Below are 57,671 nucleotides of genomic sequence, written 5' to 3' on the forward strand. Positions count from 1 at the left end.
GTAACCGCTGACTTCCCGCTTTTCGAGCAGGCCTTCCTCTACCAACGTATCCAGATCGATAAAATACGGGTTCCCGGCAAAGGCGGAGAAGGACTGGTAGGGGCTGTCTCCAAAGCTGGTGGGACCAACCGGCAGCACCTGCCAATAGGTTTGCCCGGCTGCTGTTAAAAAATCGACGAAAGCAAAGACGTCCCTTCCCAGCGTGCCAATGCCATACGGAGACGGCAAACTGCTGACTGGAAGCAGAATCCCTGCTCCACGCGGCAATTGTTTGTTTATTTTTGGCATAATCTCACCCTTATCACGAAAATATACGAAACTATTTACCGCGCTCCATAATACCAAATCCTGCCGCCAATGTCAACTCAGCGCTGTTCCGTTTGAAAAGGGACTACCATTTTATAATAAAAATGTATTTATCCTCTCAATATCCTATTGAATCCCTGTACTATTCCCGCTATACTGATAAACGCAGTTTAACAGACAGGAGGCCGCCTATGGCAACGATTAAGGACATCGCAACCCGGCTCGGCATTGCGGCAAGCACCGTTTCGAAAGGCCTGAACGGCGCCAGCGACGTCAGTGAGGAAACCCGGCAGCTTGTGCTGGACACCGCCGTAGAAATGGGCTATGCGTCTAAGCGTGTACGGCGCACCGGCAAGCGCAAGGTTTGCATCCTGATTGAAAATATGGAATACAATCATATCGACCAATTTGGCTATGAGATTATTGTGGGGTTTAAAATGGCTGCAGCACGCAGACACTGTGAGGTCACTGTGATTCCCACCAATTTGAATATGCAGGCAAAGGAAAAATATGATTCCTTTATGCTCAAGCACGGTTTTTGCGGCGCTTTCCTTTTGGGATTCGCCCTACACGACGATTATATCAGTCAGGTGGAACACACAGCCGTCCCCACGGTACTGCTGGATAATACACTGCAAAACCGGTATGTGGGCTATGTGGGCACGGACGGCTTTGAGGGAATCGAAGCTCTGATCGCACTGTTGGCAAAACAAGGGCACAGCCGCATCGCCCTGCTCAACGGCTCCAAAAACAGTATGGTCACAGAGGAACGCCAGGCCGCCTTCGTTCAGTCCATGGAGCGGCACGGGCTCCCTGTCGATTGGAGCCTGATCGAAAACGGCTGGTTTGTCGCAGACTGTGCAAAACATCATGTGGCAAAATTCCTGGAGCGGGGCGCGACCGCCATTGTGTGTGCAAGCGATCTGATCGCCTCCGGCGTGGTCGCGGAGCTCAAACGGCTGGGGAAACGGATTCCAGAGGACGTCAGCGTCACCGGTTTCGACGATCTTCCCATTGCACAGCATCTGACGCCCACCCTGACCACCGTGCGGCAGGACCGCGTTTCTCTGGGAAAAAGCGCTTTCATGCTCCTGGAAGAATTGATCGGCGGAGTCAGCATCGGCAAGCTGCTGCTGCGTCCGGAGCTGATCGTCCGGGAATCCGTCGGCCCCTGTCCGCAATCCGTCGAAAAAAGCTTGTAATTTCTGCAAAAAGATGGTATATTAAAAAATAACGCGAGGAAAAAGGAAAGTAGCTTTTTACCTGTCAGACAGAGAGGGCGCGTCACCGGCTGTAAGCGCGCCTGTGAACCGGAAAAAGTGAAGTTCCCTTTGGAGCGGCATGGCTGAATGATTCTATATCTAGTAGGCTGTGACGGTAGGCGCCGATATCGGCCAAAAAGCTGTATGTCGTGTTTATGCGGCATAAATCAGGGTGGTACCGCGGAGTGCTGACACGCCTTCGTCCCTTACTTTTTAAGAGGGACAAAGGCGTTTTTTATTTGCAGAAATTTGTCCCTGTGACCCACAATATGGAAAGGAATGATCAAACCATGAAGCAGAAGCTGGAAGAAATCCGCGCAAATGCCATGCGCGAGCTGGCGGAAGCAACCGGACCGCAGTCTCTGGAGACCCTGCGTGTGAAGTATCTTGGAAAGAAGGGCGAAGTGACCGCCATTCTCAAGCAGATGGGCAAGCTGACGCCCGAGGAGCGCCCGGTCATCGGCGAGCTGGCCAATAAGGTCCGCACCTTTATTGAAGCGGATCTGACCAAACGCGCCGCCGAACTGAAAGCAGAAGCAACCAAAAAGCGCTTGGAACTGGAGCGCCTCGACGTGACCCTGCCGGGTACGCACCGCGAACTGGGCGTCCCGCATCCTCTGTCCATTGTATTGGATGAAATTAAGGAAATCTTCGTAGGCATGGGGTTCGACATCGTGGAGGGCCCCGAGGTCGAATACGATTACTACAACTTTGAAGCGCTGAATATCCCCAAGGATCATCCGGCGCGCGACACACAGGATACCTTCTATATCAACGATAACATCGTCCTGCGCACACAGACCTCCCCTGTGCAGATCCGCGTGATGGAAAAGCAGCAGCCCCCCATCCGCGTGATTTCCCCGGGCCGCGTCTACCGTTCCGACGCGGTGGACGCCACGCATTCCCCGCTGTTCCACCAGATCGAGGGCCTTGTGGTCGACAAGGGCGTTACTTTTGCCGACCTGAAGGGTACGCTGGAAACCTTTGTCAAGCGCCTGTACGGTGAGGATTCCGTCGTGCGCTTCCGTCCGCACCACTTCCCCTTCACGGAGCCGAGCGCCGAGGTCGACGTGCAGTGCTTTAACTGCCACGGCGAGGGCTGCCGCCTCTGCAAGGGCGAGGGCTGGATTGAGATTCTCGGCTGCGGCATGGTGCATCCGAAGGTGCTCTCCAACTGCGGCATCGATCCGGAGGTCTACAGCGGCTTTGCGCTGGGCATGGGCCTGGAGCGCGTCGTAATGCGCCGCTACAACATTGACGACCTGCGCCTGTTCTATGAGAACGACGTGCGGTTCCTCAAGCAGTTCTAATCCGAAGAATAACTTTGACATAGAAAGTGTGGTAAAAAGCAATGAATCTTTCGATGAGATGGCTGAAGGAATTCGTGACGCTGGACGAAATGCCGATGCGGGATTTCACGGAAGCGATGACGATGAGCGGCTCCAAGGTGGAAGGCTGGGAAACCGAGGGCAGCGAGATTGAAAACATTGTGGTCGGCAAAGTGCTCAGCCTGGAAAAGCATCCGGATTCCGACCATTTGTGGATTTGCCAGATCGACGTGGGCGCGGATGCGCCGATCCAGATCGTAACCGGCGCACAGAACCTGAAAGAAAACGACGTTGTCCCGGCCGCGCTGCACAACTCCATTCTGCCGGGCGGCAAGAAGATCAAAAAGGGCAAGCTGCGCGGGGTGGAAAGCAACGGTATGCTTTGTTCCCTGGGCGAATTGGGCCTGACACAGCACGATTTCCCCTGCGCAGTGGAAGACGGCATCTTCGTCCTGAGCGACGACTGCGACCAAACCCTCGGTGCGCCCATCTGTGAAGCGATCGGCCTGAACGATACCAAGGTGGAATTTGAAATCACCTCCAACCGTCCGGACTGCTTCTCCGTGATCGGCCTGGCGCGTGAAGCGGCGGCAACCTTTGATAAAGAGCTCCGCCTGTACACGCCGGCGGTCAAGGGCGGCAACGGCAGCTGCGAAAACCTGCTTGACGTAAAGGTGGAAGCTCCGGACCTCTGCTCCATCTACTCCGCCAAAATTGTAAAAAATGTGCGCGTGAAACCCTCTCCCCGCTGGATGCGCGAGCGCCTGCGCGCCATGGGTGTGCGCCCCATCAACAACATCGTAGACATCACCAACTATGTGATGCTGGAATACGGCCAGCCGATGCACGCGTTCGATCTCCGCTTCGTCGACGAAGCGAAAATCCGTGTGCGCCGGGCCAAAGCAGGTGAAACCATCACGACGCTGGACGGTGTGGACCGCACTTTGACTGAGAAACAGCTCGTCATCGCGGACGCAAATAAGCCGATCGCCATCGCAGGCGTCATGGGCGGCGAATACAGCGGCATCATGGACGACACCACAACGATCGTATTTGAGTCCGCCTGTTTTAACGGCGCTTCCGTTCGCACAACCGCGCGCGATCAGGGCATGCGTACCGACGCTTCCTCCCGCTATGAAAAGGGTCTGGATCCGAACAACTGTCTGCCCGCTCTGGAGCGCGCCTGCGAACTGGTCGAACTGCTCGACGCCGGCGACGTGATGGATGGCGTGGTGGTTGACAACCATTCCGGCAGCGAGCGCCGCAGGATTCATCTGGACGTCGACTGGACCAACCGTTTTCTCGACACGCACCTCACCGGTGAGGAAATGAGGGCAATCCTGAAAAAGCTGGATTGCACCTTCGACGGCGAGGATGTCCTCGTCCCCACCTTCCGTCCGGACCTGGAGCACAAGGCGGATATTGCCGAGGAAATCGTACGTTTCTACGGCTATAACAGGGTGCCCGGCACCGACCTCGGCGGCGGCGCACAAGGCAAATATACACCCCGTCAGAAATTCCTTGCCAAGCTGAGCAACACCATGTTCGCGCTCGGCGCCAGCGAGATTATGACGTACTCCTTTATCAGCCCCAAATATTACGACAAAATCTGCATGCCAGCGGACCATCCTCTGCGCAAGTCCATCACCATCAGCAACCCGCTCGGCGAGGATACCAGCATCATGCGCACCGTCGCGCTTCCCTCTATGATGGAAGTCCTGTCCCGCAACTACAACAACCGCAATGAGTCCGCCTGCCTGTTTGAACTGGCCAGCGAGTATATCCCCACCACGGAAGACCAGCTCCCTGAGGAAAAGACCACACTGATCGCCGGTATGTACGGCAACAAGGCCGATTTCTTTACTGTAAAGGGCATGGTCGAGCAGCTTCTCGCCGCTGTCTCCATGACCGATTATGACATTGCTGCTTCCAGCGAGGAATACAGCTACCATCCGGGCCGCTGCGCCGTGCTGAGCATTGACGGCAAGCGCTTGGGCGTCATCGGCGAGTTGCACCCGCAGGTTGCGGAGAACTACGGCATTGGCGAGCGTGTCTACAGCTTCTCCCTCGACGTCGATCTGCTGTTCGCCTGCGCCAAGACGGAAAAGACCTACACGCCGCTGCCGAAATTCCCGGCTGTCACACGCGACCTGGCACTGCTCTGCGCCGATCAAATTCCGGTTCTCGACCTGGAAAAGGCCATTGTCAAGGGAGCCGGAAACCTGCTGGAAAAAATCAGGCTCTTTGACGTATACAAGGGTGCGCAGATCGAGGACGGTAAAAAAAGCGTCGCGTTCAGTATTACGCTGCGTTCCAATGACAATACTCTAACCGAAGAGCATACCACCACCGTGATGAAAAAGGTGATGGCGGAGCTGGAAAAGATCGGCGCGAATCTGCGCTCCTGAGGATAACGTCCTTTTTTACAGCCTTTCCCATGCTGTTTACAAATTAAACCTTGAAATTGTGCGTTGTATGTTGTATCATATATTATAAATATCATTATGTTTTCGGTGCACGTTGCATAAATCCTGACTTTATGCGGCGATATAAAAAGTATGATACATTGGAGGTGTTTCCATGTTTGATGATAAGACAATGACCTTCTCTCTGGGGCAAAACCGTGAGGACGATATCAAGCAGATCCTGACAATCGTGTATGACGCCCTGAAGGAAAAAGGATATAATCCGATCAGCCAGTTGGTCGGCTATATTTTGTCCGAAGATCCAACATACATTACCACACATAACAACGCGCGCAGCCTGATCCGCAGAATCGACCGTGACGAACTGCTTCAGGTTCTGCTGAAATCCTATTTGGGCGATTAAGCCACTGGACGAATGATATGAAATGAAATTCATGCATAGAAGGATGGTATCGATATGAGCGAAAAGAAGGAAACGCAGCAGTTCCCCATGTATAAAGGCAAGCCCTTGGTCCGTTGCGGCGACGTCATTTACTATGGCAGCATGAAAGATAAATACGTGATCAAAATGGAGATCAAAAGCAAAAAGACCGTGCAGGATATGGAGGTTGCAGACAAGGTGACCGTACAGCTGATGTACACCGACCCCAATATCCGTTCCCGCAAGCAGATTGTAAAATCCAGCGAAAAGGAAGGCCTGTATCTGGCGATGGATATCGCCGACGCCTGGCTGACCAGAGCGTTGGCCGAATAAAAATGTACAAAAAGCCGGCGTTCTGAATAGACGCCGGCTTTTGTATGTAAAGAAAGAACGGTTGCGTCGTAAAAACACAACCGCATACTGCACAAAGTAAAAACAGCGTTTGTGACTGGTTGTCTTAACCGTTCACAAACGCTGTTTTTCTTTAATCTTCTGCTTTCAAATCTTTCGTTTCGTCTTTTATCTTTTTCACCGCAACGGCTTCCACCGTCTTGACGGTTTCTTCCTTCGGCTTTTCCCGGAACGGAAGAATGTATTTCTTGACCAGCAGGCCTTCATATTTCAGCTTGAACTGCACGCGTCCATAAAACTTGTGCTGGCAACTCCGGCAGATAAATTCCGCGCGGTAGCTCTTGTTTTTTAATTGCCATTCACTCAGACGGTGCGCCCGCCTGCCGCAGAGGTCGCAGTTAAATATCATATCGCTCCGTTTAATCAACGGATTGGACAGGTCGCAGATCACAACGGTTTTAAATTGGATGCGGCGGTAGAATTCGTCGTCCACCGGCTGAATAAACGGCGTCAGGCTCTCCGGCGTATACAGCTTTTGAAAGCACCGCAGGGAAAGCAGGCTGTCTCCCAGTGCGCGGTGGTGATCAAAGCCGTCTTCGTTGATCTCCAACAGCTGCGCGGAGGTCGAAAGTCCCATCTGTTTGGTCTTGTCGTAATGCAGCATGGTTTCACAATACGCCTGCAGGTTTACATACTGCTGTAAAAACGGTACGCGCTCGTTCCCGCAGAAATACCGGCAGTTCTCAATCAGCGCAAGGATATCGGACGTTCCCCAGGTCATCAGGATGGACTGATCCGCCCACTTTTTGAACCGGCTGATGACCTGCATGTACTGCAGGCCTCCCGCCAGTTCTTCATTCGTGATGCTGGTCAGCGTCCGGATTTTCCCGCTGATCTTCTTCCCCACCTGCGGACGGACCAGCGCCTCAAAGGTGTCGAGAATATTTAAATTTTCGTCAACCTTTACCGCGCCAAACTCAATGATTTCATTGATAAAGCCTTTGAGCCGGCGGCTGTAGGTGCCATTCCACTCCAAGTCCAGTATTACAAAATTCATACCTCTGGCCGTACCTCCGGTGGGAATTTTTCTTATTTATTCCTGCTTGCCTGCTTCATACGCTGCTCTCTGTCCAGAATCTGTTTGCGCATACGGACGCTCTTGGGCGTCACTTCCACCAATTCGTCCTCTTTGATGAACTCCAGGGATTGCTCCAGGCTGAGGATGCTCGGCGGCACCAGCTTCAGCGCTTCATCCGAACCGGACGCGCGGGTATTGGTGACGTGTTTTTTCTTACAGACGTTGACGGTCATATCCTCGCTCTTCGGGCTCACGCCGACGATCATGCCCTCATAGACCTCCACGCCGGGTCCTACGAACATTCTGCCGCGGTCCTGCGCCTGCCACAGGCCGTATCCGGTGGTCTCGCCCGTTTCATGCGCAATCAGGGAACCCTGGGAACGGCGCTGAATTTCGCCTCTAAACGGCTCGTAAGAATCAAATACGTTATTCATAATGCCATTGCCGTTGGTATCCGTCAGGAATTCCTGACGGTAACCCATCAGTCCGCGCGCCGGGATTTTAAATTCCATATGCGTTACGCCGGTATCGCGGGTTCCCATGTTGACGATTTCCGCCTTGCGGGTTCCCAGCTTTTCCATCACCGCGCCGACATAGTTGTCCGGCACTTCAATCATCAGCAATTCAATCGGTTCGCAAAGCGTGCCGTTGATCTCTTTATAAATCACCTGCGGGCTGGAAACCTGGAATTCATAGCCCTGGCGGCGCATCTGCTCAATGAGAATGGAGAGGTGCAGCTCGCCTCTGCCGCTGACTTTGAACGCGTCCGTGGTTTCCGTCTCCTGCACGCGCATGGCCACGTTGGTCTCCACTTCTTTAAACAGACGGTCGCGGATGTTGCGGGAGGTGACAAACTTGCCCTCGCGGCCCGCAAACGGGCTGTTGTTCACCATAAAAATCATGGATACGGTCGGCTCGTCAATTTTGACAAACGGCAGCGGTTCAATGCAGTCGGGCGCGCAGGCCGTCTCGCCGATATTCAGGTCTGCCACGCCGGAAACCGCCACCAGATCGCCCAGTTTTGCCCCTTCCACTTCCACACGTTTGAGGCCTTCAAACTGATACAGCTTGACGACCTTTGCGTTTTTTGTCGTTCCATCCAGACGGCAAAGCACGATATTCTCTCCCGTGTGAATTTCGCCGCGTTCCACACGGCCAATGCCGATGCGGCCCACGTAGTCGTCGTAGTCCACATTGGAAAACAGCACCTGCGTCGGGCCGTTCATATCCCCCTGCGGCGCGGGAACCTCGCGGATAATCATGTCAAAAAGCGGCTGCATAGTTTCTCCCGGAACGCTCGGGTCCAGCGTAGCATAGCCGTCCCTGCCGGAAGCATATACCACAGGGAACTCCAGCTGGTCGTCGTTTGCACCCAGCTCGATAAAGAGGTCCAGCACTTCGTCCACCACCTCAGTGGGGCGTGCGCCGGGACGGTCGATTTTATTGACCACCACCACAGGCTTTTTGCCAAGGCCCAGCGCCTTCTTCAACACAAAGCGCGTCTGCGGCATGCAGCCTTCAAATGCATCTACCAGCAGCAGAACGCCGTCCACCATCATCAGGATGCGTTCCACCTCCCCGCCAAAATCGGCGTGGCCGGGGGTGTCCACAATGTTGATTTTCACATCGTTGTACATTACCGCCGTATTCTTGGAAAGGATGGTGATACCGCGTTCACGCTCCAGGTCGTTGGAGTCCATGACGCGTTCCGCCACTTCCTGATTGGCGCGGAAAATGCCGCTCTGCTTCAGCATCTGATCGACCAATGTGGTCTTGCCGTGGTCAACGTGGGCAATAATTGCAATATTTCTTAAATCCGTTCTTACGTCCATTCAAAAACCCTCTTTTTTAAAATTCACAAACGTTTATATTATAACATAGTGCATCCCATTCGGGTATGGATTTTGTTCTAAAATTTTGTACACGGTCGAAATCAGTCTTATGATTTTTGTCGTTTCCAGACAAAAGCCCGGTTCGGCAGCTTTTTTCCAATCTGTGATTTTTCTGTCAATACATACATTGTGCTCCGTTTCCATCCGCTCATGCCGTGTAAACAAAAAAATCGCCCACTCGTTTGAGTGGACGATTTTACTTGGAGCGAACGACGAGGCTCGAACTCGCTACCTCCACCTTGGCAAGGTGGCGCTCTACCAGATGAGCTACGTTCGCATTTCCCGCAACCGATTTCCTTGGTGCGAGAGTTATTATACGATACCTGTTTTATTTTGTCAACGGTTTTCTGCAAATTTTTTCAAGTTTTTTAAAAGCCTTTTCCAGGTTCCCTATTTGCAGGCCGTGTGCTATAATAACCTCACGCAGATTTCACCTAAGAACATGGAATGATTTCAGTTTGAATCAACAGCACCGCCGCAACCTGAACAGAAGCCTGTTTCAGGCCATCCCCTTACATGAAATCAAATTCAGTCGGTAAAAATTTTGGGAGTGAACGCATTTTGTATGCATTGAATCTGGGCGCGTGGAACGCGGTTTTTGCCGTTCCCTGCGCTGTTGTCGACCAGCATTTAAAGCTGGCAAGCCCCAATCAATTAAAGGTATTGCTTTGGGTCCTGCGAAACGCCGGACACACCTTTGAAATACAGAACATCACTGCTGCCCTGGCAATCTCTCCGGAGGAAGTCGACGACGCGCTTCTGTATTGGGAACAGGACGCCGGACTGATCCTCCGCAACGGAATTGAGTTCAAGCCAAGCCAGGAAGAGCCTTCTCCCAGCGCGGATTTACCCGCACCCGTGGAACCACAGAACCATCCCGCCGCGGTTGATCCGGCGCCTCAGCCCGCCAAAAAGCCGGCCGCCATTTTAACGCGCCCGCAAAAACCGGACAACGCCTTCGTCGCAAAGCGGATGACCGAGTCGCAGGAGATCGCTTTCCTGATGCAGGAGGCACAGAGCATTCTGGGACGCCTGCTCAGCAACGGCTGTTCTGCAACGCTGCTGATGCTGCACGATGATTTCGGCCTGCCGGCGGACGTCATTCTTATGCTGCTGCAATACGCCGCGAGCGCCGGAAAAACCAGTACGCGCTATATTGAAAAGGTCGGAATGGACTGGGCGGAGGAGGAAATTTTCACCCATGAAAAGGCCGAGGAAAAGCTGCGCCGCATCGCGGAAAACGCCAGGGCCTGGCATGTGGTGGAACAATCCCTGGGCATTACCAAGCGCTCTCCCACTGCAAAGGAAGAATCCTTTGCGGCCGCCTGGGTCAACGACTGGCATTTTTCCGCCGCGATGATCCGGCAGGCATACGAGCGCTGTGTCGACACGAAAGGCCAGCTCAGCCTGAGCTACATGAACGGTATCCTGACTCGCTGGCACGACCAGGGAATTGTGACCGTACAGCAGGCGGAAGAGGAAAAAGCGAAAAAGCTTGCCGCCCGCAAACAGGAGTCGGCGCGGAAAAGCACCTATAATATTGATGAATATGAGCGCTCCGGCGCATTTGATACTTTTGACGGGAAGTGATTGGATTGGGTTACAGCAAAGAGGTGTATCAGGCCGCCGGCGCGGCGCTGAGCGAACAAAAAAGCCGGGCGGAAGCACATGCGGAGCGGCACCGCACCGAGCTTTACAGCGCCTTTCCCCGCGCGCAGGAAATTGAAAAGGAACTCTCGGCCACCGCGATCGCCGCGGCCAAGGCCGTCCTCAAGGGCGGAAACACACGGGAACTGCTCAGCCAACTGAAGGAGCGCAACCAGAATCTACAGCGGGAACTGAACGGTATTCTGCAAAAGGCAGGGCTTCCAAAGGACTATTTGGAGCCCCACTACGCCTGTTCCCAATGCTGTGACACCGGCTATATCGACGGACGGACGTGCTCCTGCCTGAAAAAGCTGCTCCGTTCGGAGGCGTATAAGAATCTGAACACCCTGACTCCTCTCTCTCTCTCCACCTTTGAAACGTTTGATTTGCGCTATTATTCCGGCGAACCGGATTCCTCCGGCCGTTCGGAACGCGGCATGATGGCGCGTATCCTCGACATCTGCATGACCTACGCAGAGAACTTTTCTGCCGGCAGTTCCAATCTGATCATGATGGGCGGCACGGGACTGGGAAAAACGCACCTTTCTCTGGCGATTGCCAACGCCGCCATTGAAAAAGGCTTTGGCGTCGTCTACGGCTCTGTCAACAACATGATCGCCAAGCTGGAACGCGAGCATTTTGGCCGCGAACAGGATCTTTCCACTGGGCAGCTTCTGCTGGACTGCGACTTGCTGATTCTGGACGACCTCGGCACGGAATTCCGGACGGCTTTTGCCGTCTCAGAAATTTATAATATCGTCAATACGCGGCAGATGGCACAGCGCCCCACCATTATCAGCACCAACCTGACGATGAAAGAAATTGAGGAGCGGTACACGGAACGGTTTGCCTCCCGTATTTTGGGCGGCTATGTACGCCTCCCTTTTACCGGAAAAGATGTTCGCCTGCAAAAGCGCATGCGGCAAATGGAAGCAACATAAAAAACGCGGAGCAGCTTGCAAACTGCTCCGCGTTTTTTATGTCAGTATTAATCGTCGTAATTACCAAGGGTACCCAGGCTCTGCGCTTTCAGATACGCGTTGATAAAGCCGTCGATATCGCCGTCCATCACCGCATTGATGTTGCCGGACTCAAAGCCGGTACGGTGATCCTTTGCCAGTGTATACGGCATAAAAACATACGAACGAATCTGCGAGCCCCAGGCAATTTCCTTCTGTACGCCCTTGATATCTTCGATGCGTTCCAGATTTTCACGTTCCTTGATTTCAACCAGCTTAGATTTCAGCATACGCATGGCGACATCGCGGTTCTGGTACTGGCTGCGCTCCACCTGGCAGGAAACCACGATTCCCGTCGGGATATGGGTCAGACGAACCGCAGAAGAGGTTTTGTTGACTTTCTGGCCGCCCGCGCCGCTCGCGCGGTACACGTCCATCTTGATGTCCGCCGGATCGATTTCCACCTCGATGGTATCGTCGATTTCCGGCATGACCTCCAGAGAGGCAAAGGAGGTGTGGCGGCGTCCGGACGCATCGAATGGAGATACGCGCACCAGGCGGTGCACACCCGCCTCGCTCTTCAGGAAACCGTACGCGTTTTCTCCCTCAATCAGAATGCTGGCGCTTTTCAGGCCCGCTTCTTCGCCGTCCAGATAATCCAGCGTCGTCACCTTATAGCCATGGCGCTCACTCCAGCGGTTGTACATGCGGTACAGCATCTCCGCCCAATCCTGCGCCTCCGTACCGCCCGCGCCCGCGTGGAACGTCAGAATCGCATTCTTTCCATCGTATTCTCCCCGCAGCAGGGTGGAAAGCCGCTGTGTCTCCAGACTGTCCCTGATTTTTTTCAGTTCTTCTTCCACTTCCGGGAGCAGGGTTTCGTCCCCCTCCTCGTTTCCCAGTTCAATCAGCGCCAGCGTATCTCCATAGGCGGTGCAGAGGTCCTCGTATGCCGCAATTTTATTCTTCAGCATACTGGACCGCTGCAGAACCTTTTGAGAATTCTGAGCGTCGTCCCAAAAGCCCGGCATGGAAGCCTTTGTATCCAATTCAGCGATTTCATTGCGCATGCGCTCCAATCCCAAAGCCTCGGACAGATCGTCAATATCCGGCTTGAGCGCCTCCAAATCCAGCTTACGTTCTTCAAATTGCAGCATAGTACCATCCTTAAAAATTCAAATATACATTTACCCTTATACAGGCATCTAACTGATTTATTATAGGGGATTTCCCGGCAATTGTCAAAGTATGGAACAGACAAAATACAGGACAAAAATTTCCCTTTGGTTGGACATTTGGAGATTCTTTTCCATATTCCGGTAAAAAAGTGCATTTTATGAATATGGTGAAAACTTATGCGCAGAACGCTTGCAGTTTTTCTGAAAAACAGATAAAATAATATATTACAGGCTGCATATCAGCAGCATTCATCAGCCAACATGGTTTTCAAAAATTAAGGAGGACCTTAAATGGATTATATCGGTTTGAAATGCCCTGTGTGCGGCAAACCGTTTACCACAGACGATGATATCGTCGTCTGCCCGGAATGCGGCGCGCCCTATCATCGCGCCTGCTACCAGGAAGCTGGACATTGTATTTTTGAAGAAAAGCACGGCACCCCGGACGCCTGGAAACCGCAGAGCGAGAAGGAACCGGAGGAACAACCGGGTAAAAAGTGTTTCCGCTGCGGCAAGATCAATGCGGAAAACGCACTGTTCTGCGACCAGTGCGGACAGATGCTCAGTGAAAATGCCGCCGGAAATCCACCGCCCGCACCGGCAAGCTATGTGCCATACGGAAAACAGACGCGGAATGACGTTCCGCCCTATCAGAATCCGGGTATGCCCAACCAACCTTACGGAATGCCAAATCAGCCAATGCCTTTTGCAATTGACCCAACCGGCGGCGTGCGGCCGGAGGAACCGATTGAAGCGGACATAACAGCCGACGACATGGCCAAATTTGTCCAGAACAATCCACAGTATTATGTCCCGGCTTTTTTCAATTTAAAACGCTATCGCCGAAATCGGTTTAACTTTGCCGCATTTTTATTCTCCGGCGGCTGGATGCTCTACCGCAAACAGTACAAATGGGGAACCATTATCACGGTTCTGCAGGCGCTGGTCTACGTACTTTCTACATACGTTTCCTTCTGCTTTACCACGCCGCTGATCACCGACCTGATGCGTCAGATCGGCGTGGACCTCAGCACCGCCTATCCCACCATGGAGCAGTCTCTGGAATTCATGTCCCTGCTGATGCAGCAGGCGCCGTGGCAGATTTTTTTGATCTGGGTGCCCAGCATCCTGTCTTTTGTGCGCCTGGGCATTATGCTGTTTACCGGCTTTAACGGAAACCGGATGTACCTGAACCACTGCGCCAGCAAAATCCAGACCATCCGCACGGAGAATCCCGACGCGGCGGACTGTGCCGTGCGCCTGCAGCTGCAGGGCGGCGTCAATACCTCTCTGGCAATCTGTCTGCTGGTCTGTTACATGATCGTGATTTATTTGCCCCAGCTTTTGCTATACTAGTATCATTGGGCGCGACAGCGGTTTTACGCGCTTTTATCTGATTATAAGGAGGACCTCCCATGAAGGTAACAAAAGCAGTTATTCCCGCCGCCGGCCTCGGAACCAGAGTGCTGCCGGCCACCAAATCCATGCCAAAGGAAATGCTGCCGATTGTGGACAAGCCTGCGATCCAGTATATTGTCGAAGAAGCCGTTCATTCCGGCATCACGGATATTCTGATTATCACCAATCGCGGCAAGGGCCTGATCGAGGACCATTTTGACCGCGTGCCGGAGCTGGAAGCGCGCCTGACCAGCGGCGGGCCGAAAAAAGAAAAAATTCTGAAGGAAATCGTGGATATTTCCCATATGGCGAACATCTACTTTGTCCGCCAGAAGGAAACGCGCGGCCTCGGCCACGCCGTCAACTGTGCGCGCTCCTTCGTCGGCAACGAACCGTTCGCGGTCCTGTACGGCGACGATGTGATTATCGGAGAAGACCCGGCCTGCGCACAGCTGATCCGCGCCTATGAAGAATTCGGACTGGGCGTGCTGGGCGTCAAGGAAGTGACCGCGGAAGCCATCACCAAGTACAGTTCTCTCAAGGTGGACAACATCCACGACAATTATTATAAATGTACGGACATGGTGGAAAAGCCCACGCCGGATAAAATCATGTCTCTGTTTTCTATCCTGGGACGCTGCATCCTGACGCCGGACATCTTTGACATTTTGGACAGCACCGCGCCCGGTGCGGGCGGAGAAATCCAGCTGACCGACGCCATGGGAACGATGGCGCGCAGCAAAGGCATGGTCGCCGTGGACTTTACCGGTACCCGTTACGATATGGGAAACAAGCTGGGTATTATGCAGGCTTCCGTAGAAGTGGCCCTCAAGCATCCGGAAATCGGCGGCGCGTTCCGCCAATATCTGAAGGAAATCAGCAAAACCTTATAATATTTGAAAACCCGGGTATTAAAAAGTTTTTATTGACGCGAACCCGCTTCGCTGATATAATAGATTCGTTAGCCGCATCATGGCTACGATCCTTGCTCCGGAGGTTCATCTGGGGCCTAACGTCCAGAAGGAGGTGCAATACAATGCCAGAAGTAAAAAATTCCTATGAAACCGTTTTCATTCTTTCCACCAAACTGGGAGAAGACGGCATCGCGGCACTGGTTCAGAAGTTCAAGGATTTGATCGCTGCAAACGGCACGGTCGACGGCGTTGACGAGTGGGGCAAGCGCAGACTTGCTTATCTGATCAACAAAGAGGCCGAGGGTTACTATGTGCTGATCGATTTCACGAGCGTTCCTGCTTTTACCGCGGAGCTCGACCGTATTTACAAGATCACCGACGGTGTTCTTCGTTCTCTGATCATCAAGAAAGAACCCGAAAAAGCGAAGAAAGAGTGATTTAGATGCTCAATGTTGCTATATTGATGGGACGCCTTGTGGCCGATCCTGAATTGCGCCACACTGCGAACGATATTTCCGTTACCAGCTTCACGCTCGCTGTAGACCGCTCGTACGTAAAGTCCGGCGCGGACAGACAAACCGATTTTATCGACATTGTCGCCTGGCGCAGCACTGCGGATTTTGTATGCAAATACTTCCGCAAAGGCCAGCTGGTGGCCGTGCAGGGCGCGATTCAGACCCGCACGTATACGGATAACCAAGGCAACAAGCGCAAAGCTTTTGAGATCGTGGCGGACAACGTCCATTTTGCCGAATCCAAGCGCGACAGCGCCTCCGGCAGCGGCAATTACGCCAACAACTATGGCGGCGGTTACGAAAGCAATAATTATCACTCCAGAACAGAGACCGTTGCAGAACAGCCCGCACCCGCTTATACCAGCGGAAACACGGGCGACTTTGAGGAGATTCCCTCCGACGATGATCTGCCGTTCTGATTTCCCAAAAAGAATGAGAAAAGGAGGTTTCCATCATGGCATATAACAACGACAGACCGGAGCGCGACAACCGCCGTGGCCGCAAGGGCCGCAAAAAGGTTTGCAGCTTCTGCGTCGATAGAATCGATACGATCGATTACAAGGATGTGGCCAAGCTTCGCCGCTTTATTTCCGAAAGGGCAAAGATTCTGCCCCGCCGTGTGACCGGCACTTGTGCGCATCACCAGCGTGAACTGACCGTCGCGATCAAACGCGCCCGTCATCTTGCGCTGCTTCCGTTCAGCAGTGACTGATTGATTTTGCATTTCAAGCGGACGCAATTGCGTCCGCTTTTTCTTTTTATCTGAATAACGACAGGAGGATCCCTATGCTTATCGATGCGCATGTCCATATGTTTTCCGAGAAAATCGCTCAAAAGGCACTCATCAATCTTGCAAACATCTGTAAAAGCCCCTATTTTACCAATGGCACGCTTGCAGATACCAAAGAAAAGCTGCAGGAATGGGGCGTCGACGCGGCCTTTGCAATGAATATTGCCACCAAACCCAGCCAGCAGACCATTGTCAACAACTGGGCCGCCTCCATCGATGACTCCATGTTCTATTCCTTCGGTTCGATACATCCGGATGCGCCGGATGCACTTGATGAACTGCGGCGCATCAAGGAACTGGGGCTGTACGGCGTCAAGCTGCATCCGGACTACCAGGAATTCATGATTGACGATCCAAGGCTCTTCCCCATTTACGACGCGATTGCCGCGTTGGAACTGCCGGTCACCTTCCACACCGGATGGGACCCCCTGTCCCCCAACCTCGTCCACGCTTCCCCAAGAGCGGTGGTCAAGGTTGCCAGGCAGTTTCCCAAGCTGACCATTATCGCAGCGCACATGGGCGGTATGGCGCTTTACGGGGAATCCGAGGAATATGTCGCAGGACAAAACATCTTCATTGATACGGCAATGTCGGCGCGCCTCTGCCAACCGGAGCAGTTTGAACGAATTGTCTCCAAACACGGTTCCGAGCGGGTGCTTTTTGGCAGCGACTGTCCGTGGAGCCGATCCTGCGATGAATTTGATTTTATCGAACGCACCCATCTGAGCGACCGGGAAAAAGAAAACATTTACTATAAAAACGCGCAGGCGCTGCTGCGTCTTTGAACAATGGAAACGCCCCGTGATAAGTGGTTCAAAGAAAACCACTTATTACGGGGCGTTTCCATACAAAAATGCGGCATTGGAGATTTCTCCACGCCGCACTGTAATCTCTGAATTTATTCTGACATCCGAGGAGCCGTCTGCCCCTCGATTCCAGCCGAAGAATCTTCCTCAGAGGAAGACGAAGGCTCTAATTCATCCTTTTTGGGGCCGCTGCTGATTACAAGGACCACCTGCGAACCATACGCAAGGAGGTCTCCTTCGCTTTTGTTCTGGTACCCAATGGTCAACCCTGCTTCTACAACGTCGCTGTACGCTTCCGTTTTTGTTGGAACAAACCCCGCCGCCGTTACGGTTGTGGACGCTTCGGCCAGCGTCATTCCAAAAACAGACGGGAGTTTGCGCATTTCCGCGCCTTTGCTCACTACGACTACAATGGAGGTTCCATACTCTACCATCTCACCCGGCGCCGGAGATTGGGAAATGATCTCGCCCTCCGGTACTTCATTGTTAAACTGTTCCGAGGAACGGAGTATCTGGTACTCTCCGCCGGAAGACGTCGTTTCCGTGAGAGAAGCATAGCTCTGGCCAATCAGGGTTGGTACTTCAATCAACTCGCCCGTGTTTTCCGCAGGGATGCTGGAAGCAAGGGGCGCCATCGCGGGCGATTCCGAAGAGGCGCCGGAACTGGTTTCAGACTGTCCGCTTACAGTTGACATGGAATTTGCACCGGTCTGCAGCGGCACCATCCCTCCATTGGACAACCAGAAAACACCGATCGCCGTAAAGAGCACCAAAGCCAACGCACAGGGAATGAGCACCCATGCGGCCGCGGGCGCACTACTTTTCTTCTTCTCCGAATAAGAGGAGGAAGCCTGCAGCAGCACCTCCGGGTCTTCAATCGTCGCCGTAATCGTAGGCGCGGCGGAAAGCTCCGCGCGCAACCGTTCAAACGTAGCGGTTCTCTGATCCGGCATCACCTGCAAAGCGTTCGCCAAAGCCGTCACCACGTGCGGCGGAATCGTCCGCAGGATCGAGGTGGAGATCAGCAGGCGGGCGTCTGTGCGGCGTTTTAAAGCGTCCTGCGGCAGCTCTCCTGTCAACGCAAAAAAGAGGGAGGAAGCAAAACCATAGACGTCCGTGGCTTCGTCCGGCGCGTAACCCACCACATATTGTTCGATAGCCGCGCATCCCGGCACCAGATGCATCGGCAGCTCCGTATCCGCGCGGCGGATCGCCGGAATACAAAAACCGCCCAGCTTCATTTTCCCATCCTTCATGATACAGAGCGTATCCGGAGAGATTCCCAGGTGGTTGATCTTTGCCGCGTGCATGGTACTGAGCGCGGATAAAACCGGCATAAACAACGGGCGGGCTTCATTCCAGCCCAAGCTACCGCCGCTGCGCTCGATAAAATAGCGCAGCGTAATGCTTTCTTCCCACTCTGAGACCGTATAAGCCGTGTGGTTTTCTTCAAAAATATCATAGCTTTGAATGATTGGGGTCAAATCGCGCAGATGCGCAATCTCGCGGGAAAAACTTAAAAAATCCGCCAGATACTGGCTGAAGACCAGCTCGCTTCCCGCCTTTACCCGAATCTCCGTGCTGCCGTCCGTTCTCCCGCAAATCGCCTGCGGAAAAAACTCCCGTAGTTCAACCGGAATATGCAGAACCGTATCATATCCGATATAAAGGGTTCCTTCTCCATTGCTGGATTTTGCACTTCCTACAATATACCGGTCCTGCAGGACCGTGCCAACCGGCAGCGCATACGGCTCCTGTACACCGCCCGACTGGCAGCCGCAATGGGGACATTCATTTTTTCCGGCTGTATCGGACATGCAGTTCATGCACAGATTTTCAAAGCCAGTCATGTCGCTTCCTCCGCTTTATCAATGTTTGGAAAGGATATATCCTTATTGTTGCTGAAAAAAATCCGTTTTATTCGTCGTCATCCTCATCCGCATTTTCCCAGTTATGCCAAACATTCTGCACATCGTCGTTGTCTTCCAGTGCATCCAAAAGCTTCCGCATCTTAATGATGGACTCTTCTTCTGTCAAAGCGGTATAGGTGCTCGGAACCATTTCCACCTCGGCGGAAACAAATTCATAGCCCTTCTGCGTCAGATCATCCAGAACGCCGCTGAAGTCCTCCGGCTCGGTGTATACCTCAAATACGTCCTCGTCGGCCTGAAAATCCGAAGCGCCCGCCTCCAGGCAGTCCTCCATGACCTTGTCCTCTTCCAGTCCCTCTTTTTCGATCACGATAACGCCCTTCTGAGAGAACATAAAGGAAACGCAGCCCGTGGTTCCCAGATTGCCGCCAAACTTGTCAAAATAGTGGCGCACATCGCCTGCCGTACGGTTGCGGTTGTCCGTCAGGGCCTCTACGATTACGGCGATGCCGTTCGGGCCATACCCTTCATAGGTCATGTTTTCATACTTGGTATCGTCGCCTTCGCCCGCCGCCTTTTTGATGATGCGGTCGATATTTTCGTTCGGCACGTTCGCCGCCTTTGCCTTAGCAATACAGTCCTTCAACTTGGAGTTGGAAGCCGGATCCGGACCGCCGCCTTCTTTTACAGCTACCGCCAATTCACGGCCGATTTTGGTAAAAATCTTCGCTTTTGCGCCGTCGGTCTTTTCCTTTTTCCTTTTAATGTTGTTCCACTTAGAATGGCCTGACATATAAAATCCTCCTGCATGTTAAAGTCTCCGGACCGGGCCGTTAATCCGCTCTGATTCCGGATATGATAGAATTTTGTAAGTTTACATTACGTTTTATCATAGCACATTTCTCTCTTTATGGCAAGGGCCGCGCCTTTCGCGCGCTCCGAAGCCTCCGCTGCTTCCCGCTCTGCCGCACGGTCCGTCCCGCTCCAGACAACCGTATCTACCAGGCGGGTATTCATCACGGAAAAGATCATCTTGAGCTGCCGCTCCATGACTTCCGCTCCGTCGCCGCTGCCGCAGGCGGCCAGCAGTACCGCGCGCTTCGGTTTTTCAATCGGCGGCTTCTTCCCCAGGGAAAACCGCGCCTCAAAATATCGCTGGGTGCGGTCCATAACCGCCTTGAGCGGCGCGGGAAAGGTAAGGTTGTAAACCGGGCTCGCGACAACCAGCAGGTCGGCCCGCCGGATATACGTATCAATCCTGTCAAAGTCCGGATTGGAGCAGCCTTCCTTTTTTTTGCAATAGCCGCAGGCTGTACAGGGCGCAATCTGTTCCGCATACGCGTCCACAAAATCCACTGCCCTGCCGTCAAACGGCTCCAGAAAGGCACGCAGCAGCCGGGCAGTGTGTCCGTCCGCGTGCGGAGAACCGTACAAAACCAGAATCTGCATCTTAAATTAACGTCCTTCCGTCGCAGTATTTACATTCCAGCATGTCGCCGGATGCAAAAAAGAGCTTCGGCAGGTACGTTTCCGTTTGGGTGATACATTTGGGATTGGAGCAACCGGCCGGATGGCTGTCCCGGATCGGGGGTTTTTTCCGCTTGTACTGGGGATTCATCAGCATGCTGAAAATGAGCGCCATGCGCGCGTACATCCCATAGACCGTCTGCTTAAAATAGGCGGCGCGCGGATCGTCGTCGACGTCCGGCGTGATCTCGTCGACGCGCGGCAGCGGATGCAGCACTTTCAAATCCCGTTTCCCCATGTTCAATTTTTCTTTATCCAGCACGTAAACGCCCTTCTGCGCCTCATACTGCGCCTCGCTGGCAAAGCGCTCCTTCTGGATACGCGTCATATACAGCACGTCCAGCATCGGCATCGCCTCGCTCAGGCTGGATACCTCGACAAACTTGCAGCCCGCCGCGTGCATAATGTCTTTGACGTAGTTGGGCAGCGCCAGCTCCGGTGTGGAAATCAGCACAAAGGAATTCCCCCGGTAGCGCGTCATTGTCTTAATCAGGGAATGGACGGTGCGTCCATATTTCAGGTCCCCGCACAGGCCGATGCAGAGATTGTCCAATCGTCCTTTTTCATTATATAAGGTTACCAGATCGGTCAACGTCTGCGTGGGATGCAAATGCCCGCCGTCCCCGGCGTTGATCACCGGCGAGCGCGAGTACATGGCCGCCGCCTCTGCCGCACCCTCCAGCGGATGCCGGACCACCAATATATCCGCGTAGCCGCTGACGACGGTAACCGTATCCTTTAAACTCTCTCCCTTGCTGACGGAAGAGCTCTGCGGGTTGTCAAATCCGATCACTTCCCCGCCCAAGCGGAGCATCGCCGTCTGAAAGGACATTTTCGTACGGGTGGACGGCTCATAAAACAAGGTCGCCATGATTTTTCCCCGGCAGGATTCGCCGTACTCCTTTGGGTAATTGCGGATCTGGTTGGCCAGCGCGATCATTTCTCCAATCTCATCCAAACTGGACTGATCCAGATCGATCATATTGCTGATCTGTACAATGCCGCCCAGTTTGCTGAGCTGGACCGTATCGCGAAACTGATTGATATCCAAACGTACCACCTCTTTGTATTTTTCCCATTCTATCATTCTTCCACTTATTTTACAACCCGCTCCCCCAAACTTCGACGCCAAATATTGGAGTGCTGGAATTAATAGAACATCTCTTGACATTTCCCCCTCTTTTTCGTAAAATAATGTATCAGCGATTTAATAATTAATATTGTAAACTACTTTAGAAGGCGCACTTGGTGCATATACATGAATGGTCAATCAATGCCGTTGGGCTAAGAGAGGGTGTCATTTTGAAAGTCGGGTTAGACGTCGGCTCCACCACGATCAAGTGTGTGGTGCTCGACGACCAGAATCAGATCATCTACAAATCGTACGAGCGTCATCTCTCGCAGATTACGCAGAAAATTTCAGAACTTCTGACAAAAATACGGGACAAGGTTCTTCACGGCGCGGACGCGCAAATTACTATATCCGGTTCCGCCGGTATGGGCGTTGCAGAAACATGCGACCTCCCCTTTATGCAGGAAGTGTACGCCACGCGCGTCGCCATTGGCAGGCTCATTCCGGATGCGGACGTCATCATTGAGCTTGGCGGTGAAGACGCGAAAATTTTGTTCCTCTCCGGCGGTATGGAGGTCCGCATGAACGGTACCTGCGCCGGCGGCACAGGCGCTTTCATCGATCAGATGGCCACGCTTCTGGACATTTCTCCAAACGAAATGGACCAGCTTGCGGAACAGTATGAAAAAATCTATACCATTGCTTCCCGCTGCGGCGTGTTCGCAAAGTCCGATATTCAGCCGCTGCTCAACCAGGGCGCGCGCAAAAGCGATATTTCCGCCAGTATTTTCGCCGCTGTCGCCAACCAGACCATCGCCGGTCTGGCACAGGGCCGCAAAATTGCCGGGAACGTTGTGTATCTGGGCGGACCGCTGACCTTCCTCCCGCAGCTGCGCCAAGCGTTCGACACAGCGCTGCACGTAAAAGGGATTTGTCCGGAAAATTCCTTGTACTTTGTCGCACTGGGCGCGGCCTTCAGCAGCGATACCGCAGTCGACATCGACATCGCTTTAAAAAACGTAGCCTCTTATGGAACAAAGGCCGCGTTCTTATCCATAGACCCGCTCTTCAACAATCAGGAAGAGTTCGACGCATTCCAAAAACGGCACGAAAGTTGCCGTGCAAAGCGCGGCGATCTCAATACATATAAGGGCCCTGCCTATCTCGGCGTCGACGCGGGCTCCACCACGGTGAAAACCGTTTTGATGGGACCCGGCGGCGAAGTGTTGGACTCTACATATCAAAGCAACTCCGGCAACCCGGTGCCGATCATCAGAGAATATCTGCTGGGGCTTTACAAAGCGCATCCGGACATTCAAATCCGTTCCTCGGCTGTGACCGGCTACGGCGAAGAGCTCCTGAAGAATGCCTTTGGCATCGACTTCGGCATTGTTGAGACGGTTGCGCATTTTACCGCCGCCAAACATTTCCTGCCCGATGTGGATTTTGTCATCGACATCGGCGGACAGGATATGAAATGCTTTAAAATCCGCAACGGCGCGGTGGACAATATCTTTTTAAACGAGGCCTGTTCCTCCGGCTGCGGCTCCTTCTTGCAAACGTTTGCCAACACGCTGGGATACGGCATTGAAGAATTTGCCAGGCTGGGCCTGTTCGCCAGGCATCCGGTTGACCTCGGTTCCCGCTGCACGGTGTTTATGAATTCCTCTGTTAAACAGGCGCAGAAGGACGGCGCAACCATGGAGGACATTTCCGCGGGCCTTTCCGTCAGCGTTGTAAAAAATGCAATTTACAAGGTCATCCGCGCGTCCTCTGCCTCTGAACTGGGCAAAAACATTGTCGTTCAGGGAGGCACCTTCCTGAACAATGCCGTCCTGCGCGTTTTTGAAAAGGAACTGGGCGTCAATGTGGTGCGCCCGGACATTTCCGGCCTGATGGGCGCGTACGGTGCGGCGCTTTACGCTGCGAAGAAGGCGGGCGGTTCCAGCACCCTGCTTCCCCTGTCCGAGCTGGAACACTTCAAGCACGAGGTCAAGGTCACTTCCTGCGGTCTTTGCAACAACAATTGCCGCTTGACCATCAATATCTTTGGCGGCAACCGGCGCTTCATCGGCGGCAACCGCTGTGAAAAGCCGGTCACCAAGCGCTCCGGGCAAAGCGAACAGAATATGTACGCCTATAAGCTGCAGGCGCTCCGCTCCTATCAGCCGAAGCCGGGGCCGCGCGGCAAAATCGGCCTGCCGATGGGCTTAAACCTGTATGAGCTCCTGCCGTTCTGGTACACCTTCTTTACCCAGCTCGGGTTTGAAGTGGTAACCTCCCCGCTTTCTTCGCGGGAGTTGTACATCAAGGGGCAGGCCAGCATTCCCAGCGACACGGTCTGCTTCCCAGCCAAGTTGATGCACGGCCACGTCGACGCGCTGATCGAGCAGGGCATTCAAAATATCTTCTACCCCTGCATGTCCTATAACTTTGATGAAAAGCTGGGCGACAATCATTACAACTGCCCGGTAGTGGCCTATTACCCGGAGGTCATTGCGGCAAATACCAGCGAGCTGAACGGACTGCATTTTATTCACGATTATGTGGGCATCCACCGCAAGCGTGACTTTCCCGTGAAAATGCATGCCATTCTGGAACAGTATTTTGACGGCATCCCTCTGGCGGAGGTGAAACAGGCGGCAAAGGCCGCCTACGGCGCCTACGACGCCTTCATGGAGCAGATCCGTCAGAAGGGCAACGAGATGATTGAGGAAGCGCGCAAGCAAAACAAGCCGATCATAGTTCTCAGCGGGCGCCCCTACCATCTGGACCCGGAGATCAATCATGGCATCGACAAGCTGATTACCAGCCTGGGCGCGGCGGTCATCTCTGAAGACGTCATCAGCCCCAACGTGAAGAAGTTCCGTGTGGGCGTGTTGAACCAGTGGACGTACCACTCCCGCCTGTACGCTGCTGCGGAATATGTCGGCACACAGAAGGACATGAACCTGGTACAGCTCGTCTCGTTCGGCTGCGGCGTGGACGCCATCACGACCGACGAGGTGCGCAGTATCCTTGAAAAGCATGAAAAGATTTATACACAGATCAAGATAGATGAAATCACCAACCTCGGCGCGGTAAAAATCCGGCTTCGCAGCCTGTTTGCCGCTCTGGAGGGTTGACCGGGAGTTCCCGGCTGTGATCGGGCCTGTGCCTGATCCGAAAGGAAGATACGATATGGCAGAATTGCAATTTGATAAAACCGGCCGTCTCCTCTTTACAAAAGAGATGAAAAAGGAATACACCATCCTCTGCCCGATGATGCTTCCCATTCATTTTGAGCTGTTTGTGGACGTATTCCGCAACTGTGGTTACAATGTGGAACTGCTGACCACCAGCGGCCCCAACATCGTGACGGAAGGCCTGAAATATGTCCATAACGATACCTGCTACCCCGCCTTGCTGGTCATTGGACAGTTCATCGACGCCCTGCACAGCGGGAAATATGACCTGGACCGCACCGCCCTGATCATCACCCAGACCGGAGGCGGCTGCCGCGCCAGCAACTACATCCATCTGCTGCGCAAGGCGCTGCACAAAGCGGGGCTGGATCAGATTCCGGTTATCTCCCTGAACCTTTCCGGACTAGAACGCAACCCCGGATTCTCCATCACGCTGCCGATGATCCGCAAGATGGCGGCGGCGGTCGTCTACGGGGACGCGCTGATGCTGTTGAACAACCAAGTCAAGCCGTATGAGCTGGAACCGGGCGCAAGCGAACGCATGGTACAGAAATGGACCAAAGACCTGTGCGCGCAGTTCCGCCAGGGAAAAGGCATGGGCCTGAAGAGCGAGGAAGTCAATCTGTGCCAGATTGTAAAGGACTTTGCTTCTATTCCGATGCAAAAGGTACCGAAGGTCAAGGTCGGCGTCGTTGGGGAAATTTATGTAAAATATGCGGCGTTCGCCAACAACCATCTGGAGGATTTCCTGGCGGAGCAGAACTGCGAGGTCAATGTACCCGGCCTGATGAGCTTCGTCCAGTTCAAGGTGGACAATCGCTTGGAGGACATCAAGCTGTACGGCGGCAGTAAGGCCAAGTACATGGTGGTCAAAACCCTGATGGACTACGTCACCAAGATGCAGGATATTCTGATCCGGGCCGTCAAGACCGAACCCAAATTTGCCCCGCCCGCCACCTACGAGCACATTAAGAGCCTTGTCGAGGGCGTGATTGGCTACGGGGACAAGATGGGAGAAGGCTGGCTCCTCACGGCGGAAATGTTGGAGTTGGCGGAATCGGGCTTTGAAAACATCGTCTGCGCGCAGCCGTTCGGCTGCCTGCCCAACCACATCTGCGGAAAGGGGATGGTCCACCGCATCAAAAAGGTTGCACCCAATTCCAACATCGTTCCCATCGACTACGATCCCAGTGCCACCCGGGTCAACCAGGAAAACCGTATCAAACTGATGCTCGCGGTCGCCCGTGAAAATCTGGCCGCCGAGACAAAACAGGAGGTTTCTGGCAAATGAAAAAGATGTTGAAAGAATTTAAGGAATTTGCAGTGCGCGGCAATGTGATGGATATGGCCGTCGGCGTCGTAGTTGGCGGCGCGTTCAGTAAAATTGTCACCTCTTTGGTGGACAGCATCATTATGCCGGCGCTTTCCCTGATTACCGGAAAGGTCAATCTGTCCGATCTGGCTTTTACAATGCCGGTTTCCGGCACCGCTCCCATCGTGCTGGCATACGGCAGCTTCTTGCAGACCGTATTGGATTTCATCCTGATTGCGTTCTCTGTCTTCCTGATGATAAAGTTTATCAACCGCTTCCATAAAAAGAAGGAAGAACCGCCCAAGGCGGAGCCGCTTCCCAGCAAGGAAGAAGTGCTTTTGACAGAGATTCGTGATTTATTGCAGGCGCAAAACGAAAAATAAACAGATGCAAAAGACGGCAGGAAATATCCTGCCGTCTTTTTTATTACATTAAGAAAATCATTAGATTTTTAACCTCTGAATGTATCAAAAAATCTTTTCCTCCCAGGTCAACCGGAAAGCACGTAAAAACCAATGAGGGCAAGCTGTTTTTTATCTGCTGTTGCTCTCCAAACCGGTGATCTCCTGTCCGCCGCGCCGCAGCTTTGCCTCCACAGTCACAACAAACCTGGCATCCGCCATCTCCTGCTTCCAGTTTTCTCCATGCGCTCTCCAGTATTCCGGATCGCTTTTGTACACATGACGGCCAAAGTTAAAAATATCGCTGCTGTTCTTTTTAACGCCAGTGATGATCGCTTCTTCACATTCCTGCTTTAAACGCTGTCCCAAAAGCTTCTCCAGATTCTGATACATCTGACTGTCCAGCTTTTTTCCGCTGACCATATCCGCCGCGCCGATGGTCGCGCCGCATTGAACCTCAATATCAAAACGGAGCGACTCCTCCTCTATGACGGGTTCTATTTTGGCGTCCGCTTTTTCCAGCTCAAAGGTTACTTTGCCGATTTCCGGCACATTGAGAACCTCCGTACCGCCTTCCAGCCTCCCGGTCAACAGCAGAAATCCGCGCGTTTCTTTTTCGTCGAGCTGGGTTTTCAGCTTATCCCCCTGAAACACGGCTGTACCTGTCGCCATGATCTCCTTTTCCTGCTTCTGTACAACAGGCAAATACGGAGACGAGCCTTCGCCGCGGAGCTGGTTGATTACATCCAGCATCTCCGCATTGGCGGTTTTACCGTTGTACTTGCCCGCTTTGGCGACCTCCGCGATTTCACGCGCCTGTACATATTTTCCGTCTTCTTTTTTGGTATTCAGGATGCTTTCCGCTGTGCCGTCCGCCATCAGTACGTTGACCGTGGGATGCGCCTCCGGATAGCGGATAAAAAAATCGACCGTATCGCTCAATCCCCGCTGGGCGCACGATTTTCCCAGTACCAACAGCAGGCTGTGGCTGTACAGCGGCTTTTTTCCGGTTGAAAGGGTGACCGCATTCATTGCATCCATTGCGGATTTCCCTTCTCCCTGCAAGACCGCCACGGCGTCTTCGTCCTTCTCCCCCACCTGGCTGACCTGCATCGTCGCCTTATAGGAATCGTTTTCATAATCGATTCCCACACCTTGGATCAAAAGCCGCTGGCTCAGCTGCACCTGATAATGGCAGCCCTGCAGCAGAAAGCTGCACAGCAGGCAGATCAAAAGAGCGGCACAGATTCTTTTTTTCATACCTTTGCATCCTTCCCTGAAAGCTTTTTCTTTTTGACGACGTCAACCACCAGCAGGATGCCGGGAAATAAAACCGCCGCACAGCACGTCAGGATAAAGAGCAGCGGCACGCCGTAAAAAAGGCGCTGCAGCGGCAGGGACTTCGTCGTCAGTACCGACAGAACCGCAACCGTAACCGCACCAAACGGCAACACAATCCGGCTTGCCATTTTGTTGGTCGCTTTCCGGACGCACGTCATGAACAGATAGGCGTCCGTAGACATCTGGATGATCAATCCCGCTGCCCAAATCGTGATAAAAACAACGTCCAGCCGTTCCAGAATGCCGGCGTCCGCCAGAGCGGCAGCCGTGTACACCGGAAACAGCTGGTTTTTTAAATAGCTTCCGCCTACGCCAACCATTCCCAGGATTAAAAATGAAATCAGGCTGTAGACTCCCACATTCCATGCGACAAATCCGCGTTTTTTCTTTCCATGGACGCGCGGCAGCAGCAGCGCCATTGTGGCAAAGCCCGTGCTGCGGGCCAAAAACAGAGCGGTACCGGTCAGCATCTGTTCCGGCCCGTTGTAGAGCAGCGGCTCATAATTGATCGTCTGTATCTTGGGCAGAAGGGCCACGCCAATCCATACAATGCCGATCACCATGATGACCAAGACAAACCCGGCGGTGCGCGCCACCGCTTCAATCCCCTGATAGGCCGTATAGCAGATCACAGCCACAATGGCAAACGCAATCAGCCAGACCGGCATCAAGGGCTCCATGACATTGTTCAGGAACAGCTGAAAGAAAGACAGATAATAGCTGTCAATCGCCATAAAATACAAACCATAGAGAAGCACAAAAAGAATCATGCCCGGCTTTCCCAGCAGCTTTTCGGACAGGTCCAAAACATTTTCCGTCCGGTTGCGCCGATACAAAAAATACAAGGGGATAATGGCGATAAAATTAATGCCCAACGCAAGCACCGCAGACAGGATGTTATCCAGCAGATTGCTACCGCCGCCCAAGAGGGTGTTGAACGTCAGCATAATGACGCTTCTGTTGACAAAAAGGATGGAAAAAAGCTGTCCGGCGCTGATACAATATTTTCTTTGCGTCATAATTCATTTCCTTTTTGATCCGCATTTTTGATATCCGAGCCCGGCATATTCTGCACCAGCTCCACATCCTTGGAAAGCACCCGCCAGCTTGCCCGTACCAGCACGTCGCGCATACTCTTCAAGTTAAAGGGCGACAGCGGCGCGCTGAAGGGAATCTGGTATACCATCTCGCTGCAAATATTGATGATCATGACCATCAAGCCCAGAGCCAATCCCCAAAAACCCAGCGTACCGCCCACAATAATAAAGGCAAAGCGCATCAGCGCAATCGGGCCGTACATGTTCGGTGTGACATAGGATGCGGTCGCCGTCAAAGCGATGACCATCAGCGTCGGCGCGCCCACCAGTCCGGAGTTAACGGCCGTTTCTCCGATGACCAGCGCGCCGACAATACTGACCGCGTTGCTGAGCGGCTGCGGAACCCGCAGGCCCGCTTCACGCATGATCTCATATAAAAAGTGAATGATAATCGCTTCCAGCATCACGGGAAAAGGTGTGGTCGCCTCTGCCTGCGCAATTTTCAGCATCAGCGCCTCCGGCAAGAGCTCCGGATGGAAGGTTGTGGCGGACACATAGAAGCCCGGCAGAAATACTGCCAGGAAGAAGGAAAAGAATTTTAGCCAACGGCTGAATGTGGCGTAAAACGGGCGGAACGCGTAGTCGTCAAAGCTTTGGAAATTCTCCACAAAGAGATGCGGCACGACCAGTACGTTTGGCGTACCGTCCACAATGACAGCGACGCGCCCTTCCGAAATCTTCCCGCAAACCGTGTCCGGCCGCTCCGAAAGGCCGACGCCGGTAAAAATGAAATGGCTGCTCCGCCGCACCATCTGGTGGGAAATGTAGCCGGCGGCCAGCACGGTTTCCATTTGCACCTCTTTAATCCGCTTTTTGACGCGGTTGAGCACCTCAGGTGAAACCGTATCCCGCAAATAGCAGATGCAAATGTTTGTCTTGCTTTCTTTTCCTATGGTAAACAGCTCAAATTTGAGCTTCGGCGTGTGCATTCTGCGCCGGATCATCGACATATTGATCAGGAAGGGCTCCACAAAGCCCTCGCGGGAGCCGCGCTGCGTGACTTCGTTCTGCGGCTCGGAAATGCCGCGGAACGAAAAGCCCTGCACGCTGAACGCCATCATGCGGATGCAGCCGTCGATCGCCAGGAGCGCAAACCCGTTCATCAGCTTCTGCATCGCCGCATCGTATGTGTCCACCGCCGATTGATCCACTGTAGCCAATGTATTGTTGCAGATGTAATCAAATTTTTTGACCGGGTCCTGTTCCAGAATTGTGCCGTTCAGTATGGGATTCATAATCCCCTGCGCGATGACCTGCTTATTGACCATGCCTTCCAGCGTCAGCAGGGCTGCATCTGTACCCGTAATCTCAAATTTGCGCATCACAAAATCGGCGCTGCCGTCAAACTGTGTATCGAAGTAGTTTAAATTCTCTTTCAGGGATGCTGCCATCATTGCTATCACCTCATCACGGTTAATTTTGACAGTCCGCCCGGCAATTATACACGCTTTCTTTGCAATCCTCTTCCCGGAATTTCAGCCGAAAACAGAATAAATCGTTGGTAACCGTCCATACTGTTTCCAGATACAAATGAAAAATGATCTTCGCAGCCTGTGTATGCGGAGTGAAAATCCAAACAGAATGGTGGCATTAACGTATGGCAATCTCTTTAATCAGAACCCTGCTGCTATACATAGTGATTATTGTAGCAGTCAGACTGATGGGCAAGCGGCAGATCAGCGAACTGCAGACCAGCGAGCTGGTGGTCACCCTGCTGATTTCCGATATTGCGGCGATTCCGATGCAGGATACCGGTCAGCCTCTGGTGAGCGGTTTTATTCCCATCGCGGTGCTGGTCATGTGTGAAATCCTGGTTTCCGTTTTAATGCTGAAAATCCCCAAATTCCGCAGGATAGTCTGCGGGCGTCCCATCGTCGTAATCAGCGACGGCAAACTGATCCAGGCGGAAATGAAACGGCTGCGCATGTCCACTGAAGACCTCGGCGAACAGCTGCGAGAAAAAAGCGTGTTCAGCCTGGAGGACGTCGCCTATGCGATCATCGAGACAAACGGCAAGCTCAGCGTCATCAAAAAACCGGATAAAGAAACGCCCACCGCCGGCATGATGGGCGTGGCCCTGCCGAACACCGGTATCGAAACGGTCGTCGTCAGCGACGGCGTCATTTCGGAATTTGCCACAAAACTCTGCAACAAAACGCCGGAATGGATAAAAGGCGTCCTGCATGCAAAAAATGTACGATTGGAAGATGTATTTATTATGACCGCCAACACAAAGGGCGACTACAATATCATTCCAAAGGAAATATAAGGAGGGAAATCCGATGAAACGGCTTTGGGCCTCTGCTGTTATTCTGGTGGTTACCCTGACGCTTTGCTGGTTGGGAATCAGCACCACGCTCAACCGTTCCACTCATTTGAGCGAAGCCCTGGATCAGGCGCAGGAAGCCGTAGAAAGCGGCGACATTGCAACCGCCATCCAGTTGAGCGAACAGGCGGAATCCGATTGGAGGGATTCCCATACTATTATGTGTACGTATATCCCCCATACGCGTCTGGAATCGCTTGACATGTCCCTGTCCACATTGGCGCCGTTGCTGCGGCACGGCGCCCTGGACGAGTTCTCCGCCGAACGGGCGCGCGCATCCGCACAAATTGCCAGCCTGCGGGAAACGGAACTGCCTACTTTACAAAACATTTTATAAATACCAGAAACGGCGGCTGTGTTTTTTCATAACACGGCCGCCGTTTTTCGATCATCCCATACAAAAAGGACAGCCGGAAAAATCCCGCTGTCCTTGCTTCTGTTCTTTTAAGACCGGGATTTCATAATCCGGTCCAGCTCTTCTTTAAATGTGGCAATATCCTTAAACTCCCGGTAAACGGACGCAAACCGCACATACGCCACTTCATCCAGCTCTTTCAGCTTTCCCATGGCAAGCCTGCCAATCTCGTGGGAGGGTACCTCCCTGTCCAGGGAATTCTGCATACTTCCCTCGATCTCATCCACCACGCGCTCCAGCATGGCAATGGAAACCGGACGCTTCTCACAAGCACGCAGCAAGCCGTTCATCAGCTTATTGCGGTCAAAACACTCGCGCGATTTATCTTTTTTAATCACAATCAAAGGAACGGTTTCAATCACTTCATAAGTAGTAAACCGTTTCGCACATTTCAGGCATTCTCTGCGCCGCCGAATACGCTCCCCTTCGTCTGTGGGACGGGAATCGATCACCTTGCTCTCTTCATAACCGCAATATGGGCATTTCACATGCATTACCCCTCTACTATAGCGTTGGATTCTTTAGGCTAATTGTAACATATTTGTAACGGTTTATTCAAGCTTTTTAGATCGAAAAGTTCAAGAAAAACTTAAATCAGACGTTCTACGACCGACCTCGCCATGGAAACCTCCTGCAAATTTTTAAAATTGCTCCGGTAAACCTCGATGATCAGATCCCCCCGATAGCCAAAGTCTGCAATCAATCTGCGAAAACGGTCGTAATCCATCTCGCCGCATCCCGGCAGCAGGCAATCTGATTGGGGCGTGTTGTCATTGATATGAACATGGATCAGTCGCTCTCCCATCGCGGCGCAGACGGCGTAAGGGTCCTGCCCCGCACGGACCGCCTGTTTTATATCGCATACAAACGCACAGGCGTCTTTCAAATACGAGCGCATCTGAGAAATAAACGCGGGCGTTTCGCTGCGGAACTGGTTGACATTTTCCTGCGCCAGAGTCACGCCGTAGCTCTTTCCCAGAGCATACAGAGCCGCGTAGCGTTCAAAGTATGTTTCCTTTGTCAATTTGCTGTATTGGTAGTCCCGTTGTCCGTGCAGCACCACAATTTCCGCGCCCAGCAAATTTGCGGCTTCAAAATACTGCTTATAAAATTCCAAACTGTCCCGAAATCTGCGCTCATACTCCGAAAACAATAAAAAGCCTTCGTATCCGGAGGTAAACGGATGGACTGATTTAATCCGGGCGCCGTACGCGTCCGCGTGCTTTTTTAATTCTTTTAAATATACCGGAGAAAGCTCAGAAAACGTATTTAAAAACACTTCAAACAGGCGAAAATCCATGGAAAGCAGCGTGGAAAGCGACTGCTCCAGTTCCATGGGATATAGGCAAGCTGTGGAAATCCCCACCTGCATATGCGCAGCACTCCTTTTTGTTTGCTGAACCCCGTCCAGCGTTGATTTGCTTATTATATCATCGAATGAATGAAAAATCCAGTTTATTCAAGGGGATTCCCGTGCATACTAAAAATAAAAAACCTGAAAGGCGGTAACAAGGATGGTCACCAATCAAAATACACAGCTGTTAAAAGAAATCTACGAGGCGTCCGCCATGGGGATGGAGGCAACCAAACTGGTCCTCCCCAAAGTGACCGATGAATCTCTGCGCGGAGAAATTGAGCGGCAGGCACAGAAATACAAGGGACTGGCCGTAAAAACCGAAAAAATGCTGGCCAAGCAGGGCGAAACGCCGGATACCGAACCCGCCATGAAAAAAGCCATGCTGTGGGGCTCCGTACAAATGAACACGCTGGTCGATTCCTCCCCCACGCACATTGCGGAGATGATGATCAGCGGCACCACCATGGGCATCATCGACATGACCAAAAAACTGAACCAGCTGGACGAAGCCGACGCGGGCGCCAAAAAGCTGGCGGAAGAATATATCCAGGGCGAGCAGAAAAACATTGAAATTCTGAAGCAGCATTTGGGGTCTGTTTAAGCACGTACGCTTCAAACCGGCGTTTCATACCCAAACGATTTTTTGCTGTTCTGATCTATAACACACTTATCCAATTTTTCTGTGGTATCCTGTTCACTAAGAAGGAGGTGAGCCGGATGGTACAGATGATAGAAGAGCTTTACAATAGCTTTTACAGACAACCAAAATTCATGGAAGAAGATCGGCGTCTTCACGCAAATGAAGCGCTGCTCAAGAAAAATTTCTCCAAGTGGCAGAAGAAAATTTTGCTGCGTATTATCGATGATAAAAACCTGGTTTGTGATAAGACTTCACTGGACAGCTTTGCCGCAGGTTTTTGCTTTGGACAAAGGCTGGCAACCGAGGTGTATGAATGCAAAGGCATTTCATCCGAAGATGATTGTGACAATATTCTGATGTATGCTGGGTCTCGCTCTTTATAACCACGACGAAATGAAACCCCTCAGAAATTCTCTGTATCTGTGACCAAATAACCCCGGTCTTGATTTCATTCCGCAAATTCTTTATAATGGTAGGGAACGTCATTTGGCGTTCCCTATTTTATATGACAGCCACTGCGCACGGCAGCGCCAGTGGTTTCTACAAAGGAGAATCCCAATGGCCTTGCTGAGCGCAAGCAATCTTCATAAATCTTACGGCACGGACCTGGTGTTCCGCGCCGCTTCCTTTGAAATACAGGAGGGCGACCGGATCGGCCTGGTGGGCGTGAACGGTTCCGGCAAAACCACGTTATTCCGCATCCTGACCGGCGAGGAAAACGCCGACGAAGGCGACGTCTACAAAGCAAATTCCACCGTTTTGGGATATATGGAACAGCATGTCTGCCGCGACCTGGAGCGCAGCGCATACAGCGAGGTGCTGACCGTTTTTGCAGATCTGCTCTCCATTGAAAAGGAACTGGACACAATCAATCTGCAATTGCAGGTACATCCTTCGGACGAGCTGATCGAACGCCAAGCGCTGCTGAACGACCAGTTCGTTCACTCCGGCGGGCTCACCTGCCGGGCACGGGCACGTTCCACCCTGTTGGGCCTCGGCTTTGACGATCAACAGATGAGCATGCCCATCGGCGTGTTGAGCGGCGGGCAAAAGGCCAAGCTGCAGCTGGCTAAAATGCTGCTCTGCGGCGCAAACCTGCTGCTGCTGGACGAGCCGACCAACCATCTGGACATCGCCTCCGTCGAGTGGCTGGAGGACTTCCTCCGTTCCTACAGCGGTTCCTTCATCGTCATTTCCCATGACCGTTATTTTCTGGACCGCATCACCAACCGCACTTTCGAGATGGAAAACCACAAGCTCACCCTGTACAAGGGCAACTATACCAACTACTTGCAGCAAAAGGAGGAAAACAACCTCGCCTTGCAGCGCAAGTACGACAACACCACAAGGGAAATCCACCGCATTGAGGGCATTGTCGCCCAGCAGCGGCAGTGGAACCGGGAAAAAAGTATCAAGGCCGCGGAAAGCAAAATGAAAATGATCGAGCGGTTGGAAAGCACGCTGGAGCGCCCGGACGATAAGGTGGAAACCATTCACTTTGATTTTGGCATCAACCAGCGGGGCGGCAACGACGTCCTGACGGTCGATCATCTGGCGCTGGGCTTTGATGGAAAGGCGCTGTTCCGCAACGTTAATATGCACGTCAAACGCGGCGAGCGCATCTTCCTGATCGGGCCGAACGGCTGCGGCAAAACTTCCTTTTTAAAAAGCCTGCTGGGTATTTACAGCCCTTCCGGCGGAGAGGTCCGCTTCGGCACAGGGATCGATACCGGGTATTACGACCAGATTCAGGAGGGGCTGCATCCGGAAAAGACTGTTCTGGACGAAATCTGGGACTCCTATCCCCGCATGACGCAGACGGAAGTCCGCAATGCGCTGGCGGTCTTCCTCTTTAAAGGGGAAGATGTGTTCAAAAGCGTGTCCGCCCTGTCCGGCGGCGAGCGTGCGCGCGTCCTGCTGCTGCGCCTGATGCTCTCCCGCGACAATTTCCTCCTGCTGGACGAACCGACCAACCATTTGGACATCGGCTCGTGCGAGGCGCTGGAAAACGCCCTGCAAAGCTATGAAGGCACCCTGTTCATCGTTTCCCACGACCGCTATCTCATCAACAAGATCGCAGACCGCATCTATTATCTGGACGAAAACGGCGCGAAGGAATACGCCGGCAACTACGATTATTATCTGGAAAAAACAAAGGCGGCGGCTGTGGAAAAAGCACAGTCCGCCGTCCCGAAGGAAAACGCCTATAAGCAGCGCAAAGAACGCGAAGCTGCCATCCGCAAGGACCGCGCAGCGCTCAAGCGTCTGGAAGCACGCATCGCAGAGACAGAAGAAAAGATTGCGGAGACAGAGGCAGAGCTCTGCAAACCGGAGGTCGCCAGCGATTATCAGGCGACGTTGGAGCTGGCGCAGGCGCTGGAGGCGCTGAAGGAAGAAAACGAAACGCTTTTCCTGGACTGGAGCGCACTCAGCGAAAAACTGGAAGAACAGGAAACACAACAATAAAAGCCCAGCCAACCGGCTGAGCTTTTCCTTCTTTACGACGCCCTCTGGAAAACCGCCACCTGCTGCAGGAAATCCTGCACTTCCGGCGCGTCGCTGTCTACTTCAATTTGAATCGGTTTTGATAAATCCAGGCTGAAGACGCCCATAATGGATTTCGCATCAATTTTATATTTGTCCGTTGTCAGATGGATCCCAAAGGGAAACTGATTTGTCAGCGATACAAACTTCTTCACTTCTTCAATGCTTGTCAGCATAATCTGTGTCTTACACAATGCCATTACCTCCATCTCTTTTCGTTTCTTATTTTATAATCATATCGCAGGTAAAAGACCGGGTCAATACATTATTTGTAAATTTTATTACATACAGGAGCTTCAAAATGAAAGTTAGCGTACTCACCCTCGGCTGTAAAGTCAACCAATATGAATCGCAGGCCATGCTGGAACAACTGGTTTCCGCGGGGTTTTCCGCATGTGAAACCTCCATGGAAAGCGACGTGGTGCTGATTAATTCCTGCACCGTCACCGCAACCAGCGACCAGAAGGTGCGCCAGACGCTGCGCCGCGCCCGGCGGGCCAATCCCAACGCCGTGATTGTGCTCACCGGCTGTATGCCACAGGCGTTTCCCGAACTGGCGGAACAGCTGACTGACGCGGATATTGTTTTGGGCAACTCCAACCGGCGCTCCCTTTTGCCGGACATCCTGCAATATCTCTCCTCCCGCCAGCGCATTGTGGACATTGTCCCGCATGAAAAGGCCGCCGCATTTGAAAGCATGCACGTCGACCGTTTTTATGAGCGCACCCGCGCCTTCATCAAAATCGAGGACGGCTGCAACCGCTTCTGCTCCTATTGCATTATCCCCTACGCACGGGGCCGGGTTCGTTCCAAACCGCTGGAGGAATTGAAACAGGAGGTTGCGGACATCGCGGCAAACGGCTACCGGGAAGTCGTGCTGACCGGCATCAACCTCTCCGCCTACGGGCAGGAGCTTGGCCTGCACCTATGCGACGCGGTGGAGGCCGCCTGTAAACCGGAGGGGATTGCGCGCGTCCGTCTCGGCTCCCTGGAGCCAGAGCAGCTCAGTGAGCCTGTCATTGCCCGTCTGGCGCGGCAAAAGAAGCTCTGCCCGCAGTTCCACCTCTCCCTGCAAAGCGGCTGTGACGAGACGCTAAAGCGCATGAACCGCCACTATACCGCCGACGAATACCGCACCATTGTCCGCAATCTGCGCGCGGCGTTTCCAAACGCCGCCATTACCACGGACATCATGGTGGGATTTCCCGGGGAAACCGAAGAGGAATTTGCGGAATCTCTGGCCTTTGCCGAAGAAATCCGCTTCGCCAAAGTGCATGTATTTGCCTACTCACGCCGCCCCGGCACCAAAGCCAACGACGCGCCCAGTCAGGTGACGCAGCGCATCAAAGAAGAACGCAGCCGCCGTATGATCGCATTGACGCAGAAAACCAAGGAAGCCTTTTTTCAGGAGCAGCTCGGCCGCACGGAAGAGGTTCTCTTCGAGCGCGAAACCGCCAAACATGTTTATGACGGGTACACAGAAAACTATACCCCCGTCAAGGTCAGCAGCACAGAAAATCTCTGCGGCCAGATTCGGCCGGTCACTTTGCGGGAGTCTGACGCGGAATGCTGCTTTGGCAAACTGATCTGAAAACCTGTGCAGAATCCTTTCATACCCGCGAGTATCCTGAACAGGAGTTAACCATTCAATTGTTTGATCACATTTTGAATCTCCTCTTTTGTCTGCTCCGCATTTAAATATTCCCAACTGTAGAACATAAATCCGTCGCAGTCGGTTTGCCTTCCCAGAGAAACCTGCTGCGCCAGAATATTGTTGGACTTTTTCCAGGTTCCGTCGTCCGCGTCGGAACCTGCTTTATATGCGGCCAACCCGAAATACAGCTTGATGTTGTCATCTTTTACCATCTGCTTCCACTGGTCCGCCGCTACATTGAACGGCAAAGTGGGGTTTTCAAAGTTGACATACAGCTGCGGGCAGATATAATCCACATAGCCGCGCACAGAGCACCATGCATTGACGTCCGCGCCGATTTTCAGGTCGTTTTCGACGTTGGCCTGCGGGGAAATACCGAACTGTACCTCTGGCTTTACGCTCTTGATTTCGCTGTAGGTGAGCTGTACCAGCGCATTGACGTTCGCGCGGCGCCATTCCTGCAAATTGAGCGGCGTGCCGTTTTTGGCCGCCGACTGCGTATATTCGCCGTACGCCGCCTGGTCAAAGGAAGCGTCCTCCGTGGGATAAAAATAATCGTCAAACTGGATGCCGTCCACGTCGTATTTTTCCGCAATCTCCTTTGCCCCATCGGCAACCAGCTTCCGTACTTCTTTGTACGCCGGGTTGAAATATTTGCCTGTATCGGTCTGAACGATCCACCCCGCCTTGGCGGCGTCCTCTTTCCAGAGGTTGTACGCATTCGTCTGCGCCAGGATGGAGGGCGTATCCCCCAGCTGTACGCGCATAGGGTTGATCCACGCATGGAATTCCATTCCGGCGTCGTGCGTCGCCTTTACCATGTACGCCAGCGGGTCGTAGCCGGGGTTCACGCCCTGTGTCCCACCCACAATATGGGACCACGGATAGAGCTCCGACGGATACAATGCGTCGCCAAACGGCCGGACGTGGACAATCAGCGCATTCATACCGACCGCTTTGGATCCGGCAATGATGGCGTCAAATTTCTTTTGGAACGCCGCCTCGCTCCGGTTTTCCTCCTTGCTCATGTCGAGGCTCATGTAAGGGACCCAGACCGCGCGCATCTCTTCCGCGGCGGCAGGCGCCGTCACCGCAGGGGGTTCCTGCTGCGCGGAGGACGACGCAGGCGGTTCTTCTGCCTGGGAAGACGCTACAGAGGACATGCTTCCTTCCGGCAGGGAGGTTTGCGCCGGCTGCGTGCCGCCGCTGAAATTGACCGCCATACACAACGCAACCGCAATAACAAGCAGGCAAACGCACGCCAGCAGGCTGTGGCGATGGAATAGCTTAATCACCATGTTGATTCTTCATCCTTTCTCTCAGCGGCTTCCCGCCGTTCCTGTCGCTTTGTCCAATTGGTTCCATTGTAACGCAACTCATTTGACAGATTGGCGCAAATCGTGTAGGATGGCTAAAGAATCCCGATGATTGGCTTTACTGGAGGTGTAAACCTTGTTTTTTCTGATCAGTATCATTGCCGGCAGCAGCGATTTAGGCCAGCGGCGCTGTACTACGCCCTGCTGCGGACCTGTAAACGCCTATCTGTCCTATACCTTCCAACAGTTCACTTTATTTTTCATCCCACTCTTTCGTTTTGGCAAACAGTATTTTCTTACCTGCCCGCAGTGCGGCGCCATTTATGCGCTTACCAAGGAAGAGGGAAAGCGGTTGGAAAAAGACACGGACGCGCAGGCCGATCCCGCCTGTATGCATTTGGCGCGACAGGTTCATCACAGCCATTGCCCACGATGCGGCGCACCGGTTGAAGCAAACAGCCGTTATTGCCCGCAATGCGGCGCTTATTTAGGAGGTCAATAATGCCATACTGGATTCTGTATTTTGTTTTTATCAGTCTGGTCGCGATTATCCTGACGGTGCACGACAAGAATGCCGCGCAGAAGCACCGCTGGCGCGTCCCGGAGGCCACCCTGCTCTGGGTTGCCGCGCTCGGCGGTTCCGTCGCCATGTATTTAACCATGCAGATAATCCGCCATAAGACCAAGCATCAAAAATTCATGATCGGCATTCCGATCATCTTTTTTATCCAGCTGATTGCAATTGCATTTATTGTGGGACGAGCTATTTTCCCAAATCTATTTAACTGAAAATCCCTTCCGCCAGCGAAAGCAAAACTGCTGACGGAAGGGATTTTTTGATTATCAAATTTGCAGAATTTTTATTCTCTTTTCTTTATAAAATATAAAGTGAATATTTTCAAAAAAGAGAAGACTCTGAATAGACAAAACCGCCGCTTTTATCAAGCGGCGGTTTGTTATATTTATTTTGCGACAATATTGACCAGTTTCCCCGGCACATAGATTTCTTTAATCAGCTTCTTGCCGTCAATCTCCGCGGCAATTTTGGCGTCTGCCTTCGCAGCAGCCAAAACCTCATCCTTGGAAAGGTCTGCGGCGATATGCAGGCGGGTGCGCACCTTGCCGTTGACCTGTACCGCGATCTCCACGGTATCGTCCTTGCACTTCTCTTCATCGTAGGAGGGCCACGCCTGCTGGCAGACCATACCGTCAAACCCCTGCGCGCTCCAGACTTCTTCGGTCACATGCGGCGCAAACGGATTAATCAGAATGGTAAAGATTTTCAGCTCCTCACGGGTGATGGAGCCGTCCGTCGCCAGCTCATTCAGCAGGGACATCATTGCCGCAATCGCTGTATTGAACTTGAGGTTTTCAATATCCTCGCCGACTTTTTTGATCGTCTTATGGAACAGGGATTCCATATGCGGACGGACCCCATCCCCGGCAATCAGGTTCTCCTGCAGGTTCCAATACCGCTCGATGAAGCGGCGGCAGCCTTTGATGCTGGAGGTGCTCCACGGCGCGGCCTTTTCAAAGTCGCCGATAAACATCTCATACATGCGCATGGTATCCGCGCCGTACTCGTTGACAATGTCGTCCGGGTTGACGACATTGCCGCGGCTCTTGCTCATCTTCTCGCCGTTTTCACCGAGGATCATGCCGTGGCTGGTGCGTTTGGCATACGGCTCCGCAGTGGGAACCACGCCGATGTCGTAGAGGAATTTATGCCAGAAACGGCTATACAGCAGATGCAGCGTGGTGTGCTCCATGCCGCCGTTGTACCAGTCGACGGGCGTCCAGTAGTCCAGCGCCTCTTTGCTCGCCAGCGCGTCGGGATTGTGCGGATCCATATAGCGCAGGAAATACCAGGAGGAACCCGCCCACTGCGGCATGGTATCCGTTTCACGCTTGGCCGGGCCGCCGCAGTGCGGGCACTTTACATTGACCCAGTCCGTCATATGCGCCAGCGGGGATTCGCCGTTGTCCGTCGGCTCATACGACTGCACCTCCGGCAGGCGGAGCGGCAGTTCGCTCTCCGGCAGCGCGACAAAGCCGCATTTATCACAGTGCACAATCGGGATCGGCTCGCCCCAATACCGCTGGCGGGAGAACACCCAGTCGCGCAGCTTAAAGTTGACCTTCGATTCCCCGATTCCCTTTTCGGTCAGGAACTCGGTAATCTTCACCTTTGCATCTTCCACGCTCAGGCCGTCCAGAATGCCGGAGTTGACCATGACGCCGGTTTCACAATCGGTAAAGGCTTCCTTCTCCACATCGCCGCCCTTGACGACTTCAATGATGGGAAGGTTAAATTTCTTTGCAAACGCCCAGTCGCGCGTATCGTGCGCCGGGACTGCCATGATCGCACCGGTGCCGTAGGACACCAGGACATAATCGGAAATAAAGATCGGAATCTCCCTGCCGTTGACGGGATTGACGGCCATCACGCCGTCCAGACGGACGCCGGTCTTGTCCTTCGCCACTTCGGTGCGCTCAAAATCGGATTTCTTGGCGGCCTCCGCCTGATAAGTACGGATTTCCTCCATGTTCTTGAGCTGGTCCGCCCATTTTTCAATCAGAGGATGTTCCGGAGAAATAACCATGTACGTCGCACCGTAGAGCGTATCCGGGCGGGTGGTATAGATTTTCAGCTTATCCCCGGCGGTGGTCTCAAAATCGACTTCCGCACCGGTCGAACGGCCGATCCAGTTGCGCTGCTGCGCTTTGACGCGATCCGGATAATTTACCAGGTCCAGGTCGTCGATCAGGCGCTGTGCGTACTCGGTAATTTTGAGCATCCACTGGGATTTGACCTTGTGGACTACCTCGCTGCCGCAGCGTTCGCAAACGCCGTCGACCACTTCTTCGTTCGCCAATACACATTTGCAGGAGGTGCACCAGTTGACGGACATCTCCTTTTTATAGGCCAGGCCGTGCTTGAAAAGCTGCAGGAAAATCCACTGCGTCCATTTGTAGTACGCCGGGTCCGTCGTATTGATTTCTCTGGACCAGTCAAAGGAAATGCCGAGCGACTGCAGCTGCTGCTTAAAGCGCGCAATGTTCTTCTCCGTAACGATCGCCGGATGCACGTGGTTCTTGATCGCATAGTTCTCCGTCGGCAGGCCAAACGCATCCCAGCCGATGGGATACAGCACGTTGTAACCCTGCAGGCGGCGTTTGCGCGCAACGATATCCAACGCCGTGTAGGAGCGCGGATGGCCGACGTGCAGCCCCTGCCCGGACGGATACGGGAATTCTACCAGCGCAAAATACTTCGGCTTTTGAAAGTCCGCGTTGGAGGCATGGAATACGCCCGCCTCTTCCCATTTGTCCTGCCACTTTTTCTCAATCGGTCTGTGGTCATACTTGTTCATGTTCTGATTCGCTCCCATATTGTATCTTATATTAATTACTCGTTTGCCTTCAGGATTTCTGTGATATCCACATTTTCCCCGTCCTGCCACAGGCGGTCCAGATCATAGAATTCACGGGATTCGCCGGTAAACACATGCACGATCACGTTGCCGTAATCCAACAGAATCCAGGAATTGGAGCGGTACCCCTCCGTGTGCTCCGCCGCAACGCCGCACTGTTCCTTGAGCTGGAATTCCACCTCGTCCGCCAGGGACTTAACATGCGTGCTGCTTGTACCGGTTGCCAGTACAAAATAATCCGCCAGAACAGAAATATCATGAATGCCAATCAGTTTTAGATCCTGTCCTTTTTTCTTGTCCAGTATCTGAATGGCCTTTTGCGCCAGTTCCAATGGTGTCATTTTCTTCTCCCCTTCTTTAAATAGGCCTTTGCCCGTTTAGATGATGGATTGATATTCCAGCACCGCTTCATTGTAGGCGGCGATGGAATCCGGATGAATCGCCAGACGGCGGTCCGTCAGGTCCTGGATGGTGTAGGTCATGCCGTGCAGCAAAGCCTCCAGCAGGCCGTTTTCCGCCGCGCGGCGCATATCCTCAACGCCGGGATAATCCCGGTCGGAAGAGGTAAAATCAGCCACAAACAATACCTTTTCCAGCAGCGACATATGCGCGCGGCCGGTGGTGTGGTACCGTATCGCGTTTAAAACCTCATGATCCTCAATGCGGAGCTCGTTTTCCGCATAAGCGGCGCCTAGCATGGCATGCCAGAGCTTTTGCCCGCTGCGCTCCACATCTGTCAGGACAATATCGTATTTCGTCATCAGCTTCATCTGTTCTTTGGGCGGCATGTCCTTCATAATATCATGCAGAATGCCGGCAGTACACGCTTTTTTTTCGTTCGCGCCGTATTTCTTTGCCAGGCGCGCCGCCTCATCCGCCACCGCCAGAGAGTGCTGATAACGCTTATCGCTCAAGAAAGGTTTTATAATCGCCTTGTAATCCTTATGGCTCATTTTACCGCTTCCTTTACTGTTCAGTATTGCATAGAACCGCACGATATAAGCCTTTTTCCTCAATATACTGCGCAACTCCGGCGGGCACCAGCCCCCGAATGTCTTTTCCGTCCCGCACCGCCTCCCGAACCATTGTGGATGAGACGGGGAGGAATGCGATATTCGCCAGAATCGTTTTCGCACCGCCGGCCGCAATCTTTTTCGCATATTGTTTCAGTCTGGCAAGGCCGTGCGAACTGCGCGGCGCGGCGCAAATGGTTGCCAGCGCATAAATGCGCTCCGGCTCGCGCCACCGGTCCAGCGTCAGAAACATATCTTCGCCCACAATAAAACAGAGCTCCTTATCGGGATACCTGCGTTTTAAAGCGGTGAGCGTCTCATACGTATAGCTCGGCCCGCCCCGGCATATCTCCATATCGCTGACCTCATAGGGGGTTCCTTCGCAGGCCATGCGGCACATGGCCACCCGGTCTTCCGCCTCCGCCAGATCCGGCGCCGCCTTGTGCGGCGGAACAGAGGTTGGAATAAACAATACCTGTTCCGCTTCCAAAAGAGACGCAAACTGACGTGCAAGATGCAGATGGCCGTTGTGGATGGGATTAAACGTCCCTCCCAAAATTGCGATCCGTTTCATGGCGTTCGATTCCTCTTTATTCTATTACTTTTTCCCTGATTTGGGAAGAATTATTTTCGGTTCCTTCTCATTTCTTCGATAAAGTACAAATTTGGAGCCAATTACCTGCACCACGTCGGCCTTAACCTCTTCTGCGATCTGATCCGCCGCCTCACGGGAAGAGAGCGGCGCGGTTTCCAGCACTTTGCCCTTGATCAACTCTCGCGCGGTCAGCGCGTCGTCGGCCTGTTTGGTCAATTCCGGGCTCAGGCCGGATTTCCCCACCATTACGATGGTATCAACATCCACCGCAAGAGAGCGGAGATAAGCGCGTTGTTTACTGGTCAGCATGATTTTTCTCCTTTTTATCTGATAATCTTTTCAAAACAATAGAACGGCTCCTGATCCCATAGCCCGCGCTGCAAACAGAGTTCCCCGGCCAATCGATAACCGTTTTTCTGATAGAGCGATACGCCCGGCGTATTGCCCGGGAGGACATCCAGGCGGATACTGGTTTTTCCGTACTGCCGCGCATACTGATCGGCAAATTGCAGGAGCGTTTCAGAAATTCCCCGGCGAAAATATACCGGATGGACCGCAAGCGTATGCACCACCAGAATTTCCTCCGGCCGGTTTCCCGCCTGCCAGGCAACGTCCGCATACCGCTCCGGCTGGATGCCGTCCAGAATACAGGTTCCCGCTACAGCGCCTTCCTCTAGGCACACATACAGCGCGCCGGATTGGAGCCCTTCTTCCGCCGTCTCCCGGGTCGGATAGATGTCTTTTCCCCAACCGGGATAGTTGACGTGCGATTCCAAATAGTCCGTCAGACTATCATACAGCTGTGCAACCGCGTCAAGATGCTCCGGCCCTGCCAGACGCACGCATCTTTTATCCGCCATGCTGTCTCTCCAAACAGTCCGCAAGCTTTCTCAGCGCCTTTCCCCGGTGGCTGATTGCGTCCTTTTCCGCCGGGGTCAGCTCCGCATAGGTCTTTTCTCCCACCAGGAAAACCGGATCGTAGCCAAAGCCGTCGGTCCCGCGCGGCGCAAACGCGACGCTTCCCTCGCAGACGCCCTCCACATCGATGCGCGTCCCGTCCGGATACACGACGCAAATTGCGCTGACAAAGCGCGCAGTCCGTTGTTCCGCCGGGACGTCCTTCAGCTCATCCAACAGCTTCCGGTTGCGGTCCGCATCCGTTGCATCTTTTCCCGCGTACCGCGCGGAGTAAACGCCCGGTGCGCCGTTTAAGGCGTCGACCGCGATGCCGGAATCGTCCGCCACCGCCGGCAGCCCGGTCTGCTTGCAGGCGGCTTCCGCTTTTAGAAACGCATTTTCCGCAAAAGTGGTCCCGGTTTCTTCCACCTCGTCCAGCTGCGCGGTGATTACCTCGATATGCAGAGGTTCCAAAATCCGCTGCAGCTCCTGCACCTTATGTTGATTGTGGGTTGCCATTACATATTTCATACCACACCGCTCCTTATCTGGTAAACAGCGCTTCGGAAAACGCCCGCGCGTCAAAGGGCTGCAAATCGTCCAGCTTTTCCCCAACGCCGATATATTTGACCGGCAGATTCAGCTCTTCCCGGATGGCAAGCACCACGCCGCCGCGGGCGGTCCCGTCCAGCTTGGTCAGCACAATGCCGGTGATATTCGCCGCATTCTTGAATTCGCGCGCCTGATTGACCGCATTCTGTCCCGTTGTGGCGTCCAGCACCAGCAGGACTTCCTTGTCCGCATCTGGCAGTTCCCGGTCGATGACGCGGTTGATCTTTGCCAGCTCATCCATCAGATGCTTCTTGTTGTGCAGGCGGCCCGCCGTATCGCAGATTACAACGTCCATCCCTCTGGCCTTTGCCGCTGCGACAGCGTCAAACACGACGGACGCCGGATCGGATCCTTCCGCCTGTTTAATCAGGCCGCATCCGCTGCGCTCCGCCCAAACCTCCAGCTGTTCGATCGCCGCCGCGCGAAACGTATCCGCCGCCGCCAGAAGCACTTTCTTACCGTCCTGACGCAGTTGATAGGCAATCTTCCCAATGGTTGTGGTTTTTCCCACCCCATTGACGCCGATTACCAAAACCACGGACGGCTTTGTACCGACTCTTAACGCCTCCTCGCCGCTGATCATCTCCGCCACCGTCGTCCGCAGCATTTCAAAGATCACCTGCGGGTCGCTGACGCGTTCCTCTTTGCAGCGCTTCTTCACCGCTTCACAAATACGTTCCGCAGTGGGCACACCCGTATCCGCCATGACGAGCAGCTCTTCGAGCTGTTCAAACAGCGACTCATCGATCTCTGTATAGGAACCCAACATCGTATCCAGCGAAGAACTGAAGCTCTCCCTTGTTTTTTTCAAACCTTCTTTGATTTTAGAAAATAGACCCATGCTTTACAAACACCTGCCTGTTTTAATATTCTTTGAACTGTGCTATTTTGCGGCGCCGATGCCGAGCTTTTGTTCAATTTCGTCTGCATGCAGTTCCAAAAGCTTGGAAACGCCCTCATCCTGCATGGTGACGCCATACAGCACGTCCGCCTCTTCCATACTGCCGCGGCGGTGGGTAATGACAATAAACTGTGTGTTTTTATTCATTCTGCGCAGATAAGCCGCGAAACGGTCGACGTTGACGTCGTCCAGCGCCGCTTCAATTTCGTCCAGCATACAGAACGGCGGCGGGCTGACCTTCATAATAGCGAAGTACAGCGCGATCGCCACCAGCGCCTTTTCTCCGCCCGAGAGCAGTTCCAGATGCGTGACAATCTTGCCCGGCGGCTGAACGGATATTTCAATGCCAGAGCGGAGCACATCCTCCGGGTCGGTCAACGCCAGATTTGCCGTACCGCCGCCAAACAGCTCTTTAAAGGTTTGGAGGAAGTTCTCGTTGATCTGTTTAAACCGGGTGACAAACAGCTCCCGCATCTGGCGCGTCAAATCCCCGATGAGCCGCAGCAACTCGTCGCGGCTTTTTTCCACGTCCTCTACCTGCGTTTTCATAAAGGCGTAGCGCTCACTGACTTCTTTGTACTCCTCCACTGCCGCAACGTTGACCGTTCCCAGCGCTTTGATCTTGCCCTTGAGCTCGTTCAATCGTTTCTGCGACAGCCCCACGTTTTCGATCGGCACGCCGATCTCCTCCGCCTCGCGGCGGGTCAGTTCGTATTCTTCCCACAAACGGCTGATAATTTCATCGTATTCCTTTTGCAGATTCGCCTTGCGCTCTTCCAGACGCGCCAGCTCATGGCCAACCGTCTCCCTGGCGCCGGACTGCTCGCGTTCCTGAATCCGCAGTTCAGAGGACTGTTTTTCATACGCCATCCGCTGGGCATTGATCTCTTCAATTCTCTTTGCGGACTGTTCGGCGCGTTCCCGCAGGCCGGCGGCCTCTTGCTTCAATTCTTCAATCCTGGCCTTCAAGACGTCGATCGAAGCGCATACCTGCGACTTTTCCAGTTCCAATGCCTTCCGATGGCCTTCCCGGTCCGCTTTGCGGCGCTCAATGTCCGCGATTGCGCTGCGCAGGGATTCCATATCCTTTTGCGCAGAAAGGCAGGCGAAGCGCATTTCCTGCAAATCCACAGACAAGGTATCGCAGATTTGGTTCTGCTCGCTGCGGCTGGAGCTGATTTCATTCATCTTCCCCTGCAATATGGAAATTTGCAGAGTCGCTTCTTCCATCCGGCGCTCCGCTTCTTCCTGCAAAGCCTGCTGTTCCGACAAACGTACGTTGGCTGAGGCGTGCTCCTCCTCCAATGCGTGGATATCGCTGCCAATGGTCCGGATGTCATCCTGTGCGCGTTTGTGCTCCGCCTCAATCCGGATGCGCTCCTCCTGCGCGGTCGCAAGCTCGCCCTTTGCGCCGGAGAGCGCCGCCTCTGCGGCGGATACTTCCTCCGAAGCGGTCTTCCACACCGCCTCGGCCTGCGCCGCCTTCTCCCGCAGCTGTTCCGCCTGCGCCTTGATGCGTTCAATTTCCGCCGCGCGGCCCAACAGGCCCGCGTTTCTCGCCAGGGAACCGCCCGTCAGCGAACCGCCCGCATTCACTACCTGCCCGTCCAGCGTCACGATTCGGAACCTGTAACGGTATCGTTTGGCAACAGCTGTCGCAGCGTCGAGATCCTCCGCCACAACAATGCGGCCCAGCAAAGAATTTCTGATCCCGTTGAACCGCTCCTCACAGCTGCAAAGCTCTCCCGCAATGCCGACAACGCCGGGGCAATCTTCCAAGCCAGGCTCATCCAATACATTCCCGCGGATATTGGAGAGCGGCAGAAAGGTCGCACGGCCGCCGTTGCGCTGCTTGAGGAATCCGATCGCCCGCTTTGCGTCCTGCTCCGTCTCCACCACGATGTTCTGCATCGCCGCGCCCAGAGCGATTTCAATCGCCACCGCGTATTCCCGCGGGACCTTGATTAAGCGGGATACCGGGCCGAGGATACCGCCAAGCGTGCCGTGCCCCGCCTCTTTCATGACAACCTTGACGCTCTGCGAAAATCCCTCCAGATTGCGTTCCAGATCCTCCAGCAGGCGCGCCTTGCGCGCGCATTCGCTGGCGTCCAAATGCAATTGATCGCTCTGCTGTTTCGCAGTTTCCACGCGCTGACGGCGGCTGTTCAGGCGCAATTCATAGCCCTTCACCGTGTTCCCCAGCGCCTGAATGCGGTCCTGCGCGTCCACCAGCATTTGGGCGTAATCCGCGCCGCTTTGTTCCAGCTCCTGTGCGCGGGCCTGTTTCTCAGCCAGCGACTCGTCCACTGTCTGCATCCGAAGCTTGATTTCCGAGATAGTAGAAGCCGCGGTCATCGACGCCAGCTTTTGATCCGTGGATTCCGCGGACAGCGCGTTAATTTGGCGGGAATACGCGTCAATCTGGGCAACCGTTTCCCCCATACCGCGCCGCAGCGCTTCCAAACGCGCGGAACAGGCGTTGCTTTCCGCTTCCTTCTCCAGAATAAAGCGGTCTTTTTCCGCAATTTCTGCATTTTTTGCAGCAATTTCGGCGTCCATATCCATTCCGGACTGATCCGACTGCGCGATTTCCCGTTCGATGCGCTCAATATTCTGCCTGCTATGTAAGATGTCGTTTTCCAGGACGGAGATTTCTCCATCCTTCGCCATGGCGGCCTCTTCCAGACGGGAAGACGCCTGCCGGACCTCGTCCACCTTGGCGGTGCAGGCATTCGCCTGCATAAAGCTTTCTTCAATCCGACGTTCGATCTCCGCCAGCTGTTCTTCTATTTCATTATAATGATTTTGGGCGATGATGATGCGGTCGTCATGCTCACGCAAAACCTTACCGGAGCGCTCCAGCGTATTCAGCCAAAGACTGATTTCCAGCGTGCGTTTTTCAGAAGCATATTCCAGATATCGCTCCGCTTTTTCCGCCTGCTCCTTCAGCGGACCGACACGGTCTTCCAGCTCTGAAAGGATGTCGCGCAGGCGCAGCAGATTCTCTTCCGCCTGGTTCAGGCGGCGCTCCGATTCTTCCTTGCGGTAGCGAAAGCGGGAAATCCCCGCCGCCTCTTCAAAAATCTCGCGCCGGTCCTCGCTGCGCGCCGCGACGATGCTGTCGATCTTACCCTGACCGATAATGGAATAGCCGTCGCGTCCCAGCCCGGTATCCATAAACAGCTCGTTGATGTCGCGCAGACGGACTGCCGCCTTGTTGATCATATACTCACTGTCTCCGGAGCGGTAATACCGCCGTGTAATAGAGACGGTATCGTTGTCAAACGACAGTTGACGGTCCGCATTGTCGATATACAGAGTGACTTCCGCAAATCCCTGCGGCTTCCTGGCGGGCGTGCCGTTGAAAATGACATCTTCCATGCGGGTACAGCGCAAAGTACGGGTGGATTGCTCCCCAAGCACCCAACGGACAGCGTCGCTGATATTGCTTTTTCCGCTGCCGTTCGGCCCAACCACCGCGGTGATCCCCTGATTAAACGTCAGCGTGGTTTTATCCGGAAATGTTTTAAACCCCTGGATTTCCAAAGATTTTAAGAGCAAGCTGTCACATCCCTTCCTGTGGAACTATGATCTTCAAAGCGCGTTTATCAGAAATTGCCCTAAACTTACCTGTGCATCCTGCACAAACCGTACCGAATATCCCATCTGCATCAACATGGCAACATTCTTTTTCTTTTGGCCCAGTGCCTTTGAAATATCTTTCGGATTTACTTTGATTTCTATAGTAGATTCTAAATCTATATTATCTTGCAAATATTTATAAACTTTATTGTAGAATCTTTGACTCTCGCAAAGCTCCCGAAATGCAGGATGCCACGGTCCCGCCAACCGGTCCCGCCCCAATTCAGGCGTACTATGTAGGCCAAGGCGAATGACCCGAATCTGTTCCCCTTCAAAGAAATCCAGCAATTCCGCGCACAGCGAAACCGCTTCCTCCAGTTCCATGGGCAGATACGCGCCCCTTTGATAAAGCGCTTCCAGTTCAGTCCCCCGCATAACAATCGTTGGATAAATGCGAATGGTATCGGGCTTTAAGGCCGCAAGCCTGCGGGCCGTATCCATCGCTCCCGCAGGCGTGTCGCCATAAAGACCGGTCATCATTTGCAGCCCCAGAGAAAATCCGTATGCACGAATCTGCGCGGAAGCTTTTTCCACTTGAGCCGAGGTATGCCCGCGCCGGTTGCAGGAGAGCACACGATCGTCCATGCTCTGCGCTCCCAGTTCAATGGAAGACACCCCATACCGCTTTAAAAGGGACAAGGTCTCTTCATCGATGGCGTCCGGCCGGGTAGAGATGCGGATTCCCGCAAAACCGCCGTTCCTCCCCACATACGGGGCCGCCGCCTCCAGGAGAGAAATCATATAGCCGCGTTCGATCGCCGTAAAGCTCCCGCCAAAAAAGGCTATTTCCACGTTTTGCGTATCTTTCAGGCTTTTTTGAGCGGTTTGAACCGCTTCGATTACATCCTGCGCTGTGGGCTGATTTTGACGGCCCGTAATGCTGCGCTGATTGCAGAAGCTGCATTGATGCGGACAGCCGTTGTGCGGCACAAACAGCGCTACGTTCGCGTGTTTCAATAGCCCATCAGCTCCAGCGCTTCGCGCGCCGCCTGCTGTTCGGCTTCCTTCTTGCTGCGTCCGCCGCCCTTGCCGATCACATTGCTGTTCAAGTGTACCTCCACGGTAAAATGCTTATCGTGGTCGGGACCGCTTTCACCGATCAGCACATACTCCAGATGCTCCTCTGGATTCTGCTGCACAATCTCCTGCAACGCAGTTTTATAATCCTTGAACGCCTTTGGCCTTTGCGTTTTAAGCATTGGCAGTACAAAGCGCAGGATAAATTTGCGCGCCTCTTCCATGCCGGCGTCCATATAGATTGCCGCTATGACCGCTTCAAACGCATCCGCCAGAATGGAAGAACGCGTACGTCCGCCGGAATTCTGCTCGCCGTGGCTCAAACGCATAAATTTTCCCAGATCTATCTGTTTGGCAAACCCGCAACACGCCTTCTCACATACAAGCGCCGCGCGATTTTTAGTGAGGTCCCCCTCCGGCATTTCCGTATTATTCTTAAACAGATAGTCCGCAACAACAAAACCGAGAACGGAATCACCCAAAAACTCCAAACGCTCGTTGCTCTGCTCCTTCCCCTTCGCCTCGTTGGCAAAGGAAGAGTGTGTCAAAGCGGTCAATAAAAGCTGTTTATTTTTGAAATGGTATCCCAGTTTTTCTTCAAATTCTTTATAGTCCGTCATAACCAGACCTCCTGAAAATCAATCCGCAGCATTCTCCTTATATGCAGCCACAGACGCGGTAATTTCATCCACCACATTTCCCGCTACATACGCTTTGGTGAGACGGAGCGCATTTTTCACCGTCTTCGCTTTGGCGCTGCCATGGGTTTTAAAGACCGGTTTTGCCGCGCCCATGATCGGCGCACCGCCGTATTCGTTGTAATCCATGGTCTTTTTCATCGCCGCCATATCTTTTAACACCAGAGAAGCCGCCAGCTTATTCTTCCCGTTTTTCGTGAAAATCTCCTTAATCATGCGCATCATCGTTGTGGAAACACCTTCATACATTTTCAGCAGCATATTTCCAGTAAAGCCGTCGGTCACCACAACCTCCGCCGCGTCGTCCGGAACCTCGCGCGCTTCGATGTTACCAACAAAATTCAGCTTGGATTCCTTCAGCAGCGCAAAAGCTTCATGCTGCAGCTCGCCGCCCTTATGCTCCTCCGTTCCAATGTTTGCCAGGCCCACGCGCGGGTTCTGAACTTCCATCACCTTGTTCATATAAATGGAACCCATCACGCCAAACTGACGCAGCATCTCCGGCTTGCACTCCACATTGGCGCCGCAGTCGATCAGCATAAAGAATCCTTTTCTTTTGGGAAGTACCGGTGCAAACGCAACACGTTTGATATTTTTAATGCGTTTGACAATCATGGTTGTTCCGACCACCAGCGCGCCGGAATTTCCGCCGGAAAGAAACGCGTCTCCCTCGCCCGCCGCGAGTTTTTTAAGTCCTAACGCCATGGAGCTGTTGGACTTGGATTTCAAAATTTCTCCCGCATGATCCTCCATGGTGATGACGTCCGGCGTATCCGCGATTTCCATCCGATCCAAAGAAATGTTGTTCTCCTTGGCGACACGGCGGATTTCCGCTTCGCTGCCAGTCAGCAGAATATCGATATCCAGCTCCTGCACGGCCTCCGCGCAGCCTTTCAGGATTTCCAGTGGAGCGTTATCTCCACCAAACGCATCTACAATAATTTTCATTGTTATACCTCCCGCAGCCAAAGAACTGCTATGAAATCCATATTTACTCTATATGTTGTATTATATCGCTCAGTAGTTGTAAGGATCGCTCGGAAAATGCCGCATAGCGCGCGCGTTTATCCCGGATATGCGGTTCGATCGGCGGCATGACGCCAAAGTTTGCGCCCATCGGCTGGAAATCGCTTTCCCCGCCGTTCTGTACATACCGGCTCAGCGCGCCGATCATCGTTTCCGGGGGCAGGGTAAGCGTTTCTTTTTCCTGCGCCCGGCGCGCCGCGTTCCGGCCAGCCATCAGGCCGCTGGACGCGGATTCCATGTATCCCTCTACGCCGGTGATTTGTCCCGCAAAAAACAGGTTTGGATTTTTTCGCAGGCTGTAGTCGCTGTTCAAAACCTCCGGAGAATTTAAAAACGTATTGCGGTGCATCACGCCGTATCGAATGAATTCCGCCTGCTCCAAGCCCGGGATCAAACCGAACACGCGCTTCTGCTCGCCAAATTTCAGGTTGGTCTGGAACCCCACCAGATTGTACAGGGTTCCTTCCCGGTCCTCGCGCCGCAACTGCACCACGGCCCAGGGGCGGTGCCCCGTATGGGGATCCCGCAGTCCCACCGGCTTGAGCGGCCCAAAGCGGATAGTATCCGCGCCGCGCTGCGCCATCACTTCCACCGGCATACAGCCTTCATATACCTTTGGGTCAGCAACGTCAAAATCATGGACCGGCGCGCGTTCCGCATGGATCAGCGCCTCATAAAAGCGCTCGTATTCCTCTTTATCCATCGGGCAGTTCAGGTAGGCGTCGTCCTCTCCCTTGCCATACCGCGACGCGGCAAAAATCCGCTCCCGGTTCAGGCTCTCCGCTGTAACGATCGGCGCGGCGGCGTCAAAAAAACTGAGCCCTCCGCCGCACAGGGCGGCAATCTCCTGCGCCAGCGCGTCGGAGGTCAGCGGTCCCGTTGCAACAACGGTAATGCCCTCCGCAGGAATCTTCGTCACCTCTTCGCTGCGCACCTGAATCAGCGGATGCTCCCGGACCGCCTTCGTCACAGCGGCGGAAAAGGCATGGCGGTCCACCGCCAGCGCGCCGCCGGCCGGAACGCGGCAGGTATCCGCGCACTGCATCAGCAGGGAATCCAGCCTGCGCATCTCTTCTTTCAGAAGTCCCGCCGCGCTCTCCACACGCTCCGCCTTTAAGGAGTTGGAACAGATCAGCTCCGCAAAGTCCGGGCTTTGGTGCGCGGGAGAATATTGAAGGGGCTTCATTTCATAAAGCGTAACCGGAATCCCGGCCTGCGCGATCTGCCAGGCCGCTTCACAGCCGGCCAGGCCCGCGCCAATCACTTGTATGGTCACCGGCTCTTCCTCCTATCAGGACTCCGCATTTTCCTCTTCGTCCGGATTCTGGATTTTTTCATATCCGCAATCCGGTGTGACGCAGTAGAACTTGGGATGCTTGCCCTTCTTCTTTAAAAGGGTTTTTCCGCACCGGGGACATTTCTGTGTCGTCGGTTCATCCCAGGAGATAAAATCGCAGTTCGGATACTCGGCGCAGCCGTAGAAGATGCGGCCTTTCTTCGATTTCTTTACAATAACCTTACCGCCGCATTTGGGACATTCCGCGCCCGTCTCCTGCACCAGCTTTTTAATATTCTTACACTCCGGATATCCCGGGCAAGCGATAAATTTGCCGTAACGGCCCATTTTGATAACCATTTTGCGGCCGCACTTTTCGCAGATAATATCTGTTTCGTCCTCTTTCAGAGGAATCTTTACGCCCTGCATCTCTTCTTTCGCCTGCTTGAGCGTCTTGTCAAAATCGCCGTAGAAGTGATCCAGCGTCTCCACCCAATCGGTTTTTCCGCTCTGCACCTCGTCCAGATCCTTCTCTACCTGCGCGGTAAAGCGGACGTTGACAATCTTGGGAAAGCGCTCCTTCATGAGCTTCGTCGTTACTTCTCCCAGCTCCGTCGGTTTGAGCGCTTTGCTCTCGCGCACCACGTATTCGCGGCCCGTGATTGTCGAAATGGTCGCGGCATAGGTGGACGGACGGCCGATCCCGTTTTCTTCCAGTGCCTTGATCAAAGAAGCTTCCGTAAACCGCGCCGGCGGCTGTGTGAAGTGCTGGTTGCCTGCGATTTCTTTGCAGCGCAGCAGCATATCCTTTTCCAACGGCGGCAGTGCGCCGCTGTCTTCAGATTCTTCGTCCTTCTTCTCTTCGTATAAAACGGTAAAACCGTCAAATGTGACGGTGTAACCGGACGCCTTGAAAATGTAATCGTTTGCAGTGATTTCCGCCTGCGTCGTACTCTGCAGGCAGTTTGACATCTGGCAGGCAATAAAACGCTCCCAGATCAGCTTATACAGCTTATATTGATCCGCGCTCAGGCTGTCCTTCACCTGATCCGGAGACAGACTCGGCATGGTTGGACGGATCGCCTCATGGCCGTCCTGCGCGTTCTTTTTGGTTTTAAAGTGTCGGGGCGTATCCGGCAGATACTTTTTGCCCCAGCGCTCCAGGATATACTCGGACGCGTCCTTGATTGCGTCTTCCGACAGACGCAGGGAGTCGGTTCTCATATAGGTGATTAAACCGACAGCGCCCATCCCTTCGATTTCCACGCCTTCATACAGCTCCTGCGCGGCTTTCATGGTACGGCGCGCCTGGAAACCCAGCCGGCGGGACGCCTCCTGCTGCAGGGTGGAAGTGATAAAGGGCGGCGCAGGAGACTTGCGGCGGGTTCCCTTTTTCAGGTTGGTAATCCGGTATTCAGCGTCTTCCAGAGCCGCCAGGATCTGATCCGCCTGTTCTTTGTTTTCAATTTTAATTTTACCGTTTGCGTCCCCGTAAAAAGACGCCGGAAACGCTTTGCGGGACCCCTTGGGGATCAGCTTTGCGTCGATGCTCCAGTATTCCTCCGGCACAAACGCGCGGATTTCCTCTTCCCGGTCCACCACCAGACGGACCGCCACCGACTGCACGCGTCCCGCGGAAAGGCCGCGGCGAATCTTCTGGGAAAGGAAGGGGCTGAGTTTGTAACCCACCAGCCGGTCCAGAATACGCCGCGCCTGCTGCGCATTGACCAGATCAATGTCAATGCTGCGCGGGTGCTCCATTCCGCTGGATACGCCTGTCTTGGTAATTTCATTAAATGTGACGCGGTTCTGATCCTCCGTATTTAAATCCAACAGATAGGCCAGATGCCAGGAAATCGCTTCTCCCTCGCGGTCGGGGTCCGTCGCCAGAAACACAAAGTCGCTTTTTTCAGCCTTTTCTTTCAGTTCGTCGACCAGCTTTTCCTTGCCCTTGATGACCTCATATTTCGGTTTAAAATGCTTTTTAATATCAACGCTCAACCGGTTTTCCTGCAGGTCGCGCACATGTCCCATGGATGCGATCACATCGTAGCCCGGACCAAGGTATTTCTTTATGGTTTTCGCCTTTGCAGGCGACTCTACTATTACAAGTTTGGACATACTGCCAAGCACCTCTTTCAAATTCTGGCGGATTCCTCACGAATCCTCAAGTACTTATCTTACACTATATTTTCCATATCGCAATCCTATATTTATCACAAGATTCAAACTTACAAAGCGTTTAAGCCTTGTGAAAGCCTGCTATACATACTACAGCAGGCTTTCACAAAGCCTAAGGTTGTACTCCATCAGCGAGAATACCGCTTCCCGGAATACGATCGGATTTTCCCACAGATTTCCAGCTCCGTCGTCGCGGCCAGAAAGCGTGAAATCGGAATTCCTGCCTGCGCGGAAAGCTCCGCAGCCGCGCACGGCTGGCTTGTCAATATGCGATAGAGCGCCTGTGCCTCGGGAGAAACGTTCTGCGGCGGTTCTTCCTCCGGCTCCTCTGTCTCCTCCGGTTTCGGCTGCTCCACCAGTCGGACCACATCGCCTTCGGATTCCTCCAAACGAATCTGGCCGGGAAACCGGGACAGATACTCCACCAAAATATCGTTCGCGCAGCTCACCAGCTTTGCGCCGTCCTTTAAAAGATCGTTGGCGCCGTGGGCCACCCGGCTGCCGATGCTGCCCGGCAGCGCAAAGACGTCCCTGTTCTGTTCCAGGGCGTAACCTGCGGTAATCAGGGAACCGCTTTTTGCCGCGGCTTCCACCACCAGCGTTCCCAGTGTCAGGCCGGAAATAATCCGATTCCGAATCGGAAAATTGCGCCCGTTGACCGGTGTATCGGGCGGATACTCCGAAATAACCGCGCCGGAACGGGAAATGGCTTCCCGCATCGAGGCGTTTTCCATCAGATAATTGACGCCTATGCCGCAGCCAAGCACACATACGGTTTTGCCATTTGCCAAGAGCGCCCCTTTATGCGCCTCCGTATCGATTCCCAAGGCGCCGCCGCTGACAATGACCATCCCCGCTTTTGCAAGGGAATAAGCCAGACTGCTTGCGGCAAGCTTTCCGGATTGAGTCGCCTTCCGGGCTCCGACGATGGAAAGGGACGGCGTTTTCACAAAGTCCGGCACTGTCCCTTTGACATAGAGCGCACAGGGCGGACTGTGAATTTCGAGTAGCGGACGCGGATATGCTTCGTCCTCCGGCGTGACAACCGTC

At 53.5% G+C, this 57,671-nt stretch carries 54 protein-coding genes, 1 tRNA gene and 1 other annotated feature (2 of these 56 cut by a window edge); of the genes, 24 read left to right on the plus strand and 31 right to left on the minus strand.

Translation table 11 applies throughout. The features are described 5' to 3' along the window. Window positions 1-288, minus strand: the 5' portion of a protein-coding gene (gene malQ / locus I4V53_RS08250) for a 4-alpha-glucanotransferase (RefSeq protein ID WP_195985221.1). It extends 1,209 nt beyond the left edge of the window; only the first 288 of its 1,497 coding nucleotides appear in the window; the start codon lies at window positions 286-288; its stop codon lies beyond the left edge, outside the window. 209 nt (window positions 289-497) lie between these two features. Here malQ and I4V53_RS08255 point away from each other — a divergent pair, with 209 nt between their 5' ends. From I4V53_RS08255 to I4V53_RS08275, 5 genes are all read left to right on the plus strand, one after another. After that, window positions 498-1,508 (plus strand): LacI family DNA-binding transcriptional regulator, encoded by a 1,011-nt coding sequence (locus tag I4V53_RS08255; RefSeq protein WP_195985222.1) that lies wholly within the window; start codon window positions 498-500, stop codon window positions 1,506-1,508. A 27-nt stretch (window positions 1,509-1,535) separates the two neighbouring features. Then, window positions 1,536-1,778 (plus strand) — a binding site (T-box leader). An 80-nt stretch (window positions 1,779-1,858) separates the two neighbouring features. Then, on the plus strand, window positions 1,859-2,878 hold the full coding sequence (pheS, locus tag I4V53_RS08260; protein ID WP_195985223.1) for a phenylalanine--tRNA ligase subunit alpha: 1,020 nt from the start codon (window positions 1,859-1,861) through the stop codon (window positions 2,876-2,878). A gap of 41 nt (window positions 2,879-2,919) precedes the next feature. Next, window positions 2,920-5,304, plus strand: coding sequence for a phenylalanine--tRNA ligase subunit beta (gene pheT, locus I4V53_RS08265; RefSeq protein ID WP_195985224.1), 2,385 nt, complete (start codon window positions 2,920-2,922; stop codon window positions 5,302-5,304). A 172-nt stretch (window positions 5,305-5,476) separates the two neighbouring features. Next, window positions 5,477-5,725 (plus strand): IreB family regulatory phosphoprotein, encoded by a 249-nt coding sequence (locus I4V53_RS08270; RefSeq protein WP_050698343.1) that lies wholly within the window; start codon window positions 5,477-5,479, stop codon window positions 5,723-5,725. Between the two features lie 54 nt (window positions 5,726-5,779). Continuing rightward, window positions 5,780-6,076 carry a hypothetical protein gene (locus I4V53_RS08275; RefSeq protein ID WP_050698344.1) on the plus strand — a complete coding sequence of 99 codons (297 nt, stop codon included), beginning with the start codon at window positions 5,780-5,782 and terminating at the stop codon, window positions 6,074-6,076. Between the two features lie 151 nt (window positions 6,077-6,227). Here the strand turns inward: I4V53_RS08275 and I4V53_RS08280 are convergent, their stop codons facing one another. The 3 genes from I4V53_RS08280 to I4V53_RS08290 form a co-directional block, all read right to left on the minus strand. After that, window positions 6,228-7,151 (minus strand): 3'-5' exonuclease, encoded by a 924-nt coding sequence (locus tag I4V53_RS08280; RefSeq protein WP_195985225.1) that lies wholly within the window; start codon window positions 7,149-7,151, stop codon window positions 6,228-6,230. Window positions 7,152-7,183: 32 nt separating this feature from the next. After that, window positions 7,184-9,004, minus strand: a complete 1,821-nt coding sequence (typA, locus tag I4V53_RS08285) for a translational GTPase TypA (protein ID WP_195985226.1) — start codon at window positions 9,002-9,004, stop codon at window positions 7,184-7,186. 261 nt (window positions 9,005-9,265) lie between these two features. Continuing rightward, window positions 9,266-9,341: transfer RNA gene (locus I4V53_RS08290), tRNA-Gly, on the minus strand. 284 nt (window positions 9,342-9,625) lie between these two features. Between I4V53_RS08290 and I4V53_RS08295 the strand changes: the two genes are divergently transcribed. Then, on the plus strand, window positions 9,626-10,654 hold the full coding sequence (locus tag I4V53_RS08295; protein WP_286167083.1) for a DnaD domain protein: 1,029 nt from the start codon (window positions 9,626-9,628) through the stop codon (window positions 10,652-10,654). After that, a complete protein-coding gene (locus I4V53_RS08300) occupies window positions 10,651-11,652 on the plus strand; it encodes an ATP-binding protein (protein WP_353616501.1) in 1,002 nt (333 codons plus the stop codon). Before I4V53_RS08295 ends, I4V53_RS08300 begins: the two co-directional genes overlap by 4 nt. Window positions 11,653-11,699: 47 nt before the next feature. On the opposite strand, the gene prfB is transcribed toward I4V53_RS08300, so the two are convergent. Next, window positions 11,700-12,827 carry a peptide chain release factor 2 gene (prfB, locus tag I4V53_RS08305; RefSeq protein WP_195985228.1) on the minus strand — a complete coding sequence of 376 codons (1,128 nt, stop codon included), beginning with the start codon at window positions 12,825-12,827 and terminating at the stop codon, window positions 11,700-11,702. A 312-nt stretch (window positions 12,828-13,139) separates the two neighbouring features. Between prfB and I4V53_RS08310 the strand changes: the two genes are divergently transcribed. The 6 genes from I4V53_RS08310 to I4V53_RS08335 all read left to right on the plus strand — a co-directional run bounded on the left by I4V53_RS08310 (window position 13,140) and on the right by I4V53_RS08335 (window position 17,250). Then, entirely contained in the window at window positions 13,140-14,204 is a 1,065-nt protein-coding gene (locus I4V53_RS08310; RefSeq protein ID WP_195985229.1) for an RING finger protein, read from the plus strand. A 59-nt stretch (window positions 14,205-14,263) separates the two neighbouring features. After that, on the plus strand, window positions 14,264-15,139 hold the full coding sequence (galU, locus tag I4V53_RS08315) for a UTP--glucose-1-phosphate uridylyltransferase GalU (protein ID WP_195985230.1): 876 nt from the start codon (window positions 14,264-14,266) through the stop codon (window positions 15,137-15,139). Between the two features lie 143 nt (window positions 15,140-15,282). Continuing rightward, window positions 15,283-15,597: a 30S ribosomal protein S6 gene (gene rpsF / locus I4V53_RS08320; protein ID WP_050698352.1), complete on the plus strand. Its 315-nt coding sequence runs from the start codon at window positions 15,283-15,285 to the stop codon at window positions 15,595-15,597. A gap of 5 nt (window positions 15,598-15,602) precedes the next feature. Then, window positions 15,603-16,094, plus strand: a complete 492-nt coding sequence (locus I4V53_RS08325; protein ID WP_195985231.1) for a single-stranded DNA-binding protein — start codon at window positions 15,603-15,605, stop codon at window positions 16,092-16,094. A gap of 35 nt (window positions 16,095-16,129) precedes the next feature. Next, entirely contained in the window at window positions 16,130-16,387 is a 258-nt protein-coding gene (rpsR, locus tag I4V53_RS08330) for a 30S ribosomal protein S18 (protein WP_050698354.1), read from the plus strand. A 74-nt stretch (window positions 16,388-16,461) separates the two neighbouring features. Beyond that, window positions 16,462-17,250, plus strand: coding sequence for an amidohydrolase family protein (locus tag I4V53_RS08335; protein ID WP_286167084.1), 789 nt, complete (start codon window positions 16,462-16,464; stop codon window positions 17,248-17,250). 113 nt (window positions 17,251-17,363) lie between these two features. Here I4V53_RS08335 and I4V53_RS08340 read toward each other — a convergent pair whose 3' ends face one another. From I4V53_RS08340 to pyrB, 4 genes are all read right to left on the minus strand, one after another. Then, the gene (locus I4V53_RS08340) at window positions 17,364-19,121 is read right to left on the minus strand and encodes a PASTA domain-containing protein (RefSeq protein ID WP_195985232.1); all 1,758 of its coding nucleotides are present in this window, start codon (window positions 19,119-19,121) and stop codon (window positions 17,364-17,366) included. 67 nt (window positions 19,122-19,188) lie between these two features. Further along, window positions 19,189-19,935, minus strand: coding sequence for a YebC/PmpR family DNA-binding transcriptional regulator (locus I4V53_RS08345; protein WP_195985233.1), 747 nt, complete (start codon window positions 19,933-19,935; stop codon window positions 19,189-19,191). Between the two features lie 86 nt (window positions 19,936-20,021). Further along, on the minus strand, window positions 20,022-20,591 hold the full coding sequence (locus I4V53_RS08350) for a flavodoxin family protein (RefSeq protein WP_195985234.1): 570 nt from the start codon (window positions 20,589-20,591) through the stop codon (window positions 20,022-20,024). Between the two features lies 1 nt (window position 20,592). After that, window positions 20,593-21,651, minus strand: coding sequence for an aspartate carbamoyltransferase (gene pyrB, locus I4V53_RS08355; RefSeq protein ID WP_207747875.1), 1,059 nt, complete (start codon window positions 21,649-21,651; stop codon window positions 20,593-20,595). Window positions 21,652-21,971: 320 nt separating this feature from the next. Between pyrB and I4V53_RS08360 the strand changes: the two genes are divergently transcribed. From I4V53_RS08360 to mscL, 3 genes are read left to right on the plus strand one after another with little or no spacing between them, the layout of a single operon-like run. Further along, entirely contained in the window at window positions 21,972-24,866 is a 2,895-nt protein-coding gene (locus I4V53_RS08360; protein WP_195985235.1) for an acyl-CoA dehydratase activase, read from the plus strand. A gap of 55 nt (window positions 24,867-24,921) precedes the next feature. After that, window positions 24,922-26,217 (plus strand): 2-hydroxyacyl-CoA dehydratase, encoded by a 1,296-nt coding sequence (locus I4V53_RS08365; protein WP_195985236.1) that lies wholly within the window; start codon window positions 24,922-24,924, stop codon window positions 26,215-26,217. Next, window positions 26,214-26,621 carry a large-conductance mechanosensitive channel protein MscL gene (gene mscL / locus I4V53_RS08370; RefSeq protein WP_286167085.1) on the plus strand — a complete coding sequence of 136 codons (408 nt, stop codon included), beginning with the start codon at window positions 26,214-26,216 and terminating at the stop codon, window positions 26,619-26,621. Before I4V53_RS08365 ends, mscL begins: the two co-directional genes overlap by 4 nt. A gap of 150 nt (window positions 26,622-26,771) precedes the next feature. Here the strand turns inward: mscL and I4V53_RS08375 are convergent, their stop codons facing one another. The 3 genes from I4V53_RS08375 to I4V53_RS08385 are packed head-to-tail and all read right to left on the minus strand — an operon-like array spanning window position 26,772 to window position 30,471. Further along, window positions 26,772-27,899, minus strand: a complete 1,128-nt coding sequence (locus I4V53_RS08375; protein WP_195985237.1) for a Ger(x)C family spore germination protein — start codon at window positions 27,897-27,899, stop codon at window positions 26,772-26,774. Beyond that, window positions 27,896-28,999 carry a GerAB/ArcD/ProY family transporter gene (locus tag I4V53_RS08380; RefSeq protein ID WP_195985238.1) on the minus strand — a complete coding sequence of 368 codons (1,104 nt, stop codon included), beginning with the start codon at window positions 28,997-28,999 and terminating at the stop codon, window positions 27,896-27,898. The genes I4V53_RS08375 and I4V53_RS08380 overlap by 4 nt, the downstream gene beginning before the upstream one ends. Further along, a complete protein-coding gene (locus I4V53_RS08385) occupies window positions 28,996-30,471 on the minus strand; it encodes a spore germination protein (RefSeq protein ID WP_195985239.1) in 1,476 nt (491 codons plus the stop codon). Before I4V53_RS08385 ends, I4V53_RS08380 begins: the two co-directional genes overlap by 4 nt. Window positions 30,472-30,674: 203 nt before the next feature. On the opposite strand from I4V53_RS08385, the gene I4V53_RS08390 reads away from it, so the two are divergent. Both I4V53_RS08390 and I4V53_RS08395 read left to right on the plus strand, forming a co-directional pair. After that, on the plus strand, window positions 30,675-31,346 hold the full coding sequence (locus tag I4V53_RS08390; RefSeq protein WP_195985240.1) for a DUF421 domain-containing protein: 672 nt from the start codon (window positions 30,675-30,677) through the stop codon (window positions 31,344-31,346). Between the two features lie 13 nt (window positions 31,347-31,359). Then, on the plus strand, window positions 31,360-31,740 hold the full coding sequence (locus I4V53_RS08395; protein ID WP_195985241.1) for a DUF4363 family protein: 381 nt from the start codon (window positions 31,360-31,362) through the stop codon (window positions 31,738-31,740). A gap of 107 nt (window positions 31,741-31,847) precedes the next feature. Here the strand turns inward: I4V53_RS08395 and nrdR are convergent, their stop codons facing one another. Then, window positions 31,848-32,306, minus strand: a complete 459-nt coding sequence (gene nrdR / locus I4V53_RS08400) for a transcriptional regulator NrdR (RefSeq protein ID WP_195985242.1) — start codon at window positions 32,304-32,306, stop codon at window positions 31,848-31,850. A 101-nt stretch (window positions 32,307-32,407) separates the two neighbouring features. Continuing rightward, window positions 32,408-33,190: a sugar phosphate isomerase/epimerase family protein gene (locus I4V53_RS08405; protein WP_195985243.1), complete on the minus strand. Its 783-nt coding sequence runs from the start codon at window positions 33,188-33,190 to the stop codon at window positions 32,408-32,410. A gap of 142 nt (window positions 33,191-33,332) precedes the next feature. Between I4V53_RS08405 and I4V53_RS08410 the strand changes: the two genes are divergently transcribed. The 3 genes from I4V53_RS08410 (at window position 33,333) to abc-f (ending at window position 36,281) form a co-directional block, all read left to right on the plus strand. Further along, window positions 33,333-33,776, plus strand: coding sequence for a hypothetical protein (locus tag I4V53_RS08410; RefSeq protein ID WP_195985244.1), 444 nt, complete (start codon window positions 33,333-33,335; stop codon window positions 33,774-33,776). A 116-nt stretch (window positions 33,777-33,892) separates the two neighbouring features. Then, window positions 33,893-34,198, plus strand: coding sequence for a DUF6809 family protein (locus I4V53_RS08415; RefSeq protein WP_195985245.1), 306 nt, complete (start codon window positions 33,893-33,895; stop codon window positions 34,196-34,198). A gap of 175 nt (window positions 34,199-34,373) precedes the next feature. Further along, entirely contained in the window at window positions 34,374-36,281 is a 1,908-nt protein-coding gene (gene abc-f / locus I4V53_RS08420) for a ribosomal protection-like ABC-F family protein (RefSeq protein ID WP_195985246.1), read from the plus strand. 32 nt (window positions 36,282-36,313) lie between these two features. On the opposite strand, the gene I4V53_RS08425 is transcribed toward abc-f, so the two are convergent. Then, on the minus strand, window positions 36,314-36,559 hold the full coding sequence (locus tag I4V53_RS08425) for an HPr family phosphocarrier protein (protein WP_050698370.1): 246 nt from the start codon (window positions 36,557-36,559) through the stop codon (window positions 36,314-36,316). Window positions 36,560-36,660: 101 nt separating this feature from the next. On the opposite strand from I4V53_RS08425, the gene mtaB reads away from it, so the two are divergent. Beyond that, on the plus strand, window positions 36,661-37,950 hold the full coding sequence (gene mtaB / locus I4V53_RS08430; RefSeq protein WP_195985247.1) for a tRNA (N(6)-L-threonylcarbamoyladenosine(37)-C(2))-methylthiotransferase MtaB: 1,290 nt from the start codon (window positions 36,661-36,663) through the stop codon (window positions 37,948-37,950). Window positions 37,951-37,997: 47 nt separating this feature from the next. Here the strand turns inward: mtaB and I4V53_RS08435 are convergent, their stop codons facing one another. Continuing rightward, window positions 37,998-39,311, minus strand: coding sequence for a glycoside hydrolase family 10-like protein (locus I4V53_RS08435; RefSeq protein ID WP_195985248.1), 1,314 nt, complete (start codon window positions 39,309-39,311; stop codon window positions 37,998-38,000). 154 nt (window positions 39,312-39,465) lie between these two features. Here I4V53_RS08435 and I4V53_RS08440 point away from each other — a divergent pair, with 154 nt between their 5' ends. Continuing rightward, window positions 39,466-39,831, plus strand: a complete 366-nt coding sequence (locus tag I4V53_RS08440) for a zinc ribbon domain-containing protein (protein ID WP_195985249.1) — start codon at window positions 39,466-39,468, stop codon at window positions 39,829-39,831. Next, complete coding sequence (locus tag I4V53_RS08445; RefSeq protein WP_195985250.1) at window positions 39,831-40,118, plus strand: DUF1294 domain-containing protein; 288 nt, start codon at window positions 39,831-39,833, stop codon at window positions 40,116-40,118. The genes I4V53_RS08440 and I4V53_RS08445 overlap by 1 nt, the downstream gene beginning before the upstream one ends. 173 nt (window positions 40,119-40,291) lie before the next feature. Here the strand turns inward: I4V53_RS08445 and leuS are convergent, their stop codons facing one another. The 15 genes from leuS to dprA all read right to left on the minus strand — a co-directional run. Next, a complete protein-coding gene (leuS, locus tag I4V53_RS08450; RefSeq protein WP_195985251.1) occupies window positions 40,292-42,703 on the minus strand; it encodes a leucine--tRNA ligase in 2,412 nt (803 codons plus the stop codon). A gap of 35 nt (window positions 42,704-42,738) precedes the next feature. Continuing rightward, on the minus strand, window positions 42,739-43,104 hold the full coding sequence (rsfS, locus tag I4V53_RS08455; RefSeq protein WP_050698376.1) for a ribosome silencing factor: 366 nt from the start codon (window positions 43,102-43,104) through the stop codon (window positions 42,739-42,741). Window positions 43,105-43,140: 36 nt separating this feature from the next. Next, window positions 43,141-43,716: a bis(5'-nucleosyl)-tetraphosphatase (symmetrical) YqeK gene (yqeK, locus tag I4V53_RS08460; RefSeq protein ID WP_195985252.1), complete on the minus strand. Its 576-nt coding sequence runs from the start codon at window positions 43,714-43,716 to the stop codon at window positions 43,141-43,143. Window positions 43,717-43,729: 13 nt separating this feature from the next. Then, window positions 43,730-44,350, minus strand: a complete 621-nt coding sequence (gene nadD, locus I4V53_RS08465; protein WP_195985253.1) for a nicotinate-nucleotide adenylyltransferase — start codon at window positions 44,348-44,350, stop codon at window positions 43,730-43,732. 24 nt (window positions 44,351-44,374) lie between these two features. Further along, window positions 44,375-44,680, minus strand: coding sequence for a YhbY family RNA-binding protein (locus I4V53_RS08470; RefSeq protein WP_195985254.1), 306 nt, complete (start codon window positions 44,678-44,680; stop codon window positions 44,375-44,377). Window positions 44,681-44,694: 14 nt separating this feature from the next. After that, window positions 44,695-45,231, minus strand: coding sequence for a GNAT family N-acetyltransferase (locus tag I4V53_RS08475; protein WP_195985255.1), 537 nt, complete (start codon window positions 45,229-45,231; stop codon window positions 44,695-44,697). After that, entirely contained in the window at window positions 45,221-45,799 is a 579-nt protein-coding gene (locus I4V53_RS08480) for an XTP/dITP diphosphatase (RefSeq protein WP_195985256.1), read from the minus strand. The genes I4V53_RS08475 and I4V53_RS08480 overlap by 11 nt, the downstream gene beginning before the upstream one ends. 13 nt (window positions 45,800-45,812) lie before the next feature. After that, entirely contained in the window at window positions 45,813-46,721 is a 909-nt protein-coding gene (gene ftsY, locus I4V53_RS08485) for a signal recognition particle-docking protein FtsY (protein WP_195985257.1), read from the minus strand. 42 nt (window positions 46,722-46,763) lie between these two features. After that, the gene (gene smc, locus I4V53_RS08490; protein ID WP_195985258.1) at window positions 46,764-50,342 is read right to left on the minus strand and encodes a chromosome segregation protein SMC; all 3,579 of its coding nucleotides are present in this window, start codon (window positions 50,340-50,342) and stop codon (window positions 46,764-46,766) included. 33 nt (window positions 50,343-50,375) lie between these two features. Continuing rightward, a complete protein-coding gene (locus I4V53_RS08495) occupies window positions 50,376-51,380 on the minus strand; it encodes an elongator complex protein 3 (RefSeq protein ID WP_195985259.1) in 1,005 nt (334 codons plus the stop codon). After that, entirely contained in the window at window positions 51,377-52,060 is a 684-nt protein-coding gene (gene rnc / locus I4V53_RS08500) for a ribonuclease III (protein ID WP_195985260.1), read from the minus strand. The genes I4V53_RS08495 and rnc overlap by 4 nt, the downstream gene beginning before the upstream one ends. An 18-nt stretch (window positions 52,061-52,078) precedes the next feature. Further along, window positions 52,079-53,086 carry a phosphate acyltransferase PlsX gene (gene plsX / locus I4V53_RS08505; RefSeq protein WP_195985261.1) on the minus strand — a complete coding sequence of 336 codons (1,008 nt, stop codon included), beginning with the start codon at window positions 53,084-53,086 and terminating at the stop codon, window positions 52,079-52,081. Window positions 53,087-53,129: 43 nt separating this feature from the next. After that, the gene (trmFO, locus tag I4V53_RS08510; protein WP_195985262.1) at window positions 53,130-54,440 is read right to left on the minus strand and encodes a methylenetetrahydrofolate--tRNA-(uracil(54)-C(5))-methyltransferase (FADH(2)-oxidizing) TrmFO; all 1,311 of its coding nucleotides are present in this window, start codon (window positions 54,438-54,440) and stop codon (window positions 53,130-53,132) included. 15 nt (window positions 54,441-54,455) lie between these two features. Next, window positions 54,456-56,561, minus strand: coding sequence for a type I DNA topoisomerase (topA, locus tag I4V53_RS08515; RefSeq protein ID WP_195985263.1), 2,106 nt, complete (start codon window positions 56,559-56,561; stop codon window positions 54,456-54,458). Window positions 56,562-56,749: 188 nt separating this feature from the next. After that, window positions 56,750-57,671 carry the 3' portion of a DNA-processing protein DprA gene (gene dprA, locus I4V53_RS08520; RefSeq protein ID WP_195985264.1) on the minus strand. 233 nt of this gene lie beyond the right edge of the window, so only the last 922 of its 1,155 coding nucleotides appear in the window; its start codon lies beyond the right edge, outside the window — the gene reads right to left on this strand; its stop codon occupies window positions 56,750-56,752.

This window comes from Clostridium sp. D33t1_170424_F3, from assembly GCF_015667585.1.
GTDB lineage: Bacteria > Bacillota > Clostridia > Oscillospirales > Acutalibacteraceae > Anaeromassilibacillus.

Bases quoted from the DNA above. Each gene is read 5' to 3' on its own strand.
- I4V53_RS08475 (WP_195985255.1), bottom strand. From the start codon at position 45,231: ATGGCGGATAAAAGATGCGTGCGTCTGGCAGGGCCGGAGCATCTTGAC.
- plsX (WP_195985261.1), bottom strand. From the start codon at position 53,086: ATGAAAATTATTGTAGATGCGTTTGGTGGAGATAACGCTCCACTGGAA.
- I4V53_RS08325 (WP_195985231.1), top strand. From the start codon at position 15,603: ATGCTCAATGTTGCTATATTGATGGGACGCCTTGTGGCCGATCCTGAA.
- galU (WP_195985230.1), top strand. From the start codon at position 14,264: ATGAAGGTAACAAAAGCAGTTATTCCCGCCGCCGGCCTCGGAACCAGA.
- nadD (WP_195985253.1), bottom strand. From the start codon at position 44,350: ATGAAACGGATCGCAATTTTGGGAGGGACGTTTAATCCCATCCACAAC.
- I4V53_RS08365 (WP_195985236.1), top strand. From the start codon at position 24,922: ATGGCAGAATTGCAATTTGATAAAACCGGCCGTCTCCTCTTTACAAAA.
- ftsY (WP_195985257.1), bottom strand. From the start codon at position 46,721: ATGGGTCTATTTTCTAAAATCAAAGAAGGTTTGAAAAAAACAAGGGAG.
- I4V53_RS08375 (WP_195985237.1), bottom strand. From the start codon at position 27,899: ATGAAAAAAAGAATCTGTGCCGCTCTTTTGATCTGCCTGCTGTGCAGC.
- I4V53_RS08350 (WP_195985234.1), bottom strand. From the start codon at position 20,591: ATGCAGATTCTGGTTTTGTACGGTTCTCCGCACGCGGACGGACACACT.
- I4V53_RS08275 (WP_050698344.1), top strand. From the start codon at position 5,780: ATGAGCGAAAAGAAGGAAACGCAGCAGTTCCCCATGTATAAAGGCAAG.
- leuS (WP_195985251.1), bottom strand. From the start codon at position 42,703: ATGAACAAGTATGACCACAGACCGATTGAGAAAAAGTGGCAGGACAAA.
- I4V53_RS08270 (WP_050698343.1), top strand. From the start codon at position 5,477: ATGTTTGATGATAAGACAATGACCTTCTCTCTGGGGCAAAACCGTGAG.
- mscL (WP_286167085.1), top strand. From the start codon at position 26,214: ATGAAAAAGATGTTGAAAGAATTTAAGGAATTTGCAGTGCGCGGCAAT.
- I4V53_RS08390 (WP_195985240.1), top strand. From the start codon at position 30,675: ATGGCAATCTCTTTAATCAGAACCCTGCTGCTATACATAGTGATTATT.
- I4V53_RS08395 (WP_195985241.1), top strand. From the start codon at position 31,360: ATGAAACGGCTTTGGGCCTCTGCTGTTATTCTGGTGGTTACCCTGACG.
- I4V53_RS08385 (WP_195985239.1), bottom strand. From the start codon at position 30,471: ATGATGGCAGCATCCCTGAAAGAGAATTTAAACTACTTCGATACACAG.
- I4V53_RS08435 (WP_195985248.1), bottom strand. From the start codon at position 39,311: ATGGTGATTAAGCTATTCCATCGCCACAGCCTGCTGGCGTGCGTTTGC.
- rpsF (WP_050698352.1), top strand. From the start codon at position 15,283: ATGCCAGAAGTAAAAAATTCCTATGAAACCGTTTTCATTCTTTCCACC.
- pheT (WP_195985224.1), top strand. From the start codon at position 2,920: ATGAATCTTTCGATGAGATGGCTGAAGGAATTCGTGACGCTGGACGAA.
- I4V53_RS08380 (WP_195985238.1), bottom strand. From the start codon at position 28,999: ATGACGCAAAGAAAATATTGTATCAGCGCCGGACAGCTTTTTTCCATC.
- mtaB (WP_195985247.1), top strand. From the start codon at position 36,661: ATGAAAGTTAGCGTACTCACCCTCGGCTGTAAAGTCAACCAATATGAA.
- I4V53_RS08425 (WP_050698370.1), bottom strand. From the start codon at position 36,559: ATGGCATTGTGTAAGACACAGATTATGCTGACAAGCATTGAAGAAGTG.
- pyrB (WP_207747875.1), bottom strand. From the start codon at position 21,651: ATGATCGATCTGGATCAGTCCAGTTTGGATGAGATTGGAGAAATGATC.
- I4V53_RS08280 (WP_195985225.1), bottom strand. From the start codon at position 7,151: ATGAATTTTGTAATACTGGACTTGGAGTGGAATGGCACCTACAGCCGC.
- rnc (WP_195985260.1), bottom strand. From the start codon at position 52,060: ATGACGGACTATAAAGAATTTGAAGAAAAACTGGGATACCATTTCAAA.
- I4V53_RS08255 (WP_195985222.1), top strand. From the start codon at position 498: ATGGCAACGATTAAGGACATCGCAACCCGGCTCGGCATTGCGGCAAGC.
- yqeK (WP_195985252.1), bottom strand. From the start codon at position 43,716: ATGAGCCATAAGGATTACAAGGCGATTATAAAACCTTTCTTGAGCGAT.
- I4V53_RS08335 (WP_286167084.1), top strand. From the start codon at position 16,462: ATGCTTATCGATGCGCATGTCCATATGTTTTCCGAGAAAATCGCTCAA.
- I4V53_RS08415 (WP_195985245.1), top strand. From the start codon at position 33,893: ATGGTACAGATGATAGAAGAGCTTTACAATAGCTTTTACAGACAACCA.
- I4V53_RS08480 (WP_195985256.1), bottom strand. From the start codon at position 45,799: ATGAAATATGTAATGGCAACCCACAATCAACATAAGGTGCAGGAGCTG.
- typA (WP_195985226.1), bottom strand. From the start codon at position 9,004: ATGGACGTAAGAACGGATTTAAGAAATATTGCAATTATTGCCCACGTT.
- rpsR (WP_050698354.1), top strand. From the start codon at position 16,130: ATGGCATATAACAACGACAGACCGGAGCGCGACAACCGCCGTGGCCGC.
- I4V53_RS08345 (WP_195985233.1), bottom strand. From the start codon at position 19,935: ATGTCAGGCCATTCTAAGTGGAACAACATTAAAAGGAAAAAGGAAAAG.
- abc-f (WP_195985246.1), top strand. From the start codon at position 34,374: ATGGCCTTGCTGAGCGCAAGCAATCTTCATAAATCTTACGGCACGGAC.
- I4V53_RS08470 (WP_195985254.1), bottom strand. From the start codon at position 44,680: ATGCTGACCAGTAAACAACGCGCTTATCTCCGCTCTCTTGCGGTGGAT.
- I4V53_RS08310 (WP_195985229.1), top strand. From the start codon at position 13,140: ATGGATTATATCGGTTTGAAATGCCCTGTGTGCGGCAAACCGTTTACC.
- prfB (WP_195985228.1), bottom strand. From the start codon at position 12,827: ATGCTGCAATTTGAAGAACGTAAGCTGGATTTGGAGGCGCTCAAGCCG.
- I4V53_RS08410 (WP_195985244.1), top strand. From the start codon at position 33,333: ATGGTCACCAATCAAAATACACAGCTGTTAAAAGAAATCTACGAGGCG.
- rsfS (WP_050698376.1), bottom strand. From the start codon at position 43,104: ATGACACCATTGGAACTGGCGCAAAAGGCCATTCAGATACTGGACAAG.
- pheS (WP_195985223.1), top strand. From the start codon at position 1,859: ATGAAGCAGAAGCTGGAAGAAATCCGCGCAAATGCCATGCGCGAGCTG.
- I4V53_RS08405 (WP_195985243.1), bottom strand. From the start codon at position 33,190: ATGCAGGTGGGGATTTCCACAGCTTGCCTATATCCCATGGAACTGGAG.
- topA (WP_195985263.1), bottom strand. From the start codon at position 56,561: ATGTCCAAACTTGTAATAGTAGAGTCGCCTGCAAAGGCGAAAACCATA.
- I4V53_RS08340 (WP_195985232.1), bottom strand. From the start codon at position 19,121: ATGACTGGCTTTGAAAATCTGTGCATGAACTGCATGTCCGATACAGCC.
- I4V53_RS08445 (WP_195985250.1), top strand. From the start codon at position 39,831: ATGCCATACTGGATTCTGTATTTTGTTTTTATCAGTCTGGTCGCGATT.